Genomic DNA, 57,671 nt, shown 5'->3' with positions numbered 1-57,671 from the left:
CTCCAGGAGACATGATTTAATTCCGTACAGAAGTCAAACAAGATAATTAGAGGGGAATACTCAATCCTTACCTGAACTAGTTAAAAAGTTCACTATAAACAAAAATATAAATTACAAATTGTTATTAATTAACAGACTTTAAAAATTAGATTCCTGATTTCTCTAAGATGTCGGGAATCTAAGCATTTTCAGAGGGGAAGATATGAAAAAATATGGAAGTTTCCCCCCTTTCTGATTAGGTGTAAGTTAGAACGTTAGTAAGTGAAAATCAAAAACGCTGGCTTAAATCAGTGAACAGATTGATAACTGATAATGGATAGAGATCAGCTAGTATGCAAAAAGTTCCTGTCTCGTTGTGGACGCTGTTAGCTGGGATGATAATTTCCCCTATCAGCATCTGGATTGGTCAAAATCATCATCTACTACCGGTACAAGCATCGCAACAAGCGCCTTTGGTAGACGGATTTTTCAATATCATGTTTACCATTGCTGTTGCTTTATTTTTAGTAGTAGAAGGAACGATTCTAATTTTCTTGTTTATGTATCGTCGTCGTCCAGGAGACAATGGTGATGGTACACCTGTAGAAGGTAACTTAGCCTTAGAAATATTTTGGACAGCAGTTCCCACAGTAATTGTGATTGTGTTGGGTATCTACAGTGTAGATATTTATAACAAAATGGGAGGTTTAGAACCAGGAAGTCATCCTCATGGACAGATGGCAATGGCTGCTACCATGAATGATGGTTCTAAAACTGTAACTGCTGGAATTGGTATTGGTGGAAGTCCCCAAACTCAAGGTAAACCAGCGGATTTGGTAGTTGATGTCAAAGGGATTCAGTTTGCATGGTTATTTAACTATCCCCAAACTGGTATTGCTGCGGGTGAATTACACGTTCCGGTTGGTGCTGATGTGCAGTTGAATCTATCAGCAGATGATGTAATTCATTCGTTCTGGGTTCCGCAATTTCGTCTCAAACAAGATGCACTTCCTGGTATCCCTACAGAATTACGTTTTGTCGCTACAAAACCAGGTACATATCCGATAGTTTGTGCGGAATTGTGTGGTGGTTATCACGGTTCCATGCGATCGCAAGTTGTTGTCCACACCCAAGAAGATTTTGATAGCTGGTTGACAGAAAACCAGATTGCTCAAAAGCAAGGACAACCTCAAATTGTAGCTGTAAATCCAGCTAATTTATCGACACCTGAATTTCTGGCACCTTATGTCAATGAGATGGGTGTAAATGCAGCAACTCTGACTCAAATTAAAAAATAGCAGCGTTCAGTTGACTACTGAACAAATTCGCACTCATAGCTTATGACACAGGTAGAATTTCCACCAAATACGCCACACACTTCACACCCTACAGCGTGGAAATGGCGAGATTATTTCACTTTTAATATTGATCACAAGGTGATTGGGATTCAATATTTGGTGACAGCGTTTGGATTTTATCTCATCGGTGGGTTGATGGCGATCGCACTCCGCACCGAGTTAGCAACCGCAGATTCCGATTTTCTTGATCCTAATCTGTATAACGCCTTCATGACCAATCACGGGACAATCATGATCTTCCTATGGATTGTCCCCAGTGCAATTGGGGGATTTGGTAACTATCTAGTTCCGCTGATGGTGGGTGCTAGAGATATGGCTTTTCCCAAATTAAATGCGATCGCATTTTGGTTAAATCCACCAGCTGGTTTACTGTTATTACTCAGTTTCATTTTTGGTGGTTCCCAATCTGGTTGGACAGCTTACCCACCTTTAAGCTTAGTTACCGCACCAATCGCCCAAACCATGTGGATTTTAGCGATTGTGTTAGTAGGAACTTCCTCAATTTTGGGTTCCTTAAACTTTGTCATTACTATTTTGTTGATGAAAGTCCCCAGCATGAAATGGGATCAAGTTCCCCTATTTTGCTGGGCAATTTTAGCAACTTCCGTCCTCGCACTTGTATCTACACCAGTATTAGCAGCAGGTTTAATTCTGTTGTTGTTTGATATTAACTTTGGTACTTCCTTCTTCAAACCAGATGCAGGTGGTAACGTCGTTATTTATCAGCATTTATTCTGGTTTTATTCCCACCCGGCAGTTTATTTGATGATTCTGCCGATTTTCGGGATTATGTCAGAAGTAATTCCTACCCATGCGCGGAAACCAATTTTTGGCTATAAAGCGATCGCATTTTCCACAGTTGCTATTTGCGTCGTCGGTTTATTCGTCTGGGTTCACCATATGTTTACCAGTGGAACACCCGGTTGGATGCGGATGTTCTTCACCATTTCCACCCTCATAGTTGCAGTTCCCACCGGTGTCAAAATCTTCGGTTGGGTTGCAACCCTTTGGGGTGGAAAAATCCGCTTTACCAGCGCCATGCTATTCGCTATAGGCTTACTTTCTATGTTCGTCATGGGTGGATTAAGCGGCGTAACAATGGGAACAGCACCCTTTGATGTTCACGTCCACGACACCTATTATGTAGTCGCACATTTCCACTACGTTTTATTTGGTGGTTCCGTCTTTGGTATTTACGCAGGTATATATCACTGGTTCCCCAAAATGACCGGCAGAATGATGAACGAAACCTGGGGAAGAGTTCACTTTGTTCTGACTTTAATCGGTACTAATTTGACATTCCTACCCATGCACAAATTGGGTTTACAAGGAATGCCTCGCCGAGTTGCTATGTATGACCCCCAATTTGTGAGCTTAAACCAGCTTTGCACCATTGGCGCATTCATTTTGGGTATTTCTGTGATTCCCTTCGCTTACAACGCCATTATCAGTTGGAAAAAAGGAGAACTCGCAGGTGATAATCCCTGGGAAAGTTTGACTTTGGAATGGACTACCAGTTCTCCACCAATTATTGAAAACTGGGAAGTTTTACCTGTTGTTACTCATGGCCCTTATGACTATGGTCAGATTCATGATGAATCTTCATCGGTGACTGAGGCTGTCAGTTAAAACGCAGACATTGACATAGTTTACTCACCTTGTACTCAAGTACAAGGCTAATAGCAAAAGTCGGTTAAAACCGACTAACAAATCCGGTTTTCAGTCCGTTTTAACGGACTTGGGCTATTAGACTGGGAATTTATTCCCAGGCGGGTGAGACAGCTAATAGAGAAATGAATAGTAGGAAAATAGCATGACTGCAATTACAACCAGTGAACATCACGAAGCTGGACACGAAGAACATCAAGATTTGCGAGTTTGGGGATTATTAACTTTTCTGGTTTCTGAATCTTTGATGTTTGGTGGATTTTTTGCCACTTATTTGTTTTTTCGAGGTACTACCGCAGTTTGGCCACCAGAAGGAACTGATGTAGAATTATTTATCCCTACAATTAACACTATCATTCTTATTTCTAGTAGTTTTGTCATTCACTTTGGTGATATGGCAATTAAAAGAAATAGTGTTGGCTGGATGCGGTTTTGGTATTTTATTACCGCCATTATGGGCGCAGTTTTCTTGGCTGGTCAGGTTTATGAATACATGAATTTGAGCTATGGTCTGACCACCAATGTTTTCGCCAATTGCTTTTATCTGATGACCGGTTTCCACGGTTTACACGTCTTTATCGGACTGTTGTTAATCTTGGGTGTATTATGGCGTTCTTTACGTCGTGATCACTATTCTGCTACCAAACACACTGGCATCGAAATGGCAGAAATTTACTGGCACTTCGTTGATATTATTTGGATTGTTCTCTTCACTTTGGTTTACATTCTTAACGCATTTTAATTCAGATCCCCGACTTCTAATATTAATGATATTACTCAATGATAAATTCCTAAAAGAAGTCGGGGATCTTTGCTGGATAACTAAAATCCTGTAAATCCTTAAATCCTGGATATCCTGGATATCCTGGATATCCTGGTTCTGACAATTAGCCGCAATTTTGCTATAATCATGATGACTTCAATGTAATCGGTGACAAAAGAAACTCCTGATTAATCAAAAATCTGTGATGTTTGTAAATTGAGACTATTAAATTGTGGAGAAATAACTAAATCATCACCAGAAAAAATTCCCATTTCATGATAAATTCCATCAATTAATTCTAAAACTAATATACTTTTTGTTTGGGGGTCAGTAATCCAATATTCAGGAATACCACAATCTTGATACTGTAGACGCTTGGCAATGAAATCTCTATCTCTTTGTAATTCCCCAGGACTAACAACTTCAACAACCAATAAAGGTGGTGACATTGAAAGACGAATAGTATTCCGGTTTGCTAATTGTTGAATATGTTCTTCTCGAATAATAGTTAAATCAGGATAACGGTTTCTCGGTTCTCCTCTTACTTCCAACTCTAAACCATGTCCCCGCACTCTTTTATAGCCTAAGAGTGAAACAAATTGAATTAATAAAGATGTGGCAATCTGCACATTAATTCCTGACTCTGGTGGCATTTCAACTAACTCCCCATTAAACAATTCATACAAATTATCTGTGCCATCATCATAAGATAAATATTCTTCAAAACTTGCAAATCTATGTTTAGTTTGTACCATGACAATTACTCCATGATTACTTATGGTTTAATTTTAACATTATTTATAAGTATTAAAACATCATCCAATCACATCCTGTAAATCCTTAAATCCTGGATATCCTGATTCTGACAAACTCCATCATTACTTATAGCCGCAATTCTGCTATAATCATGATGATTTCAATATAATCGGTGATAGCATAATGATTACCACTGTTGAGCGTCGTTATAGTTTAGATGAATATCGCGCTATTGAAGAAAAAGCAGAAACACGCAACGAATATCATGATGGAGAAATTGTACCAATGCCAGGAGGATCACTTAACCATAGTCGTATTGGTCGAAATATGTTAACCTATCTTACATATCTTCTCCGTGATAGTAAATTTGAGCCAATTAATAGCTATTTGCGGCTATGGATTCCTGAATATAAACGCGGATTATATCCCGATGTGATGGTTTTTGCAGGTGAACTACAACTAAATGAAAATCGCAATGATGAAGTTTTAAATCCTACCTTAATTATAGAAGTATTATCCCCTTCTACAGCAGATTATGACCGCAAAGGCAAGTTTCGGATGTATCGTTCAATTAGCAGTTTTTGTGAATATTTATTAGTTGAACAAGATGAAATTTTTATAGAAAAATATACTAAACAATCTCAAGGTTGGTTATTAAGTGATTTTAATAATTTAGAAAAATCTATTACTTTGGAGTCAATTGGGGTTGAATTACCAATAGCAGAAATTTATCGCGGTGTTGTTTTTGAGTAAGCAATATTCAGATCCCCAATTTCTGATATCAATCATCTTAATTTAATTAGCAATTTATCAAAAAAGTCGGGGATCTTGGAGTTAAGGATATTAGAGAATGAGCTTGACAAAAATCGTAGTTTCAACTATGCTTATGTTATGAGTGGGAAAAAATGCGCCCATATATAACAGGTTTTTTAGATTGTAGATATCTGGTAGAAAATTTTCAGCTAAAACTTTCAGCTTATGAAAACCACATTACCAACCTTATCAGAATCTCTCTACAACCAAGATTTTCATCTTTGGGTAGAATCAACCATCAAAATATTACAACAAAAAAGATTTGATCAATTAGATATCGAAAATCTAATTTCTGAAATAGAAAGTATGGGGAATAGTGATAAAAAATCAGTTAAAAGTAACTTGAGAATTTTATTAATGCACTTACTAAAATGGCAGTATCAACCAGAAAAAAGGACAAATAGCTGGCGCACAACAATCAAAGAACATCGTAACCGATTAGAGGATGATTTTGCAGATAGTCCTAGTTTAAAGAACTATTATTTAGAAATATTCAATGAATGTTATCAAAAAGCGAGAGATTTAGCTTCTTCAGAAACAGGTTTATCTATATCTGTGTTTCCTGGGGAATGTCCTTTTAATGCTGACTTTGTTCTCAAATCTGATTTTTTCCCAGAATAAGATAGCAGTTTTCTACTAATTTGGAGTAAGAATATAAAGAGCTACTAAGTACTAGAAGATACGACTACACGGAAACCCACGTAGTTGCTCCTATTGACACGCGCGTAGCTGTCGCGAGACGCAGAACGACAGTGCCTAGCGCCGTTGTTCCAAGAACCACCACGCAGGATATTACCGCTACCGCTTCGATTAATCGAAGCACTAGCTTCAGTAGGCGCGTTTATATAATTTTCTTGCCAGTCATCTTCACACCACTCCCACACATTCCCGTGCATATCATACAAACCAAAAGCGTTAGGGGGAAAAATTCCTACATCAGTTGTTTGTTGTCGATATTTACCTTTTGCACCGGAATTATAGGGATAATTACCATCGTAGTTTACCAAATCAGTGGTGATGTTGTCACCAAAATAAAATGGTGTAGTTGTTCCGGCTCTACAGGCGTATTCCCATTCAGCTTCACTGGGAAGACGATATTTTTTACCTGTAGATTTACTTATCCTAGCACAAAATTCCTGTGCGTCCAGCCATGAAACACATTCCACTGGACGATTTTTACCAGAAAAGCTAGAGGGGTTGGGTTGAAGTTTATCTTTCACCTGTGGTGATTTGGCTACCCTTTCCCATTGTGCCTGAGTTACAGTAAACTTGCCCATATAAAATGGTTGAATAGTTATCCGATGCTGGGGACTTTCTGAATCATATCTTTTAGGTTCATTTTTCGATGAACCCATTAAAAAAGTTCCCCCAGGAATAGCAATCATTTCTAACAATACACCATTACCCAAATCTTCTGTAAATGATTTGTGAGAATTACTCGGTTGAGGTGGGGGAATAACGACAGATTTTTGAATCTTGGGATTATTTAATGCTGCTAAAACTTCCTGAGCAGAATGATATCGTTTTTTAGGAATATCTTGCAACATAGTTTCTAAAACATAGGTTAATTCCTGACTTAAAGAAAGATACTTTTGCCATGTCCATTCCATATTTATAGTATCAAATAATGGATCTGAACCATCAGCATTTTGAAAATGTCCCGTCAATAAACGTACACAAGTTACAGCTAAACTATAAAGATCACTACTTGGGTAAACCATCCCCCGAAATTGTTCCGGTGGTGCATATCCAGGAGTACCTGTAATCGTACCAATTTTAGTGACAATACTACTGCTGGTTTCTTTAGAAACACCAAAATCAATTAAGAATAAATTACCGTTTTTACATCTGAGAATATTTTCTGGTTTAATGTCTCGATGAATTACTTTATTGTCGTGAATAAATTGTAAAATTGGCAATAATTCTGTTAAAATAATTTTGATTTGAGATTCATTGAATTTACCTTGAGTTTTTAACTCTTCCAGTAAATTTTGACCATCAATAAATTCCTGGATTAAATACAATCTACTATCCTGAGAAAAGAAAGCGAGTAAATCAGGAATTTGGGGATGTTTACCTAACTCTTGCAGTCTTTGCGCTTCTTGTTGAAATAGTTCTGTAGCTTTTGGTAAAGATGCGCTTCCTGCTTGTTGGGGTAAAAATTGTTTAATGACACAGGGAGTATTTAATCTTTTCACATCTACAGCTTGAAAAGTCCTCCCAAAACCACCTTCTCCGATAAATTTAATCGGTAGATAACGGTCATCTAATATTATTTTATTTCCACAACGTTGACAAAAGCTAGTACCCTGGGGATTTTCGTAAAGACAGTCAGGATTGAGACATTGACTCATGGTAGTTGCAGGGGATATCTAGTGATGATTGTAGCATAAGCAATGTCAGAATCAGGATATCTTCTTTGCGTCTTTGCGCGAAATAAATCAATTTTGTCAGAATCAGGATATCCAGGATTTGAGGATTTACAGGATGGTATTATTTGTGTGTAAGTTCTGAGTTTGATTAATTATTTATTATTTTTTAAGATAGATATTGAGATAAGCTAAAATTTACAGAATTACGTCTAGTGTATGTTCTACAATAAATTAGATTGGTAATTGGTAAATTACATCCTGTTAATCCTTAAATCCTGGACATCCTGATTCAGACAATTTATCATGTTTCAAGATTATGCAACCTAACCAAAACAAATACTCATGGTTTGATGTATCCGATGATGTCAAGGAATTATTGATATTAGCAGCACAGACTTGGGAAAATACAGAAGTATCAGAAAAATATATGCAACAAGCTTTATCTAAAACCCAAGGAAATACAGATGTTTTAGTAGCAGCTTATAGATATTTTTACTACAAAAATAATTATCCTCTAGCACTGACAACAGCAGAGCAATTAATTGCTAAAATTAAAGAAATAGAAAAATTACCTGATAACTGGGAAGACCTAAAATCCATCTTAGTTCAGCGACACGAAGAACCACAAATCAGATTGTACTTGAATGCTTATGCTGCTTCTGGATTAGTATTAGCTAAACTAGGAGATTTAGAGCAAGCCAAGGAAATCAGTACCAGAATTAAAGGTATTGATGACAAAAATGATTTTGGTGCTGGCATTCTTCTGGATATTTTAACCCGTCCACCAGAAGAAGATGATTAATTATAGAGACTACGTAAGAGTTTGATCAATCACCAATCACTAATCACCAATCAAAAGTCATGAACAATTGGTTATCCACCTCGTTTTCTTATCAATCTCTCTCTACATCTAATAATAATACTGTTCTCCTACCTACGCTACCTGCATCTCCTGTAGCTCCTATAACTATAATGCCTCAAACCAATCCTCCCATAATTTTCTTACCCAAATATTCATAATTGATAGTATAGAAATTATGCAAGGTAAGGATTGGTTTGTCGCTGCAAATGGAGAGCATCAAATCTGTAAATCAGCGAGAGTTTGGGATTTATTGCGTGATAATTATCGCCTATATCGGTTTCTAACCGATGTAGAAGATGTTCTCAATGATGTTGAGGATGAATCAACTCGTCTCCCAGAAATTAGAATGCTGGTAAGGCGATTAATGGTCAATTCTTATTGGGTAAACAGTCAATTTTTAGAAGCTGACAGTAAAACAGGAACATCAGTTTTACTGTTATACGATGAATTGGGATTTCCCTTAACCGTGCAAACAGTCACATTTGCACCGGGGACAATTTCTAATATTCATAATCATGGAACATGGGGAGTAGTAGCAGTCTTAAAAGGTGAGGAAAAAAATACATTTTGGCGGCGCAGTTCTCATCCAGAGTTTCCTGATAAAATTGAAAAAACCGGAGAAATAAATTTATTTCCAGGTGATATGATCAGTTTTACACCTGATACAATACATTGCGTGCAAGCTGTGGGAGAAGAACCGACAGTTACATTTAATATATATGGAGAAACCGACCCCAAAAAGAGATGGGAATTTGATATCATTAACCACATTGCTAAAAAATTTTAAATGTAGTGGCAAAAACAGAAATAAATGATTATTGTGATAAATAGATAGCAACTAATAGTAATAGGTAAAAAATCCAGAATATTTACCTATCATTAAAACCCACCATCTTTCTTTTATCTGCGTTTATCTGCGTTTATCTGCGGTTAATTATTTACTGTCCAGAAATCGAATAAAAACCTTATAGGAGATATAGCAATGGCCAGAGTAATTTTCTATGAAAAACCAGGCTGTAAAGGTGGTACAAAGCAAAAAGTTTTGCTGACAGCCGCAGGTCATGAGGTAGTAACATATAGTCTATTAACAGAACCTTGGACAGCAGAAAGATTGCGTTCATTTTTTGGAAATCGCCCTGTAGTTGAATGGTTCAACAAAGCCGCACCAAGAGTAAAATCAGGAGAGGTTAACCCTGAGAAAATCGACGGTGACACCGCTTTATTAATGATGCTCAGAGATCCTTTATTAATTCGTCGTCCTTTACTAGAAGTAGGAGATAGACGTGAAGTAGGCTTTGATGTCGAGAAAATCGACGCATGGATAGGTTTAAAAGCTGTGGATAACTCTTTAAAGGAAATGAGCGAAAAACTGATGCAGCAAGACCTCCAAGGTTGCTCTCATGGTCATAATCACGAACACCATCACGGTGAAGGTGGTTGTAAACATCACGGAAAAGAACACCAGCATTAGATATTTCAATATTCAATAAATCCTGATTCTGATGATTAAAAATGTCAGAATCAGGATTTTTAGGATTAAAGGATGAATGATAAAATCAAATCCTCTAAGGGACTTCCAAATAAAACAATCCCCAATTTGTAGGGTGGGTTACGCTGCGCTAACCCACCATTATCCCCTAAATTTATGGTGGGTTACTGACTACCGTCCTAACCCACCCTACGATTGATTTTTGGGTAATTTATTTTTGCGTAGCGGTAATTCATGAATTACCGCTACTTTTGTGATGTTTTGCGTAAGTCGTGACTAAGTTTCAATATATTAAAAATCTCATCCTTTACATGGTTGAATTTAGTAAATCCTGACTCACGAAAAGCAAGAATGAGCAAGTAGATATATTAAACAATTCAAAATTTAAAATCATGATTTTGTTGGGTTTCCTCGCGTTAACCCAACCTAAAAAATACTAAGAATTGGGGTTAATAAATTAACTCATCAATTCTTGAAACATCGCAGTACTCAAATAGCGTTCACCAAAAGAAGGCTGAATCATCACAATTAATTTACCAGCATTTTCTGGACGCTGACCGACTTGAATAGCCGCACACAAAGCCGCACCAGATGATATTCCTGATAATAAACCTTCTTCTTTTGCTAATCTGCGTCCATAAGACATTGCTTGGTCGTCACTGACGCGAATCACTTCATCAATTAATTCTTGACGCAAAACATCGGGGACAAATCCTGCACCAATTCCTTGAATTTTATGAGCGCCGGGTTCACCTCCAGAGAGGACAGGACTGTTGCTAGGTTCAACCGCAATCACTTGAAAACTTGGCTTGCGTTGTTTAAGTATCTCTGCAATACCAGTAATCGTTCCTCCAGTTCCTACACCAGAAATTAATATATCTGCTTCGCCGTCAGTATCTGTCCAAATTTCCTCAGATGTCGTTTCTCGGTGAATTTTCGGATTTGCTGGGTTGCGGAATTGTTGCAACATAAAAGCATTGGGAGTCTTAGCCACTATTTCTTCAGCTTTGCTAATTGCTCCCCGCATTCCTTGGGGGCCTGGTGTTAACTCCAAAGTTGCACCATAAGCGCGCAGCATGGCACGTCTTTCTTGGCTCATGGTTTCTGGCATGGTTAAAATCAAACTGTAGCCACGGGCAGCTGCTACCATTGCTAAAGCTATGCCGGTGTTACCAGAGGTAGGTTCGACTAAAACGGTTTTTCCTGGGGTAATTAAACCCTCTGCTTCGGCTGAAAGCACCATACTCAACCCAATTCGGTCTTTGACTGAAGCCGCTGGGTTCATGCTTTCTAATTTAACAACTATTCTGGCAACTACTCCTTCGGCTTGGGGAATTTTGTTCAGCTGAACTAAGGGTGTTTTGCCAATAAGTTCTGTTACGTCTTGAGCAATTCGCATTTATTAACTCCTAAAATTCTAAATATTACTTCTAAGTCCTTATTCATAATAATAGGTTTTTACTTATTTAATTTGTAGTTAAGTAACATTTACTGGGAGCAGATATCACTGCTGCCTACAATAGCGATGATACCTTGGTATTGAGTCAAAAAATTCATGGCACACAACCCCAAAAAGACTAGTATTTACTATGAAGATAGTATCATTTTTACTGAGTGAAGATGAAAAAATTAAAATAATCAGCATCTAAATAATGTGCTTATATCTTGATAAAATCATCAGTTTTACAAAATTTAATTGTTTTTTTGAGCTATTTAGTTTATTTTTAATTCAGTTCCACTTTGTCATGATATATTATTATTTGAGTACAAGTTTTAAGGTTAAAAACAACTTTATAAATATCCTTAAACATCAGCAAACCTCAGCTAATAAAGCATTGAGGTTGAGTACAAAAGTCCCCGAACCCCCTCTGATAAATGCTAGTACCCCCTCTCAAAAACACTAGCACCTCTACCCGAAATTTTTTTATAAGTCTGACTAGATAAGTCTTTTAGGCTTTGAGTACTATCTTAATGAGTTTAATAATTCTAATCGTGGTGGGGTAAACTGTGTTCTGGAGAGGTGACTGCTATAAACATGAATAGGATTTACGCAGAGATTCCCCTCTACCCCCCGAAATTCCTAGACGAAAGTCTGGAGAACTAGGGGGGACTTCTTACCCCTAAGTCGGTTGTAATCTGTCTTCAAAAGCAGTTAAATCCTGTCAGTATTAGTGAATACAAAAGGGAGTATATTTGGGATTTTTAATTTTGAATTGCTTAGTAATACTTTATGAGTAGATTGCACATCTAGTTGTAACTCATAAACCTGCCAATTTTAGATGAAAAAAATTAGATTTGAGATTTGAGATTTTAAATTATTGGGTGTCATCTACTAGGTGTATATTGAGAATCTAAAATTTAATGGCTGTTTGAGAATTGACAATAATAAGGTGCAGTAATAAACCATAAAATACATTTTCTTACTGGGTTAATGCGTACCTAGCAAGGGAGAGCGAAGGTGAAATTAAAAATTTTAAATATTTTGACTGTTTGCTTAGTTACTTTAGCTGTGCTTTCTCCAGGGCTATTAGTATTTAATTTAATTTGGGGACGACATATAGAGTTAGTTAAGACACAGAATTTATCCTGTCAAGTCACCAATATTAATAAAGGGTCTGATTCTTTATCTCTCCAGCCAGAGAGCATAAATACTCCTCAATCTCCAGCCAACAGAAAATTATCTAAATATAATTTTTTTGTACAACTGCAAATTCTAATGGAACGATATAAAATCGCTACCATTTTGCAATGGTTGGTTTTGGGTACACCTATTTGTATTGGCTTCGGTATTCTTGTTTATGACAGGTATCTTGTATATCGCACTGCTGTTTTCAAAGCACAAGTCGAAATGCTAGAAAGGCTTTGGCAACAAAGTATAGAGCAATAATTTTCAGTTTTCTTATTCACCCTAAACTAACTCACCATGACAGACGAACGCCAAACACAATATTTTAATTTGATTGATGAATTGCTTCAATGTCCTAATGGTCAAGAACCAGAAATTCTAGAATCTCAGCCTGAATTGGTTGATTCTGGTTTAGTACATTCAATGTTACAAGTAGCTACTATGTTTGCTCATGAAGGCAATCAAGATGGCGCTCAATTTTTATTTTTTATAGCCAAGGAGTTAGCGAAACAATTGGGGTTATATCCTGAAGTTTCCAATGAGGTTGCACATCAGGAGTAATAATGCTATTGACTTCAACTGATGCTGGAAAAATAGCTCTAGAATTCCTTTTGGCAGACTGGAATATTTCTGAAGATTACAGAGATTGGTTTACTATCTTTAACTCGCGGTTGATGGGTGAATTTTGGTACATTGTAGAATTGGGTGTTGAGGGTTTTCCTGATAAGTGGTTTATTCAAGTTTATGATACAGGAGCCTGTGACCCAAATTATACATTTAATTCTCCTATCTCTGGTTCTGAGGGATATGTGGATTTAAAGAATGTACCAGATATTATAGCTGATGTTTTAGTGGCTGAACGCAATTCCCGTTAATTCAGAAGTGCTGTACTAATCAGCGGGAGATGGGGAGAGATTTTATATCATGTCCGGTTGTTCGCGTAGCGTCTCGTCAGAGATATACTTATCATTTAGACTGACGCGGAGACAGAGAGACGCGGGGACGCGGAGATTTTTTTTGATAAGTGATTAGGCGGACATGATATTACTGTTTTTTGCCCAACAATAAACATCTGATAAAAGGATCTTCTTCCGTGTCTCTTACTCAATTGTGCCAGTTCATAAATTTTGAATTCATTATATATGGTCATTATTTAGAGGTGATACTCAATTAGAGTACACCTCTTTTTTTTGAAGATGTATTTCACGAATTACAAATTACGAATTACAAATTACGAATTACGAATTACGAATTATTTTAAGAATATATTTAACTTTAATTGGCATTTTGTCATGTTTGGCTGACAAATTTATGTTATGCTAATTACAGTGATGGACGCTACAGAAATAGTCAGTCAAATGATTGCTGAAGATATCCTAGCTCAAGAATTCACAAGAGTCGTTAACCACTATTACCCGAACACTGGGGAACTACTGGAAGGGTGCCATGTGAAAGTCATTACCTGCTTCTGGGGACGACCTGCTAAACGCTTTCAATATGTAGGGATTTATTGTTCTGAAGATATTTTGCCCTATGTGCAAGCGCAAAAAGAAATACTGAGGGAAGTAGCAGACAATATGGGACTCATTCAAGTGGTTTGCATGAATGCCAAGCGATTGCTGCGCGACCCGATGTCTAAACTTAAACAATCCGAACCGCGCTTATGGTTGGAGTTGCATTTAGTGGCAGCTTAGTGGAAGGAGGTAGAAGTTAAAAGGCAGAAGTTGAAGGCAATAATGTTGATGTAATTTACGTTTTTGTCTGATGCTAACTGTTTAATTATTTCTGCTGTGCTGTACTAAAATTTTGTTTGCCAAAAATGAAAACAGGACTTTTCTGCAATTACGAAAATCATCATCACGATGTCCGTCGCGCCATCTTTGAACAGGTTTTACTGGTGAAACAGGCGGAAAACTTAGGTTTTGAAGAAGCCTGGGTGAGTGAACATCATTTTAATGAATCCAATCTCAGCCCGTCACTTTTGCTGTTAATGGCACATTTGGCGGGTGTTACGTCAACTATTCGTTTAGGGACTGGGGCGGTATTATTGCCGTTTCACAACCCAATTCGGGTAGCTGAGGATATTGCTACTTTGGATAATCTTTGTAGTGGTAGATTGGCTTTTGGGATAGCTAAAGGGGGACCCTTTCCTCAACAAAATCAGCATTTTGGCGTATCGATGTCTGAATCCCGCCCCATGATGTTAGAAGCAGTCGCACTTATTCAAAAGCTATTATATGAAACTGACGTATCATTTAATGGGCAATTCTATCAGTGCGATCGCTTGACAGTTTATCCCCAACCACTACAAAAACCTATCCCCGTCTATATTGCCAGTGGTGATGATGATGCTATTAAATTTGCTGCTGAAAATTCCTTTGGCTTAATGGGGGGTCCGCCCTTTTCCCTGGCAAGATTGAAGAATACAGTCAGCAAATATCGGCAATTAAATTCCAGTGGTGCGGATAAATTTCTGTTAGCACGGTTCTTTTTTGTGGCTAAAACCTCTGATGAAGCTGTAAGTGAAGCCTTACCTTTCATTCGCCAATTTAGCCAGAAAATGATCGCTAACACCACTCAAGTAATGCAGAATAGTCCCCAGCCTCAGAAACCATTTGATCGAACAAATATCTGTTTTGATGAAAACTATTTGCTTGAAAATTCGATTATTGGTGATGTAGAAACCTGTCGCGACAAAATCAAGAAATTTCAGGACGAATTAGATCTCGGCACACTAGCGCTCAAACCCTCATCTTTGTCTCTGCAAAAAAATCGAGAGAGTTTGCAGCGCTACAATCAAGAGGTGCGAAATTATGTCTAAACTCCCCTTGCTTCCTCCTGATGACTTACCTCCTATGGAGGTGACAAAACAGGACGGAATGCTACATATGGAATTAGAACAGTCTATTGGGAGGTGCTTTTATCATTCGTGCGATCGCATTACCCAAGTTCTGTTATCTAATTGTCAGTGGTATATGACAACTAATATTACCACTTTGATGCTGATTGTAGACTGTCCAGATATAGTATCTTACTGGCATATAGTCAGTAATATTCCGCAATTGGGTAATCGGCTGGAACGATTTACCACAGACGCGAAAATCCGAGTTTATCCGCCATTTGGCAAAGGAATGCCCTTTGAAATTGGCATTAATGAAATCTCGGCTTATCGAGACTGGTTATAATTTCTTTCATTAGATTTCCATGACCTGATCCTCGGCTTCTCAAACAAGTCGAGGATTTATCTAGTTATAATGAAATAAATATCAGAATATACCAGCCATGAGCAATAACATTATCAATAATAAAAAGCAAATTTTTGACCGTTGGTCATCCAGCTACGATTGGACATTTCCTTCTTTTATTTACCAAGCAATCCATAAAAGACTACTTTCTAAAGTTGAATTAGCAGCAAATGCGAATGTCCTTGATTTAGGTTGTGGTACTGGAAGATTATTAGATAGATTAGCAAGTCAGTTTCCGGGAATTCGAGGAACAGGATTAGATTTATCTCCGCAAATGTTGCGGATCGCTAGACAAAATAACCGCCACCGTCCTCGCTTAATTTATGTTGAGGGTAATGCTGAAAACCTCCCTTTTGCGGAGGGTCAATTTGATGCCGTATTTAATACTATCAGTTTTTTACATTATCCCCAACCAGAACAGGTTTTAAATGAAGTAGCACGAGTACTTTCTCCCGGTGGACGCTTTTATTTAGTTGATATAACTGCTAATAACTCAATATTTCAACTCATGGCAAAATCTCCAGCCGGAATTAAATTCTATAGTCGAGAACAGCGTGAACAACTAGGTTCTGAAGTCGGACTTTTGTGCTTAGGTCACTACTATTTATTAGGTTTTGTGTTGTTGACAATTTTTGCCAAATCTGATTAACAATTAAAATAATTCCTGATTCTTAAGTTGGGTTTTGCTACGCTCAACCCAACCTACAGAAAAATGGCGAAGGTATTGCTGTAGGAACGTAGTTTTTTCACCCTTGATTGTATTGCTAAACCCGCCTTTTTTATTTATTGTCTTTAATTGATTGAGAAAGAGCTTTAAAAAGTATACCGGCTTCTGCTGGAGGTTTAAAGGTGAATTGCAGATAAAAATTACCCGGAGTTGCAGGTTTATGGGAAATTTTGGCATAGATGTCTTCACTCAATTTTTCTGGATTGCCATCTATTAATAGGTTGAGCTTAATATTAATGAAATTAGAAAGTGCAGTATCTGATTCTATGTTATCGATTTGCACTAAGGCTCCTTCACCTGATAGTTTGATTAAATGTCCTTTGAATATATTGGTAGAAACTTGCTTACCATCAACTATTTGGTAGATGATGGGAATTGGTGCTATCAGATCAACAAAGATATCTGTGTCTTTGGTTAAAAACAAGTTATATGGTTCACCAATACCACCAATATCATAAACTGTGATTAATTCTTTAACTCCTTTTGGTTTGATTTGCTTTTCTCCATCGATTCTGAGGGTTGCTGATCCAATTGCTTTTAAAGTTGCTTCAGAAATGAGAATTTGTTTGGCTGTTGTATAAGTTTCAATGCGGAAAGCGAGATTCATTTCTTTGCCTATGACGGTGTATTCAGTGTGTTTTTCTGAGCCAATATTGCCAACGACAACTTCTCCAGTATTAATACCAATACCCATTGCTAAAGTTGGTAAATCTAATTGGGCTAACTTTTCGTTAACAGCAGTCATTGCTAACTGCATCGCTACAGCACAAGCAACTCCTCGTTGAGCATCATCTGCCCTGCGTGTGGGCGCTCCAAAGAGAATAACAATACCATCACCCATGAATTTATCAATGGTTCCTTGGTGTTGTGCGATCGCATCTAACATGAATTCCAGATAGATGTTGAGAACTTGTACCACTGCTTCTGGAGACAGTCGTTCTGATAGGGCGGTGAATCCTCTTAAATCGGAAGTGACGATGGTAATTTTTGCCCTTTTACCCCCAATTTTCAATCCTTCGGGGCTTTCCAGCAAAGTAGCAACTACCTCATCTGTCAGGTAACGCCCAAAAGTTTTGCGAATTGAATCTGCGGTGTTAGCAATATAAGTTGTAATAGCAATAGCCGCACCGGTCAGTGCTAAAAATGGGGCAACAACAGGCAACCACCAGCCCCAAACAAAAGCTATGTATGTACTACCGAATAAAACTCCTTGCGCCAATATCAGGGTAGTTCCCCACCACCAAAAAGAGGATTTAAGGGACTTACCTACATATCGCCACCGCCAAGTTAGGATAGCACCAACCCCTGACCAGAAGGCAATCCACAGCCATTCTTGGGGTTCTGACCAACTTTTAATTAAGGCGTTACCTTTGAGGGCAGCATTCAAAATTTGGCTGGTGAGATGTGCCTGAACTTCCACCCCAGACATGGGTTCTGGGATACTGAGCAAATCGCCACTGTAGGGAGTGTAGAATAAATCATTGAAACTTTCACCCACCATCCCAATTAAGATAATGCGATCGCGTCCCCAATCTTTTGGGACTCGGTCTTCTAAAATATCTCTGAGGGAAACTGTATTAAAAGAGCCGGTCTCACCTTGGTAATTCAATAACATTTGATAGCCATTGTCATCGGCGCGGATATAGCCACCATCATGAGATTGAAAGCGAGAAAATAAGGTTTTACCTAACTGCCAATTTTTATTTCCCTGAACAGTAATACCCTCTTTTTGGAGATAAAGTAATGCTAGATAAAAGCTAAAGCTGTAGACAGGTTTATTGTTGGCATCTGCTAGATAAATGAAACCGCGTCTGATCTTGTTATCGGCATCAGCAATTACATCATTTGCCCCTACTTGATCCTTGGCTTTAAGTACAGGTGGTGGTGGAACTGGCTGATTATTGCCATCGCCCACTACTTTTTGAATCCCAATCACATAGTCGGTTGATTCAAACACCTTCACTAAATCCTGATGGCCTGGTTCAAAAGGGAGATCTCGATAAATATCTAAACCAATTGCTCTTGGCTTTCTGGCTTTGAGTTTTTTCAGCAACTTCGCATAAACACCATCAGCAATGTAACCTTGCTGAAGATATTGCATATCTGCTTCTTCAATCCCCACAATCACAATTCTGTCATCCTGGGGTTGAGGCGGCCGCCAACGCATATATTGATCAAAAGCTGCCCAGTCCCAAGATTGTAATAAACCAAGAAAGCGCAAAAGGATTACTAATCCAGCAATACTTGGGGTCGTAATCCCAACAGCCCGCCATTCCCACAAAAAACGTTTTATTTTGCCCATATCCTAGGAAAATCAAAGGATTTAATACTCAAGAACTCAGCACTACTGAGGGACTAATTCTGTGGTTTAGGGGAAGAGGAAGAAATTTCGACCAGCTTTTCTAACTTAACTGAGTTTAACAGTTCTATCCATTCTGCTTGTGCTTGGGGATTGCGATCGCGCAACTGATCCAAAATCTTTAGAGTTTCATGCCAAATTCCATATTTAGCATACAATTTTGCCTGTTCTACAGAGTTCGCTTTTAGCTGTTGTATTCTAGCCGTTTGTTTCTTACTCAAAGAAGTACGCTGAATCCAACCCTCAAGTGCTTTATCTGCTTCTCTATCCAGAGGATTACAGATAACTAAGAATTGCCATTGATAAGTTTTACCCGCTGCTAAGTTGACAGTATTTGGCATACTTATCTTCACTATTCCTGGAGTATTCACAATTGGAAAAATTTTTTCATAAACAACTGTTTCCGTTTCTTTGTCAATCACACGAAATTCAGCGTTCTTATTAATAGCCTTCGGAACCTGTACATAAACTGTGGGGTTGGGAGCCACTGTCGTCAACACATTATTTTCTGGAGTCAACGCAGTCAGATATGTTTGGCGCTGATTAAGATTGTTTGAGATTAATCCATTAATTAAGCTCTCATTACCACAAACAGTACCCCGCGAACCCGCTCCTGAAGTTCGTGCCGGTGCGCCCAAATCTTGCGCTGGCGGGAATTTTACGCTCACTCGCAATCCTGGGTATAACTGTGCGTTACTTTGAGTTGGTATGATAGGAATCATGAAGATTCCCGTCAAAATTCCCAAAGTGCGGGTTTTTACTTGAACAGAAGAAAACTTTCTACTCATATACACTAGCTTCGATCAATTTCGATGATACATATCTAACACTAGTCTAAAATTTTATCAATGCCAACAAGATAGACGCGGGGACACGGGGACGCGGTGACGCGAGGATTCATTTGTAGCTTTAATTTAAGTGAATTGATATTACACGGAGATTAAAAGCCTCTCCCTTTGTCGGAAGAGGCTTTGCGAAAGGTATTAAATTACTTACTTACAGCGAATTCCTTTGTTATAAGGTACATCATAGCCCCCTCATCGCTTGCGGGGAGGGGGTTGGGGGTGGGGTTCTTGTACCTCATGACACGGGGAAGTGCTGTATGAGTATTAATTAATTAGCAACTTTTTGATTTAACCACTTATACAAATCTTCTAACCCTTCACCAGTAGTAGCAGAAACTTGGAAAATCTGCATTTTAGGATTTACTTGTTTTGCATATTCAATGCAGCATTGAACATCAAATTGTACATAGGGAAGTAAATCAATTTTTGTGAGAATCATGATTTCACTAGCGCGAAACATATGGGGATATTTAATTGGTTTATCTTCTCCTTCCGTCACCGATAAAATTACGACTTTAGCAGCTTCTCCTAAGTCAAATAAAGCCGGACAAACCAAATTTCCGACATTTTCAATCATCACCACAGAATCTAATGGTGGGTTAAGTTTTTGTAAACCTCTTTCTATCATTGATGCGTCTAAATGACAGCCTGTACCTGTGTTAATTTGCACAACTTTACAGCCTGTTGCTTTAATTTTTTCAGCATCATTAGTAGTTTCTTGATCACCTTCAATCACGCTGATAGTTAATTTATCTTTTAAATCATTAATTGTGCGAGTTAATAATGTAGTTTTTCCCGCCCCAGGAGAACTCATTAAATTTAAAGCCAGGATATTTCGACCTTTAAACCAGCCGCGATTTTGGGCAGCTAATAAGTTATTTTTTCCTAAAATTTCTTGTTCTAAAGATATTGTTGTATTATGTATTTTAGCATGAATTTGGGGCGCTTCTTCATGGTGATGAGTATGGGTAATTACAGTCCCATCTGGTAAAGTATGAGTATGATGATGTTCATGTTCTAAGTTAGTAATTTTAGCTTCATTATCATCAGCACAACCGCAAGTTACACACATAAATCCTCCACTTCAATTTCTTTAATTTTTAGTTCTTCACCAGTAATTATATCTAACTGCACGCTACCACATTCACAAATACCAAAAGGTTTTTCTACATAAAATTTTGTCCCACATTGACGACATTTAGCCATTCCTGGTATTTCTAATATTTCTAATAAGGCACCTTCTACTATTGTATCTTTGGCACAAATATCAAAACAGAATTTAATCGCATCTGGCATAATAGCTGATAATTGACCAATTTCTAATAATACTCTTTGGACTTTTTTCCCTTGGGCGTTTTCCCTAACTATAGCGATGATGTTTTGGGTAATTCCTAGTTCGTGCATAGGTTTTTTTATTTCACGCAGAGACGCGGAGGCGCAGAGAGAGGAGGGAGTTTAACAAATTCTTGGGAGTTGGTCGCCGACTAGCATATCTATGATTCTTTCTGCACCAAAGGCGGTTTTTAGTAAGACTATTCCTGGTGGTGTGGGGATAATTTCACCTATGATAGATGCTTGTTTTCCTGTTGGATGATTTTGCATTGTTGATAAAATTATCTCTGCTTTTTCTGGAGGGGCAATTATGACTAATTTTCCTTCGTTGGCTAGATATAAGGGTTCTAAACCGAGTATTTCACATACTCCATTTACTTCTTCTCGAATGGGAATTGCATTTTCATTGATGCGTATTCCTACGTTTGCTGTGAGGGCAAATTCATTTAATACTGTGGCTAAACCTCCTCTGGTTGCATCTCGCATAGCGTGAATTTGGGGGCAAACTTTGATGATTTCGGCTACTAGTTCATGTAATGGTTGACAGTCACTTTCTATATCTGTTTCTAATGCTAATTCTCCTCTAGCAATTAATATTGCTGTGCCATGATTTCCAATTTCACCGTTTATAATTACTACGTCTCCCGGTTGAATATTGCGGGGTGAAATATCAATATTTGGGGGAATTATGCCAATTCCCGCAGTGTTAATAAATAGTTTGTCAGCACAACCACGATTCACAACTTTTGTGTCTCCTGTGACTATTTGCACTCCGGCTTTTTGTGCTGCTTTCTGCATACTGGAAACTACACGGCGTAATGTTTCTACTGGTAAACCTTCTTCTAATATGACGCTACAGGTAAGATATAAAGGTTTTGCACCACTGACGGCTAAATCGTTAATTGTGCCGTTAATTGCTAGTTCTCCTATGTCTGAACCTGGGAAAAATAAGGGATCTACTACATAGGAATCTGTGGTAAATGCTAATCTATTTCCATGTTGGGAAAGGCTGGCTAAATCAAATGTTGCTTGGTCTTCTAATTGGGAAAGAATGGGATTATCAAAGGTTTTTACAAAGATATCATCTATCAAGTCACGCATGGCTTTACCACCGCTACCATGTGCGAGATTAATATGGGTATCGCGGATTTTTCCCTGACGACGACGGACTTGTTCAATTTTTTGAAAGAGGGAATTTTGATTTGAGTTAATTGTCATTTTTAAATTGTTTTATAAGTATAAAAATTGTATTTTTTTGACAGGCATTTTGCCTGTCATTTTAAATTATTTACCAATTCTTTCTTTCATCTCTATCTTCGCGCTTATTGTTATTTTTGTCATAATGCAAAACGCCACCAACAGCCCAATCTTCTCTTTCAACTTCCTCAATATTAACAATTATTGATTCAGATTTAGTATCTAAAATAGAGACTAAAGCGTCAGTCATAGCTTTGACTAATTTCCGTTTTTTTTCTATGGAGTTATTTTTACTAATTCTGACGGTTACATAAGCCATGTAATTTTCCTCAAATTGTGGAATTTAGACTGATAGAGATTCGTTAGATACACCTGATTTATCTCTTTTTCCCAGAGTCGAAAGTCGCCCATATTTGTAATATGCTGCACAAGCACCTTCGGAAGAAACCATACAAGTTCCTATGGGTGTTTCTGGTGTGCAAGCTGTTCCAAATACTTTACATTGCCAAGGTTTTAAGACTCCTTTAAGAATTTCTCCACATTGACAAGCTTTATGATCTGCTACTGTTAAGTTAGGAATTGTAAATTTGGCTTCGGCATCAAATTGGGCGTATTCTTCGCGGATTTTAAAACCGGAATTGGGTATTTCTCCTAAACCTCTCCATGCAAATTTTTCGCGGACTGCAAAAACTTTATTTATGGCTTTTAATGCGTTTTGATTTCCGGCTGTTTCTACTAAGCGATTATATTGATTTTCTACTTGACAACGTTTTTCGACTATTTGTTTTAGCAACATCCAAATTGATTGGAATATGTCTAATGGTTCAAAGCCAGAAATAACTATTGGTTTATGATATTTTTGGGCAATAAATTCGTAGGTTTCTGTACCTATGACCATACTTACATGACCGGGACCGACAAAACCATCCAGTTCTAAATCTGGATTTTCTAATAATGCTTGTAATGCAGGAATTACTAATACATGATTAGAAAACATACTAAAGTTAGTTATATTTTCTGCTGCGGCTTGGAGTATGGTAAATGCTGTGCTGGGGGCGGTGGTTTCAAAGCCTAAACCGAAGAATACTATTTCTTTATTGGGGTTTTCTTTGGCTATTTTTAAGCTATCCAAGGGTGAGTAAACCATGCGAATATCTGCACCCTGGGCTTTGGCTTGTAAGAGGCTGGTTTTTGAACCGGGTACGCGCATTGCGTCGCCAAATGTGGTGAAAATTATGTTAGGATTTTGGCAAAGTGCGATCGCATCATCTATTCTACCTTTGGGCATGACGCACACTGGACAGCCTGGCCCGTGAATTAGTTCGATGTTATCGGGTAATATTTCTTCGATTCCGTATTTGAAAATTGAATGGGTATGTCCTCCGCATACTTCCATTATTTTGATGTGTGTATCTATTTTTTGGCTGAGTTTTTCGATTTCTTTTTGTAATGCTTGGGCTTTTTCTGGGTTACGAAATTCGTCTACGTATTTCATATTTTTATTTCTCACGCAAAGGCGCAAAGGCGCAAAGGAAGAAAGGAAATTTTAAGTGTAAGTTTGGGCTATTTCTTGCAATAGTTGTAATGTTTCTGCGGCTTCTTGTTCGTTAATTCGGTTCATTGCAAAGCCGACGTGAACTAATACCCAGTCTCCTATACAAGCTTCTGGGGGGTGTTGTTCGTCTACTATACAAGCTATGTTTACTTGGCGTTTTACTCCTCCAATATTAACTATTGCTAGTTTATGTTCTACGTTGGTTATTTCTGTTATTTGTCCGGGTATTCCTAAGCACATTTTATTTTTCCTTTTTTTGAAGATTTATCTCACGCAGAGACAACAGAGGTTTTTATGTTATTTATTTTAAGTATTTAGCAGCAGCTATAACAGCTTGTCCTAGTGATAATCCTCCATCGTTTGCAGGTACTATACTATGAGTTAATACTTTAATTTCTGATTTTTCTAATCCCATTTTTACCTGTTTTAATAAAATTCGATTTTGAAATACTCCCCCTGTTAATGCTACTTGGTGAAATTCATGTTCTTGTCTAATTTGTTTAACCATTGTTACCACTGCAATAGCTAAACTTTTATGAAATTTTGCAGCTATTTCTGATGAGGAGGTGTGCTGGTTTATATCATTGAGTATTTGTCGCCATGTGGAAGATGTATCTATATAATAGATATTATCTGATTTTTCAAATTTAAAGGTATAGTTTAGAGTTTCTTCATCATTGTTTAATATGTTAACGTCAGCTAGGGCTTCCATTTCTATGGCTGCTTGTCCTTCATAACTGCATTTCTCTGGACAAATACCTATTGCGGCAGCTACTGCATCAAATAATCTCCCTACTGATGATGTTAAGGGTGAATTAATACCTTTTTCTATGATTTGGTTGAGTAATTTGGGATTTTTATTTTCTAAAAGTTTGATTATTTCTAATTCACTATATTTTTTTTTGATTTCTTCCCATGTAAAGGCGTTTATTAATTGAGAGTATGTATTTCTCCAAGGTTGATAAATTGCTTGTTCTCCTCCTATCATAGATATAGGTTTAAATGTCGCTAATCTTTGAAAATCATGATAATCTGCTAATATAAATTCTCCGCCCCATAGTTGACCATCTTCACCATAACCTAATCCATCAAATGCTATTCCTAAAACTGGTTTTGTGTTTAAGGAAATTTGATTTTCTGCCATGCAAGCTGCTATATGGGCATGATGATGTTGAATTTGATAAAGTGGAATTTGATTAGCTGTTGCTAGTTCTTTACCCAGTTTAGATGATAGATATTCTGGATGTTTATCAATAGCAATGATTTCGGGTTTATGGGCAAATAAGTTTAGATATAAATTCAAGGTTTCTTGATAAGCGTTAAATGCTGTTGCGTTTTCTAAATCTCCTAAATGTTGTGATAAAATTGCCTTACCTTCTCTTAATAAGCAAAAGGTATTTTTTAACTCGCTACCCATTGCTAAAATTGGCGGTATTTTTTCAAATCCAGGTGGTAAAGGAATTGGTGCTGGTGCATATCCCCTAGCACGTCTGAGGGTTTGTATTTGATTATCGATAACTCTGACAACTGAATCATCTAGTCGGTTCACAATATCACGGTTATGTAAAAGAAAATAATCAGCTATTTTTGATAATTTATTTTTTGCATCTTCATTATCTATACATTGTGGTTCATCAGAAATATTACCGCTAGTTAAGACTATCGGGTGGTTCATGCGTCTGAGAATTAAATGATGCAAGGGGGTATAAGGAAGCATGAAACCCAGAGTATTTTGTCCTGGTGCTATAGAAGATGGTAATTGTTTATCTGTTTTTACTTTTAATAAAACAATGGGTGCAGCAGGACTTGTTAATAATTGTTTTTCTAAATCATTAATATAGCAATATTCAGAAATAATATCAATATCTCTTGCCATTAAAGCCAAAGGTTTATGATAACGTTGTTTGCGGTTTCTCAGTTTTAAAACTGCATTTTCTAAAGTTGCGTCACAAGCTAAATGAAACCCACCCAAACCCTTAATAGCAACAATTTCACCTTTTTGTAATAAAGTACAAACAGCATCTACATCATCTAACATTGAGAACATATCAGAAATGACTGGTTTACCGTCAGCGCGTTCTAACCATGCACGAGGCCCACATACATGACAAGCAACAGGTTGGGCGTGAAAACGGCGATTTTCTACATTTTTATATTCCTTTTCACATTCCTTACACATCGGAAAATTCACCATGCTGGTGTTATTTCTATCGTAAGGAATAGCGCGAATAATACTCAACCGGGGACCACAATGAGTACAATTAGTAAAAGGATAACGAAAATAACGACTAAAAGGATCAAAAATATCCTTTTGACATTGGGGACAAGTTGCAGCGTCAGCAGAAATTTCGGTTTTCACCACACTATTAACACTTGGAGAAATCACAAAGCCATCAAAATCGAATTCCCCAAAATATGGACTCCTCTTCACCTCATTAATTTTTGCCAAAGGTGGACATTCTAGATATAATTTATTTATAAATACTGTAATTTCTTCCTCATTGCCAGAAACACGAATTAAAACACCTTCACCATCATTACAAACATCACCCTTTAACCCACAAACCTTCGCCAAACGATACACAATAGGACGAAAACCTACACCTTGCACAGTCCCACAAACCCTAACTTCTTCAATAGGCATCTTTCTTCCTTTGCGCCTTTGCGTCTTTGCGTGAGATAATCAAAACTTCCAAATCAAAACGCGATTATTTCCAGAATCAGCAATTACCGCAGTTTCTCCACAAACTTTAATTCCATAACACCAATTTAAACTTTGTCTTGTTGGTAGTCCAAAATTACGATTTTCGCTTTTCTTGGTAAAATTATCTTGTCCCACTACACCATCAGCATTCGCATCCTGTAATAATAATATAGATTCTGGTTTCTTCCATCCTAGCAAACGAGAATTAGCTGTATCTGCAACTATTAACCAATCTTGCCAAATATCTACTCCATAAGGCATACTTAAACTACTGGCACTAGGAAAATAAACTCCTTGATTTAATTCCACCAAATTAAAGTTTTTTTGCCCTAAAACCACCTCACAAGGGGCATTATTTTCTGTTGGTATTCCTTTCCAAATCATTACCCGGTTATTACCTGCATCAGTAACAACTAAATTATCTTCCCAAAGGGTGATATCATGACACCAACGCATACTGGAAGCCGTAGGAGAACCACCCCCGTTTTCATTACGAGATATCATGTTTGGTTGTCCCAAAACTATATCCGCAGGTTGTCCATTTTCGGTGGGAAATTGATTCCAAATCAATAAACGACGATTTCCGGTATCGGCTACAAATAACTTACCTTGATGATAGAAAATACCGTAAGGCCAATGTAGGGTATTTGCCGCAGGTTCTCGATTTCCTCGATTTGATTCATTATCAATAAAGTTAATTTGTCCTAATACTAAATCTGCGGGAACATTACTATCTTCTGGAACATTATACCAGATTAAAATGCGATGATTCCAAGCATCGGCAACGGCTAAACCTGTACCACATTTACAAATACCTGTAGGAACACTAAATGTAGATTTTCCTGGTGTACCTTTAGCGTTTTGTCCTTCAGAATAAAAGTCTGGTTGTCCTATTACCCAATCAGCTGGTTGATGATCTTTTGTGGGTAAATTTCGCCAACCTAATAAACGATGATGTCCTGTATCTGCTACCCATAATATTCCTGTTTCTGATAATAAACAAGCTGCACGGGGACCGAACATTGTTGAAGGGGTAGGTGCAATAGGTATGGCTATTTGTTCGGGTGTGGTGGTGTTTCCTAATATTACTTCTGCACCATGAGGGGAAAGGGGTGTTGGGTTTGGTATTTTGGGTATTAAGGTCATTATTTATCTCACGCAGAGGCACAGAGAGAAGATATAGTTTTTGGGAGTTCAACCCTACTGCATTTCGCAGGTCTTGGGCAGTTTTTGGCTTTTTCTGAAAGCCTTGCGCCATTTCTATCAGCATTTGGATTTTTTCTGCTGCTGTTGCTGACTCCGAAGCAATAGCTGCGATCGCTGCCTTGACTGCTGAATCTGTAATACTAGGGGTCATAATTGGCGTACTCTAGCCGGTTGGGGAATTAAGTTTGTCAACACCCACACACAAAAAATGTGGGGCTATAAACTAAGCCGATTTACGCAAGTTTCGAGTCTTTTCAACAGATTCCCCAATCTCAAACTTTTCTATCTCTCCTGACAGAGAGATAAAACACGAGAAGCCAAAATTTCAATTAACAGGTATTTTTGCCCGCAATCTTATGACCACTCCTTTGATTGCCTAAGTCAATTCTTCTCACTATAAAACAGTTTGTTGAGAAAATCCTAGCGGGAAATTACCAATATCAATAGCAATTAAAAGTTTGTGAGGAATTCTTCAAAATTAAAAATCAAAAATTAAAAATTAAAAATTGAAGACAGTTGGAGTAGGGGACACTTACCCGACTCAACTGAGACTAAGTGTAGATTTAGAGGTCTCAAACCCTTGAATTTACGATGATAGGACAGGCGAGATGCCTGCCCAAATATATCACTAAGGAACAATCAAAACTGGACAAGGGGAAAGGTTAATGACGCGACTGGTGACGCTATCAGTTGCGCCTTCATGGGGTTTAGAGTATAATTTGCAACTTTTCAAACATCCTCTAATATTGTTTATTTTTGCACTTGCACATAAACGTTATCACCCTTAACTTTTACTGGATATGATTGTAAGGAAATATCCGGTACTGTTAAACATTCACCTGTGTTTAAATTATATTGAAAATTATGTGCAGAACAGGTAATAATTCCTGTTTCTACAGTTCCTTTATCTAACGGAAAACCCAAATGAGAACAACTATTTCGATAACAACTAATATTATCACCTTGTCTGTACATAATTACATCATTATTGGCAACTCTAACTGCTAAGATGCGATTTTCAATTATGTTATCTAATGTTGTTGCTTTCACCCAATAGGAATCTGTAGGGAGAGAATTAGCAGGAGGATGAGAATTACCCTTAACCGCAACTACTCTTGTAATTTCTGGACAATGTTTTTTAATAGTCTGTTCTATTCCTTGGGTTAAAGTTAAGGTAGAAGTGGCACAATTACTACAACTACCAATTAATTTAACTTCAACTATATCTGGTAATTTAATGGCGACTAATTCTACATCTCCCTGATGATTTTGTAAACTGGGACGAACTTCGGCTAATGCTGTTTGGATACGTTCTGATAATGGAGGTTTAACTAAGTTATGATATAACAAAACTGCATAAACAATTTCATCATTTACAGCTTGATGCAAAGCTGATACATTTTCTTGTTTAAGACTTTTAATTAAATTAGTTAATGCGGCTTTATGTAGAGATTCAATAGCCCGTTGTAAACCTACGGCTACACACCTTTGACTTTCATCCCATTCTGAAATAATCGCTTCAAATCGGTTAATATCTGTAATCAATTCCTCTAGTTGAGTCATTATTGATCTGCTTAATTAATTATAAATATTAAAACTCAACCCCACAGATAAATCTGTAGGGATTGATAACTTTTAATTTGGTATTTATGCAAAGTCATTTCATTCTAAAGTCTTGTAGCAGAAAAGGCATCATGACACCAGTTACTAAACTCGCTACAGTAATGGGAATACAAAGAGGGATAGCTGCCTGTGCTAATAATACTATTATTAGTGTACCAACACCACTAGCAATAGTGGTTTGACGGAGAAAATAGATAGGATCTCGTAATAGTTTACCTTTGAGAAGTAACTTAAAAGAAAACCAGCTTAGTTCTAACATATATCCTCCTAGTAGTTAGATAAGAAATTCATCATTAATAAGCCGAGAATCAGGGCAGGAATTATTCCCGCTGGTGCGAATAAACTACCAATAGTTGCAGCGAATTTATAGCCTAAGTCTTTACCTGCAATTATCATGCCGCTAATTGCACCACCAATCATTGATAAAATTACAGCAATGATTAACCAAGTAAATGCTGTAGTGAGGTTTAATTCTGTATTCAAACTATACAGAAATTCTTTAAATGCTGGGTTATTGACAAAATCAAACATGGAATTCTCCTATTGAGGGTTTAATGCAAGACAAATGCTTGCATTTCTGCTGCTACATCTTGTAGTGCTTTGGCTACTACTTCCGCTTGTTCTAGTTGTTGATTTTCGGTAAATATTTGCCAAGCTTCTTGATAGTAGGATTTGGCTGTTAGTAGATTTTGCTGATTACCTAATTCGGGTTTTTCTGGGTTGTCTGGTAAGTTAAATAGGGCGTTGGCTTTGTTAGAAATTGTGTTAGCATATTCTAACGGTGTATCTTGAGGATTCCGCACTTTTAAGGCTTCGTTGTAGGCAGAAATAGCCCGTAGGTTATTCTCTACAGGATGGGAACTGATTAAATATTGCAAAGCGTTACCTAAGTTGTTTTGCAACATCGCATATTCCCTAGGATGGTCAATGAGGTTAATATGTTTGAGTGCTACTTCAAAAGACTGGACTGCTAACCCTTGACGTAAATATTCCCGTTCTGATGCCATTGGCATAGAAAGATATGCGATCGCTATATTGTTAGATAAAATCGCGTATTCCTGTGGGTAATCTTCCCAGCTAAACACCCGCAAAGCCTGATGATAAGCTTGAATGCTGTCAGTTATCCGCGCTAAATTGTCGGGAACTAGGGATTGCAAAACTAACCCCAAATTCATCTGTGCTTCTGCTACTTCCTCTGGTGTCGCCAATTGTTGTAATATTGGTAAGGCTTCTTCATAACCTTCTTTTGCTTGTAGCAACAATTGAGAATCTGCATCAGGAATGATCTGGAGAGTACCTGCTATTCCCACCTTAGCCCGTGCTTTTAGTAAAGGATAGTTCTCACCGCACATTTCATAGGCACGATAAAACAACCCTACTGCATTTCGCAGGTCTTGGGCAGTTTTTGGCTTTTTCTGAAAGCCTTGCGCCATTTCTATCAGCATTTGGATTTTTTCTGCTGCTGTTGCTGACTCCGAAGCAATAGCTGCGATCGCTGCCTTGACTGCTGAATCTGTAATACTAGGGGTCATAATTGGCGTACTCTAGCCGGTTGGGGAATTAAGTTTGTCAACACCCACACACAAAAAATGTGGGGCTATAAACTAAGCCGATTTACGCAAGTTTCGAGTCTTTTCAACAGATTCCCCAATCTCAAACTTTTCTATCTCTCCTGACAGAGAGATAAAACACGAGAAGCCAAAATTTCAATTAACAGGTATTTTTGCCCGCAATCTTATGACCACTCCTTTGATTGCCTAAGTCAATTCTTCTCACTATAAAACAGTTTGTTGAGAAAATCCTAGCGGGAAATTACCAATATCAATAGCAATTAAAAGTTTGTGAGGAATTCTTCAAAATTAAAAATCAAAAATTAAAAATTAAAAATTGAAGACAGTTGGAGTAGGGGACACTTACCCGACTCAACTGAGACTAAGTGTAGATTTAGAGGTCTCAAACCCTTGAATTTACGATGATAGGACAGGCGAGATGCCTGCCCAAATATATCACTAAGGAACAATCAAAACTGGACAAGGGGAAAGGTTAATGACGCGACTGGTGACGCTATCAGTTGCGCCTTCATCCGTTAAGCCTAACCCCCGACAGCCCATAATAATTAAATTGGCCTCGATTTCATCAGCAACATCACAAATAGTAAAGGCTGGTTTACCTTGTCTTTCCAACACTTCGGCTGTAATTCCTTGCTGAGAAAATAAGGCTTGGGCATTTTCTAGCAGTTTAGCAACCGCCTCTGGAGACACCATAGGATCAGGATTAGGGGTATCTGAGGTTGGTTCTTCCACGACTGACAGGAGTACTAAGCGACTACTGTACTTCTGTACTACGTTGGCAACTACATCCGCAGCTTCCCGCGCAGCCCGACTTTGATCAATTGGAAACAGAACTGTCTTAAACATAAATCACTGGGACACCCCGTACTCCGGTAAAATCTTCATAGTTATACTTTCAAAACAATAACAAAAAGGCAATCAGGAGGGTTTAGTTGTGTCCAAAAAAAGTTTAGCAAGTTTATCTGCGGCTGATATTTCTGGTAAACGCGCCTTAGTGCGGGTTGATTTTAACGTTCCTGTAGATGATCAAGGCAAGATTACCGACGATACTCGCATTCGCGCTGCGCTGCCAACCATCAAGGATTTGACCGAAAAAGGCGCTAAGGTGATTTTAACAAGCCATTTTGGTCGCCCCAAGGGTGTAACTGAAAAATTGCGTCTGACTCCTGTTGCTAAACGCCTCTCTGAGTTGTTGGGACAAGAAGTTGTCAAAACTGATGATTGTATCGGTGATGATGTGGCGGCGAAGGTTGCGGCTTTGCAAAATGGCCAAGTGCTGTTACTAGAAAATGTCCGCTTTTACCCAGAAGAAGAGAAAAACGATCCTGAATTTGCGAAGAAATTGGCTGCAAATGCTGATTTTTATGTAAATGATGCGTTTGGTACTGCACACCGCGCCCATGCTTCGACTGAAGGTGTAACCAAGTTCCTCAGTCCTTCTGTGGCTGGATATTTGGTGGAGAAGGAATTGGAATATCTGCAAAATGCGATCGAAAATCCCCAACGTCCTTTGGCAGCAATTATTGGCGGTTCCAAGGTTTCTAGTAAAATCGGCGTGATTGAAACTTTGTTGGAAAAGTGCGACAAACTGATCATTGGTGGTGGGATGATTTTCACCTTCTACAAAGCCCGTGGTTTGAGTGTTGGTAAGTCTTTGGTGGAAGAAGATAAGCTGGAATTAGCGAAGACTTTGGAAGCTAAGGCTAAAGAACGTGGTGTGGCTTTGTTGCTACCTACAGATATCGTCTCCGCAGATAAGTTTGCGCCTGATGCTAATGCTACTACTGTCAGCATTGAAAATATCCCTGCCGATGGTATGGGTTTAGATATTGGACCTGATTCTGTGAAGGTTTTCCAAGCGGCTTTGGCTGATTGTAAGACTGTGATTTGGAACGGGCCTATGGGCGTGTTTGAGTTTGATAAGTTTGCGGCTGGTACGGAAGCGATCGCTCATACTCTAGCAGAAATCGGCAAAACCGGCACAACTACCATTATCGGTGGTGGTGACTCTGTAGCCGCTGTGGAAAAGGTAGGTTTGGCTGATCAAATGAGCCACATTTCTACCGGTGGTGGTGCTAGTTTGGAGTTGTTGGAAGGTAAGGTATTACCTGGTATTGCAGCTTTAGATGAAGCATAATTAAAAGTATGAAGGATGAAGTTTTTGGCTTTGTCCTTCATTCTCTGCAATTAACCAAATTAAGGAAAACAATATGCAAGTACAAACTCGCAAACATATTTACACTCCTGAAGAATATTTAGAATTAGAAGAAAAAGCACTTTATAAAAGCGAATATCGGGATGGAGAAATTATACCTATGACTGGGGGAACTGGTAATCATAATAAAATTACACTAGCTATTGCGGCGATTTTACTATATGCCATGAGACGCAAAAACCATGAAGTTTTTATGGGAGATATGCGTTTATGGATTCCACAATTTAAAGAATATACTTATCCTGATGTAATTGTAACTGATGGTCAGGCTAGTTATACAGGTAAAAATAATACTACCGTTACTAATCCTTTATTAATTGTTGAGGTATTATCTAAGTCTACAAAAAATTATGATCAAGGTGATAAATTTACTTTTTATCGTTCTATTCCGCAATTTAAAGAATATGTTTTAGTGGAACAAAATCAATATCAGGTAATGCACTATAGCAAAACTAATGAGGGAGAATGGATTTTTCGAGAATATAAATCTGAAGATGATATTGTTAAGTTACAATATCTTGATTTTGAAATTAGTTTAGTTGACATTTATCAAGATGTTAATTTTGAGGAAAAAGAGTAATGGCTATTGCGTATTTCAGTTTACTGAAAAAGAAGCGTTCCGTAGGAATTGCTCATACTCTAGCAGAAATCGGCAAAACTTGCACAACAACCATTATCGGTGGTGATATATCTGTAGTTGATAGTATTATCAGAGCTATGCTAGAAATAGCAAACTTCAAGGAAAGAGCAAATTATGGAAGAATTACTAGAACTCAGAGAATTAGTGGTTTCTGGCAACCTAGAAGCGGCTCTATCTTTAATTGATGAATTGGAAGAAATGAGCAAAGAAGATAAAATTAATAAAATTTATAGTTATTGTGTAGTGCTTTTAATCCATTTAATTAAACAACAGGCAGAAAAAAGGACAACTCCTTCTTGGGATGTTTCTATTCGCAATGCTACTGACGCAATTAATCGGATCAACAAACGCCGCAAAGCTGGAGGATATTACATGAACAAAAAAGAAATAGAGGAAATTTTATTAGAAGCTTATAATCGAGCTTTAGATAATGCGGCATTAGAAGCTTTTGGTGGAATTTATGATGGATTAACCTTAAGAAATATGGTAGATCAAGAATTAATTATCCAACAGGCTTTAAATTTTATTTTGTTGGGTTGCGCTGTCGCTTAACCCAACCTACAAAAACTCTTAACCGAACAGTATTGATTCCTGACTTTATTCACCTTAAATTTTTCAATTATTATTTGGTGACTGTGTTGGTGTTGGTGTTGGTGTAGGTTCTTCTGTGGGTGTTTCCGTTGGTGTTTCTGTTGGTTCTGGTTCTGGGGGATTTTCTGCTCTGACAGTCAGTTGATACTCTACTGGTTCTGAGGCTGTGGAAACAACGACAAATTCATAAAATCCTTTTTCAGGTAATGTCTTGGATACAGTTCGCTGTTGGGAATCTTCTAAAAATACGATTTTCCCAGAGGGAGAATAAATTGATAGTAAAACTTTTGAATTTGCTTCTAGCGTAACTTCCATAATTTGATCTTTAGCTAGTCCAGCAATGAAAACTTTACCTCTCCCTGGTTGGAGAGTTCCGCTGACTGTTTGACTTGTACCACCTTCAGGAAATACTATTCTTTGAAATGCGCTGTTGGCAAGAATAGCGTTAAGTTGATCATTTACAAATCCGTACCAAACTTGCCCAATGGGTTGCTTGATAAAATCTTTACCGCGCTGTTCAGGAAATTCACGTAAAAATGCAGCATCACCCAAATCATATAAAGAACGACTACCAACGTTGATTTTATTAACTTCTACTTTCCAACGATCGCGTTCTGCTGAGGTGTAAGTTCCCAGTTGACGACGAGCATTAGAACTGAGTCCTGAGAGCTTTTCTAGGACTTCTGAGGCGGTTTTATCCCATTCTGCTCGCAAACTTTCATCTTCTGGACTATCGCTTAGAGTGCGCCCTTTTAAGCTGGGGTTCTTTTCCCTAAATACTTGATTAACTAAACTAATATAAAAGTTATAATCTATACTTAATTGTTGACGGCGAGCGCTCAATCTTTCTTTACGTCGTTTTTCCTCTGGTGAATAATTGACTTCGGGTTCGGGTGACTCCGTTTCAGTCGGGGTAGGACTAGATGTAATTGTGGCGTTACTTTCTCCTAGATCCCTTGTACGGCTATTGAATCCCCACCAAAGTATACCTGCGCTGGCAAATAAGGCTAAGGTAACAATAAAGACGTTGGTTGCTGTCCAAATACTTTGGGTTTGAGGAGTGGGAGTAATTACAGGTTGGGGTGCTGGGATTTTGGGGGGAGAAACTGCGACAGTTGCAGATATGGGGGTTTGTGTGGGGGTAGGTGGTTGTGTAGCGGGATAATTAAGCGGTTGCGGGTTAAGGGCTTGGAGAACTTGACGGGCTGATTGATAGCGATCGCTCACGTTTGACGATAACATTTTATCTATTATCTGTCCTAACATGGGACTGAGGCTTACTTCCCGTCGCCATTGCCAACTAAAATTATAAGTATCAATTAACTCTTGGGGTTGTTTTCCTGTCAGTAAAACTAACACCGTTACAGCTAAAGCATATAAGTCACTGTGGGGAGATACCAGACCGGTTTGCATTTGTTCTGGGGGTGCAAATCCTATTTTACCTAGCAGCGTTCCACCGGAAGGAGATGTCATTGCCCCGCTTTGGTAATATTGAGAAGCGACGGTTGCTGCAACTTGTTTGACACCACCAAAATCAATTAATACTGGTAATTGATCAGCATTCCGAAGCATTAAGTTATCAGGAGAAATATCTCGGTGAATTACACCAACTGAGTGAATATATTCCAAAACTGGTAAAATTTGCTGTAATAGCTGACGAACTTCTATTTCTGTAAATCTTAAACCCTGCAATTTGCGGCTATTTAATAAAGAATTATAAGTTTCCCCATCTACATGATCTTGTACCAAAAATAAGTATTCTTTCCCTTGCAAATTGATGTGTAATAGTTCTCTAAATTTAGGAATTTGGGGATGTTGCAATTTATAAAGAACACTTGCTTCTCTCTGAAACAGTTCTTCGGCTTTTTGGACAACGTAGGGAGTTTGAACTTGGGGGGAGAATTCCTTTAAAACACAAGGTTCTCGGAAGCGGTTGATATCTTCAGCTAAATAAGTACGTCCAAACCCACCTTGTCCGAGTAGACGTACAATAACATAGCGATCGCTTAAAGTTAGTCCCGCTTGAATACCAGAACCTATACTCTTCTCTAATATTTTCTCCCCACATTGGAGACAAAACTTACTACCAGACGGATTTTGATGTCCTTGAGAACAATACATATTAGTCATTAGTCATTGGTCATTAGTCATTAGTCATTGGTCATTAGTCATTGGGAAAATAAGTTATTACCCTGTCACCTGTCACCTGTCACCTGTCACCTGTCACCTGTCACCTGTCACCTGTCACCTGTTCCCTACTTTATCAGATGCGATCGCATACCATATTTGCAGAAAGGTCTGCTGATTTAGTTTCCCACGCTCTTGACCAGGAAACAACGGGTCAAATTTCTGATAAGTGTCTGTTCTCAGTTGTTCAATAGATTTATATTTACCCAATTTACCTGACCGTGCTAGTTCTCCCCAAGTTTCGTAATCTTGTCTAGTATAGCTTCCCAGTTTTCTGCGGGCTGAAACACTGAGATTAGCACGTTCTATTTTATCTAATAAATCATCAGCAATACCATACCATTCATCACGTAAAGCTGCATCTTCTGGCTTAGTAGAGATACTGCGTCCTTTTAATTCTGGTTTTTGGGTATAAAATATCTCATCTACCATCTTTGTAAAAAATCCTGAAGGAATTTCTAGCTGTTGACGACGACTGAAAATTTTTTGAATGTCGCGGGTTTTTGGTTTGTCACTCACAGGTTGACTAGCTGGGTTTCCTCCTAAGGGAATTTGCGGTAGAGAAAGTTCTGGAACTGTAATTGATGTTACTGAGCGAAAAACATAATTTCCAGCCGCCCAAACACCAGCACCAGTTAAAACAATGGCGCTAGTTCCCAAAAAGCTGACAGCGAAAGGACGCAACCAAGCCGGCATAGGTATTTGTTGAACAACAAATTGAGTCTTGCTATGGAATTTACTACTAATTGCCTTTGCGTTTTTTATACCTGGGGCAGCTACCATTGTTTTTAGCTTAGTCATATAAGTATTCTGGCTTTTGACAGAATTAATTATGGTATTTGCTGTATGGACAGAAGATGGTGCGGGTAAATCTTTGAGAACTTGTTCAGCTTTTTGATAGCGATCGCTCGGTTTATATGCCAACATCTTTTTGAAGACAGTTTCTAATTTGGGACTAACCTTAATTTCCTTTCCCCAATACCAAACTCCGTTATAACTATCGTAAAGTGACTGTGGTTCCTTACCCGTAAGTAAAACCAAAGCCGTTACAGCTAAAGAATATAAATCACTACTTTTAAATACTTTCCCCTGAATTAACTGTTCTTCAGGTGCGTAACCCTTTTTACCTAATAAAGTCCCATCTCCACCCAACTGAGTTCGCCAAAAACCCTGAGAAGCTGGTAATTGTTTCACACCACCAAAATCAATCAACACGGGTAAATTATCACTTTGGCGTAAAATTAAATTATCTGGTGAGATATCGCGGTGAACAATATCTAGAGAGTGAATGTAAGTCAACACAGGGAGAATATGATGCAGGAGGTTAACAACTTCCTCCTCACTAAAAGATTTGCCCTGACTTTGACGTTGTTGAAATAATTGGTAATAATTATCACCTTCAATATAATCTTGGACTAAAAAGAAAAAATCCTTAGTGCCAATTTTCGCTGGAAACGAAGAGTGAAAACGCGGAATTTGAGGATGTTGAATTTTTTTGAGTACGCTTGCTTCTCGTTCAAACAGTTCTTTGGCTTTTTGTAAATCCTGTGGTTTGATAACTTGAGGTGCAAATTCCTTTAATACGCACTTTTGGCGGGATTTTTGCCTATCAATAGCTAAATAACTGCGTCCAAAGCCACCTTGCCCCAGTATACGCGCAATTTCATAGCGATTATCTATCACCTGTCCCACAGTCAGCGGTAATGCTTCCCCGCAGTGAGTGCAAAAACTGTGACTGCCCTTATTTGCGTGTTGTTTACTGCAATATACCAGCATGGTACGGAAGGATGAATTAACCAATTTGAGATTTTGGATGTGAGATTTTGAATTCTAGATTGTATCACCTGGAAACAATATGACATAGAGTAGGTTGAAACTGTAAAGACTCTTCACGTTTTTACCAGTTCCTCTTTTCCAGAAAGTCAATATTTCCAGATATTATTAATGGCTACAACGACTAAAAAGCACTTTACGCAGATTTGTCCCAGAAATATTCAAAGCCGTATCTCGTTCCCTGTCTCTGACTGGGAATGCAAACAAGAGGCTCTGCCTCTACTTTACATGGAAGGCAGAGTCTTCTAAAATCCATTCCCATACAGAGTATGGGAACGAGAGAAATGTTCCCCATTCCTTATCTAAAATTAAACCCCTTGGTAGGGGTTTAGGTGCGTATCTAGGGCTGACCAAGGAAGTCTCGTTTGCCGAGTTCTACACCGCAGTGTCTAAGAATGTCATAGGTTGTTGTGACATGGAAATAAAGATTTGGTAAAATAAAATACAGGAGAAATGGCATTCCTGGAAAAGATAGAGTGCTACCACCCGCCTCTAGGGTAATTGTTCTCTCCTCGGAACCGTCGATTTGTTCAGGTTTAAGCGTATTTAACTGAGAGATAGTTTTCTGAATGCGGTCAATAAGTTGAGGGAATGTGGTTTCATTGTCCTCAAACTTAGGCGCTTCTATCTCTGCTAGTTTTGCAGTACCTCTGTTTGCTACGTCACAGGCAATTTGTACTTGTCTCGATAATGGAAACATATCTGGGAATAGACGACTATTGATCAACACAGAAGGATCTATTTTTTTTGTTTCTGCATATTCAGCACCTTTTTCAAGAATAGCTATCAGGTTATTCAGTGAGTGAATAGACACGGGTACTGTAGCTTTGTACATGGAAATGGTCATTGAGATTTCTCCAGAAAGAGTTCAAACGACTTTGATTTGCCCCATCTAATCTTAGAGGGTTAATTAACAGTTGGCAAAAAGCCAATATTTATTCTGGGAGTAGCCAAATTCTAATTGTTCGATCTTCGCTACTACTAGCTAGAATTTTCTGATCGGGACTCAGAGCAATTGCCTCTACCGGAATTGCATCACTTCCAAAAGATAGCTGGAAAATTGCATTTTATGGATAAAATACTGACAAACAGCGACCAGATTTTTTCCACGCACAACTTTTATGAAGCACGAAATACCGACGGAAAGGGCAATTCTGGCATTAGAAAATTTTTTGTCTACTCCCTTAGAAGAGAAACTAGTAGAGCATCTCGATATACCCAGCGAAGAATTAGCGATCGCACTATTTCAACATATAGCTGTTACTGTACCCGCTTATCAAGCATTTTTAGCAGAACGAGGCATCAATCCCCAGACTATTCAAACTGTCGAAGATTTCCAAAAAATCCCCACCATCAATAAAGAAAATTATATTTCCCGTTATTCTTTGCCCCAATTGTGTAATAATGGAAAACTAGGAAGCTGTGATATGATCGCGGCTTCCTCTGGCTCAACGGGCAAGCCGACATTTTGGCCACGTTTTTATACAGATGAACTACAAATAGCCACAAGGTTTGAGCAGATTTTTCACGATAGTTTTGATGCAGACACCAAAAACACCTTAGCAGTAGTTTGTTTCACCTTGGGAACATGGGTGGGGGGAATGTTCACCACTAATTGCTGTCGTCATCTCGCTACCAAGGGTTATCCTATCACAGTGATTACACCTGGCAACAACAAAACCGAAATATTGCGAGTTGTGCAAGAACTGGGTAATCATTTTGAGCAAGTTGTCCTTTTAGGATATCCGCCATTTCTCAAAGATGTTATTGATACGGGTATTGCTGCTGGTGTGCAATGGCAGCAATATCAGATTAAATTAGTGATGGCCGGAGAAGTATTTAGTGAAGAATGGCGAAGTTTAGTTGGTGAAAGAGTAGGTTCTCAACATCCCTGTTATGATTTTGCTTCCATGTATGGAACAGCAGACGCAGGAGTTTTAGGAAATGAAACACCTTTGAGTATCTGCATTCGGCGGTTTTTAGCAGAAAATCCTAATGCAGCTAAAGCATTATTTGGGGAATCTCGTTTACCGACATTAGTACAGTATGACCCCTGTAGTCGATTTTTTGAAGTTGAAAATGGGAATTTGCTATTTTCTGGTGACAATGGCATTCCTTTAATTAGATATAACATTTTAGATCATGGCGGGTTAATTAGTTACGAAGAGATGCTGAAGTTTTTAGCAAAATGGGGATTTAATCCCTTAGAAGATCAAAATCTCTCTTCGTCTACTCACCACTCACCCAGAGGAATTCATCAATTACCTTTCGTCTATGTTTTCGGAAGATTAGATTTTACAGTTTCCTATTTTGGCGCAAATATTTACCCAGAAAATGTCACAGTCGGGTTAGAACAACCGATAATTAGAGAATGGGTAACGGGTAAATTTGTGTTACAGGTAAAAGAAGACGCAGACAAAAATCGGTTTTTATCTGTAGTTGTGGAATTAGCACCAGGAGTGAAGAGTAACAAGAAGAAGAAAGAAACTATAACCTCTTCCATACTTTCCCAATTGTTGCGTTTGAATAGCGAGTTTGCTAATTATGTTCCCTCAGAATATCAAATACCACAGGTGACATTAACTGCAAATGGCGATGCAGAGTATTTTCCTATTGGTGTCAAACATCGATATACTAGGAAGTAGAATTCATAAGATTAGATTAACGACAGCGCAATATCAAGACTAAAGGTTGGGTGTTATCACTTCAACCCAACCTACAGTATAGCTTTTACAAAAACTCTAATTAATGATGTCTTCTATAGCGTCTATAGTTATGACATTGGTAATACCTTCCTCGATAATATCTGTAACGATTTCTACCATGACAAGTCCGATAACGTCGAACTTGGGTAGTAGTTTGACGACGATGATGAGGATGTGCATCAGCATTTTCTGTAATACCCAACACGGACATAGACGCTATTACAGTAGCGAGAAGTAGTGATGTGATACGTTTCATGAGGTTAATTTGAAAAATTAGTGATAATTTCTACAAGCGCAGGATTTTTACGAAGCGGAGATTCCACAGAGCTTTGAATAGATATTATCATAAAAATCGTCAAAATTATCCTTGATACTTTTAGGGCGGATAATTGGTAATTGGTAATACCATTTTAGATTTTAGATTTTAGATTTTGGATTGTCAAAAACTTTCTGCATCAGTATCTTGTGAGATTTTTGGGCAACTTTACGTTTAGTTACATAGTACTCTTCGAGAAGCCGCTGCGCGTCTACGGTTTTTTTGTGCCTTTCTACTTATCATATCCGGCTAATTAATGATTACGCCATTTGTGGAACAACCGCAAAATTCTCTTTCCCCCTGCTGTCTTAATGATAAGTTTTTAACCGGACACGATCTGAAGGGACTGAACTTATTTGCATAGTATGATTTTTGGTATCTTGTTAAACAAAATTATTAATAATAACCATTATCACCTTCCTTTTTTTTGAAGAAGAGGATTTTTTTACCCAATTGCTCATAAGAGCAGCTAGTAGATAGATTAAGAAATACACTAATAATACACAACCCAGACACCAAAACAATTTCAAGCCCGTTACCTCTTACCTCTTGCCTTATATAATAGACGTAAGTTCATAACATACTCAACCCAATTTATTAAACAAATCAACTATTATTCTTAACCTTAAGTTTATTTTTATATGAAATCTTAAACGAAGACAAAACAGCAAAATAGCTATCTGATTTATTGATATTTTGCAAAAGCAATTTTGATAATTGTTATCGTTACAAAAACAGTAAATAAATGTTTAACAGCATTTTTGTCGGATTTAATCAAAGGAAAATGAACCATCATGGCTAAGAATACAATTATCATGATTGGCGACGGTATGGGCTGGGAAATGGCTCGTGCTGCGGCAATAGCTAAAGAAATTGAAGCAGGAAATACAGGTACTACTCTCGCTGATTTTTATACTTACTAGTCGTTACTGCTGACCACGACCACTATCTCACCCTAAATCAAGATTTTCCCGAATTACTGCGGACTCAAGGTGGTGAAGCCCTCACAAATATAGATACCGTTGACGGATCTGGTCATTATTGGGGTTCTACACCAGACACCACCAAGTACGGTTGGGGTACTCACACCAACCGTCCAGTTCCTGTTTATTACCAAGGTGCTGGTTCTGAAGTATTGGATGGCTTAGTCAGTCAAGGATATGAAGCTTACGGCTACGACATTCCTGGAATTGACGGTTTGGTAGATCAAAGCCACATTTATCAGACCATGTTTGCTGCGGTGACAGAAATCAATGAACAAGATTTGGTTTTTGGAACATCCGACAGCGACACCTTGATCGCAACTGTAGATTTAGATGGTGTTCAAGACACTGTATTTACTGGTGCAGGTAACGATGAGGTAGATTTGGCATTCAATAGTAATGCTCGTAACAACCGCGTCTTTGGTGGTAGTGGCGAGGATATGATTAATGTCAGTCGGCGCGATCGCGCGTTTGGTAGCAGTGGGAATGACGAATTCTATGCTGTTGATGGACAAGGTGAAAACCGGATGTCCGGTGGTGCTGGTAATGATACATTCTACCTGGGTAATGGCGATCGCGCCCTAGGTGGTGATGGTAATGATAAATTCTACGTTGTTGAAGGTGGTGGTAACTTACTCTCTGGTGGTGCTGGTGCTGACCAATTCTGGATACTGACTGGTGATTTACCTAGTGCGGCTAACACCGTTGTTGACTTTGAAATCGGTACTGATGTGTTAGGTATTGGTGGTCAAGGTGCAGGTTTTGACTTTGCTGATTTGACCCTGAGTGGTAACAGTATTGCAGTTGGTAGTACAACTATTGCTATTCTCACAGGAATAAATACAACTAGTTTGACTGCTGCTAATTTCGCCTTCGATTCATAAATTAGTACCACAGGGCGGAATTCAAAAGTCAAAAAGTAGATTAATCAAGCTTTTTAGCAGTGTTGTAGCTTGCTTACCCCTAGGGGGTATGGTTTGTTAACTTACACAGTTCAGTACTAGTTTCGGCAAATTGGGAGAGGAAGAGGTTCCTTTCCCATTTTTTTTAGCAATTAATGAAAATGCTTTCTAAGTATTTGATGTTGATATAAACCTATTTTTAACCTTTTATTTTACTTAACTTACTTTCACCTTAATCTTTTCATGAAATTATTGTGACTGCTAGTTGAATTTCTTCATAATGACTTTATCCCTGCTGTAATAGTATTGCCTCAATCATCTGATTAGAATCTGGGAATACTTTTCTAAGTCAGATTTATAAGGTAATAAGTTAATTTTTAATTCCCGCAGAGATGCCAAAAGAAATTCAGCAATGTGTAAAACCAAAAAAGCCAGAAGAGAAATACTAAATATATGGTTTCCCAAGTAGAGTTAATAGGTTTTGCTTCTTTACCTGCTGACACCTTTGGTGAAGGCCCAGATTCTGGAAATGGGATCTCTGGTAATGGCATCACTGGCCCTTTCCCCGGCCAGCCAATTCAAGGTTTTAGTGGTGTACAATTTGCCAAAAATAATACTTTGTATTTCCTGTCAGATAATGGTTATGGAAGCAAAGATAATAGTGCCGATTATTTGCTGCGTATCCATCGTGTAGATCCCAATTTTAAGGGAATAGAAAATGGTGATGGTACTGTTAATACTTTAGATTTCATTCAATTATCTGACCCTAATAACAAAGTTCCTTTCACAATTGTGAATGAAGGAACTAGCGCAAGATTATTAACTGGTGCAGATTTTGATATTGAATCTTTTGTAATTGCGGAAGATGGTTCAATTTGGATTGGTGACGAATTTGGGCCTTATCTGTTACATTTTGATGCTAGTGGCAAGTTGTTAGATGCACCTATTCCTACACCTAACACAGTCACATTAAATACCTTAAATGGTGAAGATCCAATTGTGATTGGACACCGGGGTGCTAGTGGTGAACTACCAGAACATACCCTAGGATCTTATAAATTAGCAATTGAACGAGGTGCAGATTTCATTGAACCAGATTTGGTTTCTACTAAGGATGGTGTGCTAATTGCCCGTCACGAACCAATGCTAGATGATACTACCAATGTAGCGGAAGTTTTTGGTGCAGACCGCAAAACTACCAAGATGCTGGATGGTGTAGAAGTAACTGCATACTTTGCTTCTGATTTTACCTTAGCAGAAATCAAAACACTGCGGGCAAAAATGCCCCAAAGTTTCCGCACTCAAGTGTTTAATGATTTGTATGAAATTCCTACTTTTGCGGAAATCATTGATTTAGTTAAACAGGTAGAAGTTGATACAGGTCGCAAAATTGGTATTTATCCAGAAACGAAACATCCAACTTTTCACGATAATCTGAATCTATCTTTAGAAGAACCGCTGTTAGCAACTTTAGAAGCAGCAGATTTCACAGATCCTAGTCGGATATTTATTCAATCTTTTGAAGTTGCTAATCTCAAAGAACTAAATGGGAAAACAGATATCCCTCTAGTTCAATTGTTAGATGCTTATGATGTTAATCTTGATGGTTCTCTGCAAGAAGTTCAACCCTACGATTTCGTTGTTAGTGGTGACAACCGGGATTATGGAGACTTACGGACAGTTGCAGGTTTACAAGAAATTGCTACCTATGCGGATGGTATTGGCCCTTGGAAACGAATGATTGTTTCTGTGAAGGGTGTGGATGCTAATAACGATGGTGTAGCGGATGATGTCAATGGTGATGGTGCAGTTAACGATGCTGATAAAACTCTGACTGCTCCTACTAGTTTAGTCCAAGATGCCCATGATGCAGGTTTGTTGGTACATCCCTACACCTTCCGCAACGAAGGACGTTATTTAGCCTCAGATTATAATGGCAATCCACAGGAAGAATTTAAACAGTTTATCAATTTAGGTGTTGATGGATATTTTACCGATTTTCCCGGTACAGGTGACTTAGCACGCGATCGCATCACTAGTCCATTCGTTAGATCGCCCCAAAACCCCGATGTTCTAGCTAAAACCGAATTTAACACCCTAAATGGTAATGCACCGTTAGTAATTGGTCACAGAGGTGCAAGTGGTGATCGTCCTGAACATACCTTAGCAGCTTACAAATTAGCGATCGCAGATGGTGCTGATTTTATTGAACCTGATTTGGTAGCCACCAAAGATGGAATTTTAGTAGCACGTCACGAAAACGCCCTCGCAATACTCAATGCTGATGGTTCCGTTAACCGCACAGACACCAGCACAGATATCAATACCCGTCCAGAATTTGCAGACCGTTTCACCACCAAAGTCATTGATGGTCGTACTATCAGAGGTTGGTTTACCGAAGACCTGACCTTAGCAGAAATTAAAACCCTCAAAGCGATCGAACGTTTACCAGATCTGCGGGGAACAGAATATGACAATGACAACTTAGAAGTTCCCACTCTCCAAGAAATCATTGAATTAGTCAAACAGGTAGAAACAGAAACAGGTCGCAAAATTGGTATTTATCCAGAAACCAAACACCCCACGTACTTTGCAACTGAAGGTACACGCCTAGATGGTACTACCAAAATCAACACCAATTTAGGACAGCTACTAGTTGATACCCTAGTTGCTAATAACTTCACTGATCCAAAACGGGTATTTATTCAATCCTTTGAAGTAGGCAATCTCCAAGAACTACATGATGTTCTCATGCCTGCTAAGAATATTGACATTCCACTAGTTCAATTATTTGGTGGTGCCACACAAAGACCCTATGATTTTGTAGTTAGTGGAGATTCTCGCACCTACGGCAATCTGACCACCCCAGCAGAACTAGCTAAAATTGCCGAGTATGCTTCTGGAATTGGTCCGAGCAAGCGTTTAATTATTCCTGCTAACACCGTAGATAACAATGGTGATGGTCAAGCAGATGACCTGAATGGTGATGGCATAATTAACGAAGCCGATAGAGTTCTTGGTACTCCCACCACCTTAGTACAAGATGCCCATAATGCCGAATTGCTTGTTCACCCTTACACCTTCCGCAACGAAGATGTTTTTCTCGCATCAGACTACGATGGAGATCCCAAAAAGGAATATGAACAGTTTATTGAATTAGGAATTGACGGCTACTTTACTGACTTCCCCAGTACAGGAGATTTGGTGCGTGACCAATTTGTAGGTGAAGTTGTTGTTTCCAATCTTGGTGGTTCTAGAGGTTTTGAAGGTATGGCTATTAGTCCCGACCAAAAAACCTTATATCCTTTACTGGAAGGAACAGTTTTCGGTGATCCCGCAGGTTCACTGCGAATCTATAAATTTGATGTCGCTTCTCAGGAATTCCAGGGATTACAAGGCTTCTACAAGTTGGAAAATCCCAGCTATGCTATTGGTGATTTCACAGTCATTAATAATAATGAGTATTTAGTGATTGAGCGGGATAATGGTCAGGGAAGCACTGCGGAATTTAAGAAAGTCTACAAAGTTGATTTGTCCAAAAAAGATGCTAACGGCTTTGTAGAAAAAGTAGAAGTAGCTGACCTTCTAAATATCCAAGACCCCAACGACCTCAATGGAGATGGAAAAACAACCTTTGATTTCCCATTTGTGACGATTGAGAATGTTTTGGTTGTTGACAAAGATACCATTTTAGTTGCCAATGATAACAACTATCCTTTCTCCATCGGTCGTCCGGGTAATGATCCTCAAAATCCAGTCATTGACAACAACGAAATCATTCTGCTCAAATTAGATCAGCCTCTCAACCTTGCTGCTGGTATAGGTCAAGCGACCAATGAATTGGTTACAGGTACACCGGGTACAGATGACCTAGTAGCTGGAGTTGACTTTGATGGAGTTAAGGATACAGTATTCACCGGTGCAGGGAACGATACAGTAGATGTTCCTTTTGGTGGAAGTTTAGCTCGTAACAACCGCATCTTTACTGGTAGTGGTGAGGATAGCATTTTTGTTGCTGATAGCGATCGCGCGTTTGGTAGCAGTGGGAATGACGAACTAGATGCAACAGATGCCAGCAACTACCGCATTTCCGGTGGTGTAGGTAATGATGAATTCTACCTGGGTGACAATGGTCGCGCTTTAGGTGGTGATGGTAATGATATCTTCTACGTCCAGGATGGTGGTAGTAACTTGCTTTCTGGTGGCGCTGGTGCTGACCAATTCTGGATTCTGACTGGCGATTTACCCAGTGCTGCTAACACCGTTGTTGACTTTGAAATCGGTACTGATGTGTTAGGTATTGGTGGTCAAGGTGCAGGTTTTGACTTTGCAGACTTGACCCTGAGTGGTAATAGCATTGCTGTGGGTAGTACAACCATTGCAATTCTCACTGGAATCAATACCACTACCTTGACTGCTGCTAATTTCGCTTTTGTATAAAACCAGCAGGTATTAAATAGACATCTGGTGAAAATTATTGTAGGGACAATTCATGAATTGTCCCTACAAGAGTTTCAGGTTATACGCACTTAATCACCGGAGATAGCGATAAGGGGACTATTACCGCAGGGCGGAAGTCAAAAGTCAAAAGTCAAAAGTCAAAAATAATAGAGACTTTAATAAATTTAACTATTGATTTATATTTTCTTCATTCTATCTTAACTTATTTATTCAATTCTAGTTCTAAAAGGATTTGAGGTTATCCCATGACAGATTTTAGACTGCAAATTCTCCATGCTTCTGACCTAGAAGGTGGTGTAGATGCAATTTCTGATGCACCTAACTTTGCGGCAATTGTTGATAGCTTAGAAGACTTAGTTGATAACTCCATTACCCTGTCTGCGGGAGATAACTACCTAGCCGGTCCATTTTTTAGTGCCGCAGGAGATATAACTTTCCGTAACAGTGGCTTATTTAACGATATCTACAATCAAATTTTCGGTTTACCCAATGAAACCATCAATGATAGCTATGGTGGTTTAAGAGAAGGTAGTGGTCGAGTTGATATCTCAATTATGAATATCATTGGCTTTGATGCTTCTGCCCTTGGTAATCATGAATTTGATTTGGGTTCGGAAGTTTTAAGAACCATTATAGCAGCAGAATATCGGGGTGCAGGTTTAGCTGATGATAGATGGGTAGGATCTCAATTTCCTTACCTATCCGCTAACTTAAATTTTGCCGCAGATAGCAATTTATCTGGTTTATTTACTACTAATATTCTCCCTAATACAGCCTTTCAAACAAATCCCACAGCATCCTTAGCGGGAACAACCACCCCAAAAATTGCCCCGGCGACAATTATTGAAAGAGGAGGTGAACAAATAGGTGTAGTTGGTGCTACCACCCAATTATTAGAAAGTATTTCTTCTCCCACCGGGACAACGGTACAGGGAACAAAAGCAAATGATATGGATGCCTTAGCTGCTATTTTGCAGCCTGTGATCAATCAATTGCAAACCCAAGGCATTAATAAAATTATTGTAGTTTCACATCTGCAACAAATTGCCCTAGAACAACAACTAATTACCAAGTTAAGAGGTGTAGATGTAGTTATAGCTGGTGGTTCTGATACTATCCTGGCTAATGGTGATGATAATTTGCGTTCTGGAGATACACCGGCAAATACCTATCCCATCGTCACCACTAATGCAGATGGAGATCCCGCAGTCATTGTTAGCACTGATGGCGAATATTCTTATGTAGGAAGATTGGTAGTAGATTTTGATGCTAATGGCATTTTAGTAGATGCTAATGGTAGTCCTCTGGATGAAGTCAGTGATTTAGATTTAGTAATTAATGGTCCAGTTGCGACTACAGAGGATCAAGTAATTGCTTTATGGGGTAGTACAGAAGCTGCTTTTGCTGAAGGGACAAAAGGTAATCTGGTTAAACAGCTAACCGACGCTGTTGAAGGATTGGTTGCAGCACAAGATAGTAATGTTTTTGGTCGGAGTGAGGTATTTATTGAAGGTCGTCGAGAACAGGTAAGAACTCAAGAAACAACTTTGGGTAATTTGTCTGCGGATGCTAATTTGTTCTTTGCTAAAACTATTGATGCTACTGTGCAAGTATCCATCAAAAATGGCGGTGGTATTCGGGCAGCTATTGGTGAAGTAGATGCAAATGGAACACTTCTTCCTACCCAAGAAAACCCCTTTTCTGGTAAGCAAACGGGGGAGATTTCCCAGCTAGATATTCTGGATAGTTTGCGATTCAATAATGGCTTATCTTTGTTGACTGTCACCGCAGCAGAATTAGAGCAAATTTTAGAATATGGTGTAGCAGCAACTGCTGATGGTGCGACTCCTGGACAATTTCCCCAGGTAGCTGGGATTCAGTTTAGTTTTGACCCCAATCAACAGGCTATTGTCTTGGAACGAGATGCAAATGGGGCGGTGACTGGTGTACAAACAGAAGGCGATCGCATTCGTAGTTTGGCTATTATCGATCCTGACAATGGTCAAGTCTTAGATGTAATTGTGGAAAATGGGCAATTGGTAGGAGATGCAAATCGGCAAATTCGCCTAATTACCCTTGATTTCCTAGCAGGTGGTGGTGATAACTACCCATTTCCTGAATTTGGTGAAAATCGCGTTGATTTAACCCAACCTAGTAATGCTACTAGAACTGGTGTTGCTACCTTTGCTGCGGATGGTTCGGAACAGGATACACTAGCTGAATTTTTAGCTGTAAACTTCCCTATAGGTGGGAATAAAGCTTTCAATATCGTGGAAACACCCCCAGAAGAAGATACCAGAATCCAAAACCTCAATTTCCGGGAAGATACAGTTTTAGGCGTTCCTGGAGAACTCATTTCAGGAACTCCCGGTGCAGATATATTGATAGCTGGAACTGACTTTGATGGAGTCAATGACATCGTGTTCACAGGTGCTGGAAATGATGAAGTTGATGTACCCTTCGGTGGTAGCCAAGCTGGTAACAATCGCATCTTTACAGGCAGTGGTGCTGATATTATGTATGTAGCTGATGGCGATCGCTCTTTTGGTGGTAGTGGCAATGATGAAATCGACGCTACAGAAGCCACAGGCTACCGTCTTTCCGGTGGGACAGGTAATGATATCTTCTACTTAGGTGCAGATGGTCGCGCTTTAGGTGGTGACGGTAATGATATCTTCTATGTCCAAGATGGTGGCGGTAACTTTCTTTCCGGTGGTGCTGGTGTTGACCAATTCTGGATTCTGACCGGCGATTTACCCAGTGCTGCTAACACTGTTCTTGACTTTGAAATCGGTACTGATGTGTTAGGTATTGGTGGTCAAGGTGCAGGTTTTGACTTCACTGACTTGACCTTAAGTGGTAACAGCATTGCTGTGGGTAGTACAACCATTGCAGTTCTCACTGGAATTAATACCACCACCTTGACTGCTGCTAATTTCGTTTTTGCTCAGTAAATTAGTTTAGTGAAAATGGGAGAGAGAATAAAGTCTTTCTCTCCCATTTTCTTTTAATGATTGGATTTCTATTAAATTCTAAAATGTAGCATTTTGAAATTTGGTATCAAATTTTCTTAATAACTCATTTCTTAATCTTCTATTATTTATTTCTTAACTTAACTAGGATAGCGTTTTGTTTGTAGTCAGGATTTAACCCCTTTTTTTCAAAAGTTTCACAGTACTAAAATTCCTAACTACAAATTAACCATCAAACTCTAATTGCAAATATAAAAATGGCAAATTCAATTCAACTTACCCAGATCGGTAATGTCAGTTTAAACGGTGCAGAAATTTCTGATTTTGATCCCAAATCAAAACGACTTTTTGTAACTGGAGAACTTGAAGGTAAAGCAATAATTCAAGTAATTGATGCTTCTAACCCAAACAATCCGACTAAGATTACCAATATTGATCTTTCTAGCTTAGGTGGAGGAATTCAAAGTGTCGCCGTCAGAAAAGGTATAGGAACAGAAAATAGCATTTTTGCTGTGGCAATTTCTGCTAACAATAGTACCGATTTTGGTAAAGTTGCTTTTTATGATGCGGTTACTCTCACTAAACTTTCCGAAGTGATAGTAGGGTCTTTACCCGATATGATCACTTTCACTCCCGATGGTAGCAAATTACTTGTTGCTAACGAAGGAGAACCAAACGAAGATTATACTGTTGATCCAGAAGGTTCAGTTAGCATTATTGATGTTTCTGGAGATATTGCTAGTTTAGATAATAGTAAAGTTACAACTGCTGATTTCACTGCATTTAATGGACAGGAAGCAACTTTAAAAGCAGAGGGAGTTAGAATTTTTGGACTTAATGCTTCAGCATCTGAAGATTTTGAACCAGAATATATTGCAGTTTCTCCAGATAATCAAACTGCTTTTATTACTCTCCAGGAAAATAATGCTGTTGCTATTCTTGATATTGCCAGCGGCACTATTACCGACGTTGTACCTCTAGGTTTCAAAGACCATAGTTTACCTGGGAATGGTCTAGATGCTAGTGATAGAGACGATGGCATCAAGATTGAAAATAGGCCTGTTTTGGGGATGTATCTACCGGATGCAATTAGCTCTTTTCAAGTTGGAGATGAAACCTTTTACATCACTGCAAATGAAGGAGATGCTCGCATTCGTCCCACTGGTGATGATATTTTACCTGCTCCTAATGATGGAGAGGGTGATATTTTCAATGAAGAAGTAAGAGTTAAAGATGTCATACTTGATCCAACTGCTTTTCCTAATGCTGCTGAACTGCAAAAAGATGAAAATCTGGGTCGGTTGCTCATTACTAATACACTAGGAGATATTGACGGAGACGGAGATTTTGATCAACTTTATGCTTACGGCGCTCGTTCTTTCTCCATTTGGAATTCTCAAGGTCAATTAGTATACGATAGTGGCGACCAGATTGAACGAATTTTGTCACAACAAACACCTGCATTTTTCAATGCAAACAACGGTTCTGCTGATGATGTTGACACTCGTTCAGATAATAAAGGCCCTGAACCAGAAAGTGTAGTTGTTGGTGTGATTGATGATGTACCTTATGGATTTGTGGGTTTAGAACGTGCTGGTGGTGGGGTAATGGTTTATAACCTGAGTGACCCAACTGCACCTGAATTTGTCCAGTATATTAGAACTGAAGGTGATATTAGTCCTGAAGGTTTAAAATTCATTTCTGCGGAAGATAGTCCTAATACTAAACCAATGTTGGCAGTTGCTAATGAAGTTAGTAATACTGTGAGCTTTTATGAAATACTTCTCAGTGCTGCACCTACAGTTGAAACCAGCCCCGACTTATTTGATGATGAAGACCCAGGACAGGCTGAAGTAGATCAAAATGCAGATGCGGACGACCCAGCTATCTACGTCAATGCGGAAAATTCTGCCAATAGCTTAGTATTAACTGCGGTCAAAAATGCCGGAGTGCGGGTTTATAACTTATCTGGGAATTTATTGCAAACAGTGAATCCTGGGGAGATTCGTTATAACAACATTGACTTGCAATATGGGTTTAAACTGGGTGGAGAGTCTATTGATATTGCCGTAGCGAGCGATCGCGGAAATGATAAACTAGTAATCTTCAAAATCAACCCCAACTCTAGCAACGGCAACTATTTAGAAGATATCACCGACAGCAATATCGGGACAATTTTCCAAGCTGCACCCTTTGACCCTCCCTACGAACCATCTTCTCGCAGTTCCTACGGACTCACAATATATCGCAGTCCTTTTACCAATGATTACTATGTCTTCACAGGACGCAGAGAAACTGGAGATATAGCCCAGTTAAAATTAATTGACATTGGCAACGGTAAAATTGGTGCAGAAATAGTCCGAGAATTTACTGTACCCACAATTAATGGCATAGACCCCCAAACTGAGGGAATGGTTGTAGACCAAGAAACAGGCTTTCTCTATATCGGTCAAGAAAATGTCGGTATTTGGAAATTTGATGCAGAACCCAACGGTAGCAACACAGGTAAACTGATTGATGTAGTCAAAAGTTTGGGTGGTAGCAATTTAGTAGAGGACGTAGAAGGACTAACTATCTACTACGGTGCAAACGGTACAGGTTACTTAATCGCATCCAGTCAAGGAGATAACACCTTTGCAGCATATACACGTGAAGGAAACAACGAATTTTTAGGGCGTTTTGGTATCGGTAACAACGGTGCAATTGATAGCGTCCAAGAATCAGACGGTGCAGATGTTATCAACGTCCCTCTTGGTGCAAACTTCCCCTATGGTCTATTTGTTACCCAAGATGGCAACAACGACCCAGTTAAACTAGTTGAAGATGATGGGGAAATAGAAAACGTCAACAGCAACTTTAAATTTGTTCCTTGGGAAAATATTGCAAATACCCTTCCTGATATCCTCAAAATTGACACCACCAGTTACGACCCCCGCAACCCCGTACTTCAACCCAGATTAACTAATTACGAATTTGACAACCTACCCAAATTAGGAACAACTTCCGCAGGTCAAGATATCTTTTTAGGTGGCTTCTCTGGGTTGTATTTCCAAGGAGTAGCAGCTAATGGTAACTGGAAATTTGTTACCCACACAGACCGGGGACCCAATGGAGAACCCACAGGTCAAAATAGACCATTTCTATTACCCGATTTCCAACCAGAAATAGTCAGTTTTGAACTTAATCAAACTACTGGTGAAATCAGCATTACCAAGAGAACTGGGTTATTTCGTGCAGATGGTACAACCCCATTAACTGGACTTCCTAACCTCCAAGCTGGTGCAGGTGGTACAGCTTACACCGATGAAATTGGTGTAGATTTGAATGGTCAAGTCCTACCTAATGATCCTTTTGGTGCAGACTTAGAGGGAATTGTTATTGCTGAAAACGGCGACTATTGGATGGTTGATGAATACCGTCCTGCGATTTACCATTTTGATGTCAATGGGAAGTTACTTGAGCGTTTTATTCCCCAAGGAACAGCCACAGCAACGGAACCAGACCAACCCGCAGGAACTTTTGGGACTGAGGTATTACCAGCAGTTTACGCCCAACGCCGGAATAACCGAGGGTTTGAAGCTGTAGCACTGGAAGGCAACAAGCTTTATGCTTTTATTCAGAGTGCGATCGATAATCCAGATAATGCTGGTGATACAACCTCTAGAGGTTCTCGTAATCTCAGAATTCTGGAGTTTAACATAGTTACTAAACAGGTAACAGGTGAGTATCTATATCTTCTCGACGATATTACAGGTAGTGGCACTGCGAAAACAGATAAGATTGGTGATGCTGTTTCTCTAGGTAATGGTAAATTTGCAGTTGTAGAACGAGATGACAGAAGTGATAACACTTCTAATAAACTCATCTACAAAATAGATTTAGCCGCAGCGACTAATATCAATAATCCTGCTAATTTTACTTTGCCAGCTGGGAAGACGATTGAAGAACTATCACCTGCGGAATTAACTGCGGCAGGAATTACTTCAGTCTCCAAAAGTTTGATTGCAAATGCAGCCCAACTTGGTTACACGGGAGTTGAAAAATTAGAGGGTTTGGCGTTAGTTGCACCCAACACTTTGGCTTTGATTAACGATAACGATTTCAATGCTGCCGGCACAACAACTCCTGAGAAACTAGCAATTCTCGAATTACCTGATAATCTTCAACTCACATTGGGTACTGCGGGTAACGATGAGTTATATGCCCAACAGGGTGAGGAAATTCAAGGACTGGGAGGAAACGATCGCTTATTTGCTGAAGGTATTTTGGGTGGAAACATCCTTGATGGTGGTGATGGAGATGATGAGCTTTTTGTAGTTGAAGGTATCAATAACACCCTCAAAGGTGCGGCTGGAAATGATGAGCTTGTTGTGGTTGAAGGCACTAATAACACTCTTGATGGTGGTGCAGGAGACGATGAGCTTGTTGTGATAGAAGGTAGCAATAACACCCTCAGAGGTGGAATTGGCAGCGATTTACTACGGACATCCAGCACAACAGGTAACAATAGCCTTTATGGTGGTGACAATGATGATACTCTTTTTGGGTCATTAGCGAGCGATAGGTTATTTGGTGAATCTGGTGATGATTCACTGTTCGCTGGTAGCAAAGGTACTCAAATGACTGGCGGTGCTGGGTTAGACCGCTTTTTCCTGGGTAATGGAGCAGTTCCCGAAGCCCCTGGGGAAGTATTAGATTTCACCAAAGGTGCAGATAAGGTTGTAGTTGCTGGCATCCCTGAAGTTCAAGAATTTGCTGATTTGATACTGCAACAAACAGGGGCTGATACAATTGTCAAAGCTACTATCAATGGCTCTATAAGAGAGTTGGGCATTTTAAGAAATGTTCAAGCCAATACTCTGACAGCAGCGGACTTCGACTTTGTTGCACCTACAAACAATGCACCGACTGTCACAAACATCAGTAAATCTGGAGCCGAAGATACCAATATCACTTTCCCGGTTGAGAACTTCATATCTGCATTCACTGACATAGATAGTGATAGTCTGACGAAGATTAAAATTAGCAGTTTACCTGCAAACGGAACTTTAAAGTTAGATGGTACAGCAGTTACAGTTAATCAAGAAATAGCAGTTGCTGATATTGCTAAACTCGTCTTTACTCCCACAGCTAACTTCAATGGTAATACTAGCTTTGGTTGGAATGGTTTTGATGGAACTGTCTACGCTACAACCAATGCAACGGTTAATCTAGTAGTCACACCAGTTAACGATGCACCGACTGTTACCAACATCAGTAAATCTGGAGCCGAAGACACCAATATCACTTTCACCCTTGAGAACTTCACATCTGCATTTACTGACATAGATAGTGATAGTCTGACGAAGATTAAAATTAGCAGTTTACCTGCAAACGGAACTTTAAAGTTAGATGGTACAGCAGTTACAGTTAATCAAGAAATAGCAGTTGCTGATATTGCTAAACTCGTCTTTACTCCCACAGCTAACTTCAATGGTAATACTAGCTTTGGTTGGAATGGTTTTGATGGAACTGTCTACGCTACAACCAATGCAACGGTTAATCTAGTAGTCACACCAGTTAACGATGCACCGACTGTTACCAACATCAGTAAATCTGGAGCCGAAGACACCAATATCACTTTCACCCTTGAGAACTTCACATCTGCATTTACTGACATAGATAGTGATAGTCTGACGAAGATTAAAATTAGCAGTTTACCTGCAAACGGAACTTTAAAGTTAGATGGTACAGCAGTTACAGTTAATCAAGAAATAGCAGTTGCTGATATTGCTAAACTCGTCTTTACTCCCACAGCTAACTTCAATGGTAATACTAGCTTTGGTTGGAATGGTTTTGATGGAACTGTCTACGCTACAACCAATGCAACGGTTAATCTAGTAGTCACACCAGTTAACGATGCACCGACTGTTACCAACATCAGTAAATCTGGAGCCGAAGACACCAATATCACTTTCACCCTTGAGAACTTCACATCTGCATTTACTGACATAGATAGTGATAGTCTGACGAAGATTAAAATTAGCAGTTTACCTGCAAACGGAACTTTAAAGTTAGATGGTACAGCAGTTACAGTTAATCAAGAAATAGCAGTTGCTGATATTGCTAAACTCGTCTTTACTCCCACAGCTAACTTCAATGGTAATACTAGCTTTGGTTGGAATGGTTTTGATGGAACTGTCTACGCTACAACCAATGCAACGGTTAATCTAGTAGTCACACCAGTTAACGATGCACCGACTGTTACCAACATCAGTAAATCTGGAGCCGAAGACACCAATATCACTTTCACCCTTGAGAACTTCACATCTGCATTTACTGACATAGATAGTGATAGTCTGACGAAGATTAAAATTAGCAGTTTACCTGCAAACGGAACTTTAAAGTTAGATGGTACAGCAGTTACAGTTAATCAAGAAATAGCAGTTGCTGATATTGCTAAACTCGTCTTTACTCCCACAGCTAACTTCAATGGTAATACTAGCTTTGGTTGGAATGGTTTTGATGGAACTGTCTACGCTACAACCAATGCAACGGTTAATCTAGTAGTCACACCAGTTAACGATGCACCGACTGTTACCAACATCAGTAAATCTGGAGCCGAAGACACCAATATCACTTTCACCCTTGAGAACTTCACATCTGCATTTACTGACATAGATAGTGATAGTCTGACGAAGATTAAAATTAGCAGTTTACCTGCGAATGGGACTTTAAAGTTAGACGGTACAGCAGTTACAGTTAATCAAGAAATCGTAGTTGCTGATATTGCTAAACTCGTCTTTACTCCCACAGCTAACTTCAATGGTAATACTA

47 protein-coding genes and 3 pseudogenes are annotated in these 57,671 nt (G+C 38.8%); 26 read left to right on the top strand and 24 right to left on the bottom strand.

The genetic code is table 11. From position 1 onward, the window contains the following. The first annotated feature begins 332 nt into the window (after window positions 1-332). The 3 genes from A9Y75_RS07405 (at window position 333) to A9Y75_RS07395 (ending at window position 3,747) form a co-directional block, all read left to right on the top strand. Window positions 333-1,277: a cytochrome c oxidase subunit II gene (locus A9Y75_RS07405; RefSeq protein WP_071188935.1), complete on the top strand. Its 945-nt coding sequence runs from the start codon at window positions 333-335 to the stop codon at window positions 1,275-1,277. Between the two features lie 42 nt (window positions 1,278-1,319). Further along, a complete protein-coding gene (gene ctaD / locus A9Y75_RS07400) occupies window positions 1,320-2,966 on the top strand; it encodes a cytochrome c oxidase subunit I (RefSeq protein WP_071188934.1) in 1,647 nt (548 codons plus the stop codon). Between the two features lie 184 nt (window positions 2,967-3,150). Further along, the gene (locus tag A9Y75_RS07395; protein ID WP_071188933.1) at window positions 3,151-3,747 is read left to right on the top strand and encodes a heme-copper oxidase subunit III; all 597 of its coding nucleotides are present in this window, start codon (window positions 3,151-3,153) and stop codon (window positions 3,745-3,747) included. 209 nt (window positions 3,748-3,956) lie between these two features. Here the strand turns inward: A9Y75_RS07395 and A9Y75_RS07390 are convergent, their stop codons facing one another. Next, window positions 3,957-4,523: a Uma2 family endonuclease gene (locus tag A9Y75_RS07390; protein ID WP_071188932.1), complete on the bottom strand. Its 567-nt coding sequence runs from the start codon at window positions 4,521-4,523 to the stop codon at window positions 3,957-3,959. A 184-nt stretch (window positions 4,524-4,707) separates the two neighbouring features. Here A9Y75_RS07390 and A9Y75_RS07385 point away from each other — a divergent pair, with 184 nt between their 5' ends. Beyond that, window positions 4,708-5,277, top strand: a complete 570-nt coding sequence (locus tag A9Y75_RS07385) for a Uma2 family endonuclease (RefSeq protein ID WP_071188931.1) — start codon at window positions 4,708-4,710, stop codon at window positions 5,275-5,277. 225 nt (window positions 5,278-5,502) lie between these two features. Then, window positions 5,503-5,958 (top strand): DUF29 domain-containing protein, encoded by a 456-nt coding sequence (locus A9Y75_RS07380; RefSeq protein ID WP_071188930.1) that lies wholly within the window; start codon window positions 5,503-5,505, stop codon window positions 5,956-5,958. A gap of 44 nt (window positions 5,959-6,002) precedes the next feature. Here the strand turns inward: A9Y75_RS07380 and A9Y75_RS07375 are convergent, their stop codons facing one another. Next, window positions 6,003-7,691 (bottom strand): bifunctional serine/threonine-protein kinase/formylglycine-generating enzyme family protein, encoded by a 1,689-nt coding sequence (locus A9Y75_RS07375; RefSeq protein WP_071188929.1) that lies wholly within the window; start codon window positions 7,689-7,691, stop codon window positions 6,003-6,005. 334 nt (window positions 7,692-8,025) lie between these two features. Here A9Y75_RS07375 and A9Y75_RS07370 point away from each other — a divergent pair, with 334 nt between their 5' ends. The 3 genes from A9Y75_RS07370 (at window position 8,026) to A9Y75_RS07360 (ending at window position 10,042) form a co-directional block, all read left to right on the top strand. Further along, window positions 8,026-8,511 carry a hypothetical protein gene (locus A9Y75_RS07370; RefSeq protein WP_071188928.1) on the top strand — a complete coding sequence of 162 codons (486 nt, stop codon included), beginning with the start codon at window positions 8,026-8,028 and terminating at the stop codon, window positions 8,509-8,511. 235 nt (window positions 8,512-8,746) lie between these two features. Then, complete coding sequence (locus A9Y75_RS07365; protein WP_071188927.1) at window positions 8,747-9,358, top strand: cupin; 612 nt, start codon at window positions 8,747-8,749, stop codon at window positions 9,356-9,358. Between the two features lie 195 nt (window positions 9,359-9,553). Then, window positions 9,554-10,042, top strand: coding sequence for an ArsC/Spx/MgsR family protein (locus A9Y75_RS07360; protein WP_071188926.1), 489 nt, complete (start codon window positions 9,554-9,556; stop codon window positions 10,040-10,042). 475 nt (window positions 10,043-10,517) lie between these two features. Here the strand turns inward: A9Y75_RS07360 and cysK are convergent, their stop codons facing one another. Continuing rightward, entirely contained in the window at window positions 10,518-11,459 is a 942-nt protein-coding gene (gene cysK, locus A9Y75_RS07355; RefSeq protein WP_071188925.1) for a cysteine synthase A, read from the bottom strand. Window positions 11,460-12,518: 1,059 nt separating this feature from the next. Here cysK and A9Y75_RS07350 point away from each other — a divergent pair. The 7 genes from A9Y75_RS07350 (at window position 12,519) to A9Y75_RS07320 (ending at window position 16,580) form a co-directional block, all read left to right on the top strand. After that, on the top strand, window positions 12,519-12,947 hold the full coding sequence (locus A9Y75_RS07350; RefSeq protein ID WP_071188924.1) for a hypothetical protein: 429 nt from the start codon (window positions 12,519-12,521) through the stop codon (window positions 12,945-12,947). A gap of 36 nt (window positions 12,948-12,983) precedes the next feature. Then, window positions 12,984-13,247, top strand: a complete 264-nt coding sequence (locus A9Y75_RS07345; protein ID WP_071188923.1) for a hypothetical protein — start codon at window positions 12,984-12,986, stop codon at window positions 13,245-13,247. 2 nt (window positions 13,248-13,249) lie between these two features. After that, on the top strand, window positions 13,250-13,561 hold the full coding sequence (locus A9Y75_RS07340) for a hypothetical protein (protein WP_016949635.1): 312 nt from the start codon (window positions 13,250-13,252) through the stop codon (window positions 13,559-13,561). Window positions 13,562-14,044: 483 nt separating this feature from the next. After that, window positions 14,045-14,380: a hypothetical protein gene (locus tag A9Y75_RS07335; RefSeq protein WP_071189640.1), complete on the top strand. Its 336-nt coding sequence runs from the start codon at window positions 14,045-14,047 to the stop codon at window positions 14,378-14,380. 125 nt (window positions 14,381-14,505) lie between these two features. Next, a complete protein-coding gene (locus tag A9Y75_RS07330) occupies window positions 14,506-15,507 on the top strand; it encodes an LLM class flavin-dependent oxidoreductase (protein ID WP_071188922.1) in 1,002 nt (333 codons plus the stop codon). Next, the gene (locus A9Y75_RS07325; RefSeq protein ID WP_071188921.1) at window positions 15,500-15,871 is read left to right on the top strand and encodes a hypothetical protein; all 372 of its coding nucleotides are present in this window, start codon (window positions 15,500-15,502) and stop codon (window positions 15,869-15,871) included. The genes A9Y75_RS07330 and A9Y75_RS07325 overlap by 8 nt, the downstream gene beginning before the upstream one ends. A gap of 97 nt (window positions 15,872-15,968) precedes the next feature. Further along, a complete protein-coding gene (locus A9Y75_RS07320) occupies window positions 15,969-16,580 on the top strand; it encodes a class I SAM-dependent methyltransferase (protein ID WP_071188920.1) in 612 nt (203 codons plus the stop codon). Between the two features lie 130 nt (window positions 16,581-16,710). Here the strand turns inward: A9Y75_RS07320 and A9Y75_RS07315 are convergent, their stop codons facing one another. From A9Y75_RS07315 to A9Y75_RS07245, 16 genes and pseudogenes are all read right to left on the bottom strand, one after another. Beyond that, the gene (locus A9Y75_RS07315; RefSeq protein ID WP_071188919.1) at window positions 16,711-18,960 is read right to left on the bottom strand and encodes an adenylate/guanylate cyclase domain-containing protein; all 2,250 of its coding nucleotides are present in this window, start codon (window positions 18,958-18,960) and stop codon (window positions 16,711-16,713) included. Between the two features lie 53 nt (window positions 18,961-19,013). After that, entirely contained in the window at window positions 19,014-19,805 is a 792-nt protein-coding gene (locus A9Y75_RS07310) for a DUF928 domain-containing protein (RefSeq protein ID WP_071188918.1), read from the bottom strand. A 325-nt stretch (window positions 19,806-20,130) separates the two neighbouring features. Next, a complete protein-coding gene (hypB, locus tag A9Y75_RS07305; RefSeq protein WP_071188917.1) occupies window positions 20,131-20,934 on the bottom strand; it encodes a hydrogenase nickel incorporation protein HypB in 804 nt (267 codons plus the stop codon). Further along, window positions 20,925-21,266 (bottom strand): hydrogenase maturation nickel metallochaperone HypA, encoded by a 342-nt coding sequence (gene hypA, locus A9Y75_RS07300; RefSeq protein ID WP_071188916.1) that lies wholly within the window; start codon window positions 21,264-21,266, stop codon window positions 20,925-20,927. Before hypA ends, hypB begins: the two co-directional genes overlap by 10 nt. Before the next feature lie 51 nt (window positions 21,267-21,317). Beyond that, window positions 21,318-22,412, bottom strand: a complete 1,095-nt coding sequence (hypE, locus tag A9Y75_RS07295) for a hydrogenase expression/formation protein HypE (RefSeq protein ID WP_071188915.1) — start codon at window positions 22,410-22,412, stop codon at window positions 21,318-21,320. A 70-nt stretch (window positions 22,413-22,482) separates the two neighbouring features. Beyond that, a complete protein-coding gene (locus A9Y75_RS07290; RefSeq protein WP_071188914.1) occupies window positions 22,483-22,710 on the bottom strand; it encodes a 4-oxalocrotonate tautomerase family protein in 228 nt (75 codons plus the stop codon). 24 nt (window positions 22,711-22,734) lie between these two features. Further along, a complete protein-coding gene (hypD, locus tag A9Y75_RS07285) occupies window positions 22,735-23,886 on the bottom strand; it encodes a hydrogenase formation protein HypD (protein WP_071188913.1) in 1,152 nt (383 codons plus the stop codon). 51 nt (window positions 23,887-23,937) lie between these two features. Beyond that, entirely contained in the window at window positions 23,938-24,186 is a 249-nt protein-coding gene (locus A9Y75_RS07280) for a HypC/HybG/HupF family hydrogenase formation chaperone (protein WP_071188912.1), read from the bottom strand. A gap of 61 nt (window positions 24,187-24,247) precedes the next feature. Beyond that, a complete protein-coding gene (gene hypF, locus A9Y75_RS07275; protein ID WP_071188911.1) occupies window positions 24,248-26,590 on the bottom strand; it encodes a carbamoyltransferase HypF in 2,343 nt (780 codons plus the stop codon). A gap of 39 nt (window positions 26,591-26,629) precedes the next feature. Beyond that, a complete protein-coding gene (locus A9Y75_RS07270; protein WP_071188910.1) occupies window positions 26,630-27,796 on the bottom strand; it encodes a hypothetical protein in 1,167 nt (388 codons plus the stop codon). A 688-nt stretch (window positions 27,797-28,484) separates the two neighbouring features. After that, window positions 28,485-28,556: pseudogene (locus A9Y75_RS27380) on the bottom strand (universal stress protein); the annotation flags it as partial. A gap of 50 nt (window positions 28,557-28,606) precedes the next feature. Beyond that, entirely contained in the window at window positions 28,607-29,419 is an 813-nt protein-coding gene (locus A9Y75_RS07265; protein WP_071188909.1) for a NifU family protein, read from the bottom strand. A gap of 94 nt (window positions 29,420-29,513) precedes the next feature. Next, a complete protein-coding gene (locus A9Y75_RS07260) occupies window positions 29,514-29,738 on the bottom strand; it encodes a hypothetical protein (RefSeq protein ID WP_016949618.1) in 225 nt (74 codons plus the stop codon). Between the two features lie 8 nt (window positions 29,739-29,746). Continuing rightward, on the bottom strand, window positions 29,747-30,010 hold the full coding sequence (locus A9Y75_RS07255; RefSeq protein WP_071188908.1) for a hypothetical protein: 264 nt from the start codon (window positions 30,008-30,010) through the stop codon (window positions 29,747-29,749). Window positions 30,011-30,030: 20 nt separating this feature from the next. After that, a complete protein-coding gene (locus tag A9Y75_RS07250) occupies window positions 30,031-31,011 on the bottom strand; it encodes a hypothetical protein (protein WP_071188907.1) in 981 nt (326 codons plus the stop codon). 477 nt (window positions 31,012-31,488) lie between these two features. After that, window positions 31,489-31,896: a universal stress protein gene (locus A9Y75_RS07245; RefSeq protein ID WP_071188906.1), complete on the bottom strand. Its 408-nt coding sequence runs from the start codon at window positions 31,894-31,896 to the stop codon at window positions 31,489-31,491. An 88-nt stretch (window positions 31,897-31,984) separates the two neighbouring features. On the opposite strand from A9Y75_RS07245, the gene A9Y75_RS07240 reads away from it, so the two are divergent. The 4 genes from A9Y75_RS07240 (at window position 31,985) to A9Y75_RS07230 (ending at window position 34,457) form a co-directional block, all read left to right on the top strand. Continuing rightward, the gene (locus A9Y75_RS07240) at window positions 31,985-33,187 is read left to right on the top strand and encodes a phosphoglycerate kinase (protein ID WP_071188905.1); all 1,203 of its coding nucleotides are present in this window, start codon (window positions 31,985-31,987) and stop codon (window positions 33,185-33,187) included. Between the two features lie 73 nt (window positions 33,188-33,260). After that, entirely contained in the window at window positions 33,261-33,845 is a 585-nt protein-coding gene (locus tag A9Y75_RS07235) for a Uma2 family endonuclease (protein WP_071188904.1), read from the top strand. After that, entirely contained in the window at window positions 33,845-34,090 is a 246-nt protein-coding gene (locus A9Y75_RS28330; protein WP_177176131.1) for a hypothetical protein, read from the top strand. The genes A9Y75_RS07235 and A9Y75_RS28330 overlap by 1 nt, the downstream gene beginning before the upstream one ends. After that, on the top strand, window positions 34,020-34,457 hold the full coding sequence (locus A9Y75_RS07230; RefSeq protein ID WP_071188903.1) for a DUF29 family protein: 438 nt from the start codon (window positions 34,020-34,022) through the stop codon (window positions 34,455-34,457). The genes A9Y75_RS28330 and A9Y75_RS07230 overlap by 71 nt, the downstream gene beginning before the upstream one ends. Window positions 34,458-34,520: 63 nt before the next feature. On the opposite strand, the gene A9Y75_RS07225 is transcribed toward A9Y75_RS07230, so the two are convergent. Next, window positions 34,521-36,626 (bottom strand): serine/threonine-protein kinase, encoded by a 2,106-nt coding sequence (locus A9Y75_RS07225; protein ID WP_071188902.1) that lies wholly within the window; start codon window positions 36,624-36,626, stop codon window positions 34,521-34,523. A gap of 27 nt (window positions 36,627-36,653) precedes the next feature. Between A9Y75_RS07225 and A9Y75_RS28325 the strand changes: the two genes are divergently transcribed. Continuing rightward, window positions 36,654-36,806: a hypothetical protein gene (locus tag A9Y75_RS28325; protein ID WP_177176130.1), complete on the top strand. Its 153-nt coding sequence runs from the start codon at window positions 36,654-36,656 to the stop codon at window positions 36,804-36,806. Here the strand turns inward: A9Y75_RS28325 and A9Y75_RS07220 are convergent. From A9Y75_RS07220 to A9Y75_RS27375, 3 genes are all read right to left on the bottom strand, one after another. Then, window positions 36,741-38,459, bottom strand: coding sequence for a serine/threonine-protein kinase (locus A9Y75_RS07220; protein WP_071188901.1), 1,719 nt, complete (start codon window positions 38,457-38,459; stop codon window positions 36,741-36,743). The two genes, A9Y75_RS28325 and A9Y75_RS07220, sit on opposite strands and share 66 nt — an antisense overlap. 397 nt (window positions 38,460-38,856) lie before the next feature. Then, the gene (locus A9Y75_RS07215; protein ID WP_071188900.1) at window positions 38,857-39,363 is read right to left on the bottom strand and encodes a DUF1993 domain-containing protein; all 507 of its coding nucleotides are present in this window, start codon (window positions 39,361-39,363) and stop codon (window positions 38,857-38,859) included. Window positions 39,364-39,451: 88 nt separating this feature from the next. Further along, window positions 39,452-39,547 carry a WD40 repeat domain-containing protein gene (locus tag A9Y75_RS27375; protein ID WP_269086290.1) on the bottom strand — a complete coding sequence of 32 codons (96 nt, stop codon included), beginning with the start codon at window positions 39,545-39,547 and terminating at the stop codon, window positions 39,452-39,454. A gap of 90 nt (window positions 39,548-39,637) precedes the next feature. On the opposite strand from A9Y75_RS27375, the gene A9Y75_RS07210 reads away from it, so the two are divergent. After that, window positions 39,638-41,161 (top strand): phenylacetate--CoA ligase family protein, encoded by a 1,524-nt coding sequence (locus A9Y75_RS07210; RefSeq protein WP_071188899.1) that lies wholly within the window; start codon window positions 39,638-39,640, stop codon window positions 41,159-41,161. Between the two features lie 100 nt (window positions 41,162-41,261). Here A9Y75_RS07210 and A9Y75_RS27370 read toward each other — a convergent pair whose 3' ends face one another. Continuing rightward, window positions 41,262-41,477 carry a hypothetical protein gene (locus A9Y75_RS27370; protein WP_143046377.1) on the bottom strand — a complete coding sequence of 72 codons (216 nt, stop codon included), beginning with the start codon at window positions 41,475-41,477 and terminating at the stop codon, window positions 41,262-41,264. Between the two features lie 854 nt (window positions 41,478-42,331). On the opposite strand from A9Y75_RS27370, the gene A9Y75_RS30055 reads away from it, so the two are divergent. From A9Y75_RS30055 to A9Y75_RS29440, 5 genes and pseudogenes are all read left to right on the top strand, one after another. Continuing rightward, complete coding sequence (locus A9Y75_RS30055; RefSeq protein WP_269086277.1) at window positions 42,332-42,460, top strand: hypothetical protein; 129 nt, start codon at window positions 42,332-42,334, stop codon at window positions 42,458-42,460. After that, window positions 42,454-43,404: pseudogene (locus A9Y75_RS07205) on the top strand (alkaline phosphatase); the annotation flags it as partial. The gene A9Y75_RS30055 and the pseudogene A9Y75_RS07205, both read left to right, overlap by 7 nt. A gap of 480 nt (window positions 43,405-43,884) precedes the next feature. Then, window positions 43,885-47,862: pseudogene (locus tag A9Y75_RS07200) on the top strand (glycerophosphodiester phosphodiesterase family protein); the annotation flags it as partial. A gap of 266 nt (window positions 47,863-48,128) precedes the next feature. Further along, window positions 48,129-50,837, top strand: coding sequence for a bifunctional metallophosphatase/5'-nucleotidase (locus A9Y75_RS07195; RefSeq protein ID WP_071188897.1), 2,709 nt, complete (start codon window positions 48,129-48,131; stop codon window positions 50,835-50,837). 275 nt (window positions 50,838-51,112) lie between these two features. Next, the coding region (locus tag A9Y75_RS29440; RefSeq protein ID WP_236721355.1) for a phytase at window positions 51,113-57,671 on the top strand (6,559 nt) is incomplete at its 3' end.

Origin of the sequence: Trichormus sp. NMC-1 (assembly GCF_001858025.1) — a bacterium.
In the GTDB taxonomy this organism is placed as follows: Bacteria; Cyanobacteriota; Cyanobacteriia; order Cyanobacteriales; family Nostocaceae; genus Anabaena.
Note: the sequence above shows the minus strand (reverse complement) of the source record. Positions and strands in the feature narration are given on the sequence as shown.

Bases quoted from the DNA above. Each gene is read 5' to 3' on its own strand.
- A9Y75_RS07405 (WP_071188935.1), top strand. From the start codon at position 333: ATGCAAAAAGTTCCTGTCTCGTTGTGGACGCTGTTAGCTGGGATGATA.
- ctaD (WP_071188934.1), top strand. From the start codon at position 1,320: ATGACACAGGTAGAATTTCCACCAAATACGCCACACACTTCACACCCT.
- A9Y75_RS07395 (WP_071188933.1), top strand. From the start codon at position 3,151: ATGACTGCAATTACAACCAGTGAACATCACGAAGCTGGACACGAAGAA.
- A9Y75_RS07390 (WP_071188932.1), bottom strand. From the start codon at position 4,523: ATGGTACAAACTAAACATAGATTTGCAAGTTTTGAAGAATATTTATCT.
- A9Y75_RS07385 (WP_071188931.1), top strand. From the start codon at position 4,708: ATGATTACCACTGTTGAGCGTCGTTATAGTTTAGATGAATATCGCGCT.
- A9Y75_RS07380 (WP_071188930.1), top strand. From the start codon at position 5,503: ATGAAAACCACATTACCAACCTTATCAGAATCTCTCTACAACCAAGAT.
- A9Y75_RS07375 (WP_071188929.1), bottom strand. From the start codon at position 7,691: ATGAGTCAATGTCTCAATCCTGACTGTCTTTACGAAAATCCCCAGGGT.
- A9Y75_RS07370 (WP_071188928.1), top strand. From the start codon at position 8,026: ATGCAACCTAACCAAAACAAATACTCATGGTTTGATGTATCCGATGAT.
- A9Y75_RS07365 (WP_071188927.1), top strand. From the start codon at position 8,747: ATGCAAGGTAAGGATTGGTTTGTCGCTGCAAATGGAGAGCATCAAATC.
- A9Y75_RS07360 (WP_071188926.1), top strand. From the start codon at position 9,554: ATGGCCAGAGTAATTTTCTATGAAAAACCAGGCTGTAAAGGTGGTACA.
- cysK (WP_071188925.1), bottom strand. From the start codon at position 11,459: ATGCGAATTGCTCAAGACGTAACAGAACTTATTGGCAAAACACCCTTA.
- A9Y75_RS07345 (WP_071188923.1), top strand. From the start codon at position 12,984: ATGACAGACGAACGCCAAACACAATATTTTAATTTGATTGATGAATTG.
- A9Y75_RS07340 (WP_016949635.1), top strand. From the start codon at position 13,250: ATGCTATTGACTTCAACTGATGCTGGAAAAATAGCTCTAGAATTCCTT.
- A9Y75_RS07335 (WP_071189640.1), top strand. From the start codon at position 14,045: ATGATTGCTGAAGATATCCTAGCTCAAGAATTCACAAGAGTCGTTAAC.
- A9Y75_RS07330 (WP_071188922.1), top strand. From the start codon at position 14,506: ATGAAAACAGGACTTTTCTGCAATTACGAAAATCATCATCACGATGTC.
- A9Y75_RS07325 (WP_071188921.1), top strand. From the start codon at position 15,500: ATGTCTAAACTCCCCTTGCTTCCTCCTGATGACTTACCTCCTATGGAG.
- A9Y75_RS07320 (WP_071188920.1), top strand. From the start codon at position 15,969: ATGAGCAATAACATTATCAATAATAAAAAGCAAATTTTTGACCGTTGG.
- A9Y75_RS07315 (WP_071188919.1), bottom strand. From the start codon at position 18,960: ATGGGCAAAATAAAACGTTTTTTGTGGGAATGGCGGGCTGTTGGGATT.
- A9Y75_RS07310 (WP_071188918.1), bottom strand. From the start codon at position 19,805: ATGAGTAGAAAGTTTTCTTCTGTTCAAGTAAAAACCCGCACTTTGGGA.
- hypB (WP_071188917.1), bottom strand. From the start codon at position 20,934: ATGTGTGTAACTTGCGGTTGTGCTGATGATAATGAAGCTAAAATTACT.
- hypA (WP_071188916.1), bottom strand. From the start codon at position 21,266: ATGCACGAACTAGGAATTACCCAAAACATCATCGCTATAGTTAGGGAA.
- hypE (WP_071188915.1), bottom strand. From the start codon at position 22,412: ATGACAATTAACTCAAATCAAAATTCCCTCTTTCAAAAAATTGAACAA.
- A9Y75_RS07290 (WP_071188914.1), bottom strand. From the start codon at position 22,710: ATGGCTTATGTAACCGTCAGAATTAGTAAAAATAACTCCATAGAAAAA.
- hypD (WP_071188913.1), bottom strand. From the start codon at position 23,886: ATGAAATACGTAGACGAATTTCGTAACCCAGAAAAAGCCCAAGCATTA.
- A9Y75_RS07280 (WP_071188912.1), bottom strand. From the start codon at position 24,186: ATGTGCTTAGGAATACCCGGACAAATAACAGAAATAACCAACGTAGAA.
- hypF (WP_071188911.1), bottom strand. From the start codon at position 26,590: ATGCCTATTGAAGAAGTTAGGGTTTGTGGGACTGTGCAAGGTGTAGGT.
- A9Y75_RS07270 (WP_071188910.1), bottom strand. From the start codon at position 27,796: ATGACCTTAATACCCAAAATACCAAACCCAACACCCCTTTCCCCTCAT.
- A9Y75_RS07265 (WP_071188909.1), bottom strand. From the start codon at position 29,419: ATGACTCAACTAGAGGAATTGATTACAGATATTAACCGATTTGAAGCG.
- A9Y75_RS07260 (WP_016949618.1), bottom strand. From the start codon at position 29,738: ATGTTAGAACTAAGCTGGTTTTCTTTTAAGTTACTTCTCAAAGGTAAA.
- A9Y75_RS07255 (WP_071188908.1), bottom strand. From the start codon at position 30,010: ATGTTTGATTTTGTCAATAACCCAGCATTTAAAGAATTTCTGTATAGT.
- A9Y75_RS07250 (WP_071188907.1), bottom strand. From the start codon at position 31,011: ATGACCCCTAGTATTACAGATTCAGCAGTCAAGGCAGCGATCGCAGCT.
- A9Y75_RS07245 (WP_071188906.1), bottom strand. From the start codon at position 31,896: ATGTTTAAGACAGTTCTGTTTCCAATTGATCAAAGTCGGGCTGCGCGG.
- A9Y75_RS07235 (WP_071188904.1), top strand. From the start codon at position 33,261: ATGCAAGTACAAACTCGCAAACATATTTACACTCCTGAAGAATATTTA.
- A9Y75_RS28330 (WP_177176131.1), top strand. From the start codon at position 33,845: ATGGCTATTGCGTATTTCAGTTTACTGAAAAAGAAGCGTTCCGTAGGA.
- A9Y75_RS07230 (WP_071188903.1), top strand. From the start codon at position 34,020: ATGGAAGAATTACTAGAACTCAGAGAATTAGTGGTTTCTGGCAACCTA.
- A9Y75_RS07225 (WP_071188902.1), bottom strand. From the start codon at position 36,626: ATGACTAATATGTATTGTTCTCAAGGACATCAAAATCCGTCTGGTAGT.
- A9Y75_RS07220 (WP_071188901.1), bottom strand. From the start codon at position 38,459: ATGCTGGTATATTGCAGTAAACAACACGCAAATAAGGGCAGTCACAGT.
- A9Y75_RS07215 (WP_071188900.1), bottom strand. From the start codon at position 39,363: ATGACCATTTCCATGTACAAAGCTACAGTACCCGTGTCTATTCACTCA.
- A9Y75_RS07210 (WP_071188899.1), top strand. From the start codon at position 39,638: ATGAAGCACGAAATACCGACGGAAAGGGCAATTCTGGCATTAGAAAAT.
- A9Y75_RS27370 (WP_143046377.1), bottom strand. From the start codon at position 41,477: ATGAAACGTATCACATCACTACTTCTCGCTACTGTAATAGCGTCTATG.
- A9Y75_RS30055 (WP_269086277.1), top strand. From the start codon at position 42,332: ATGGCTAAGAATACAATTATCATGATTGGCGACGGTATGGGCTGGGAA.
- A9Y75_RS07195 (WP_071188897.1), top strand. From the start codon at position 48,129: ATGACAGATTTTAGACTGCAAATTCTCCATGCTTCTGACCTAGAAGGT.